The sequence below is a fragment of the Neobacillus niacini genome (assembly GCF_023715785.1).
Classification (GTDB): domain Bacteria; phylum Bacillota; class Bacilli; order Bacillales; family Cytobacillaceae; genus Neobacillus; species Neobacillus niacini_E.
Window position 1 is genome coordinate 173,015 of record NZ_JAMBOX010000005.1, and the last position, 57,671, is coordinate 230,685.

At 41.3% G+C, this 57,671-nt stretch carries 54 protein-coding genes and 2 pseudogenes (1 of these 56 cut by a window edge); 6 read left to right on the forward strand and 50 right to left on the reverse strand.

Annotated elements, in window-relative coordinates:
• Window positions 1-216 precede the first annotated feature (216 nt).
• The gene (locus tag M3234_RS11935; protein WP_262304929.1) at window positions 217-1,131 is read right to left on the reverse strand and encodes a choline kinase family protein; all 915 of its coding nucleotides are present in this window, start codon (window positions 1,129-1,131) and stop codon (window positions 217-219) included.
• A gap of 250 nt (window positions 1,132-1,381) precedes the next feature.
• Here M3234_RS11935 and M3234_RS11940 point away from each other — a divergent pair, with 250 nt between their 5' ends.
• Complete coding sequence (locus M3234_RS11940; RefSeq protein ID WP_285858411.1) at window positions 1,382-2,536, forward strand: 1-propanol dehydrogenase PduQ; 1,155 nt, start codon at window positions 1,382-1,384, stop codon at window positions 2,534-2,536.
• 38 nt (window positions 2,537-2,574) lie between these two features.
• Here M3234_RS11940 and M3234_RS11945 read toward each other — a convergent pair whose 3' ends face one another.
• Window positions 2,575-3,378 (reverse strand): response regulator transcription factor, encoded by an 804-nt coding sequence (locus M3234_RS11945; RefSeq protein ID WP_262304931.1) that lies wholly within the window; start codon window positions 3,376-3,378, stop codon window positions 2,575-2,577.
• A gap of 1 nt (window position 3,379) precedes the next feature.
• Window positions 3,380-4,582 (reverse strand): histidine kinase, encoded by a 1,203-nt coding sequence (locus tag M3234_RS11950; protein ID WP_262304932.1) that lies wholly within the window; start codon window positions 4,580-4,582, stop codon window positions 3,380-3,382.
• Between the two features lie 422 nt (window positions 4,583-5,004).
• On the opposite strand from M3234_RS11950, the gene M3234_RS11955 reads away from it, so the two are divergent.
• Window positions 5,005-5,316, forward strand: a complete 312-nt coding sequence (locus tag M3234_RS11955) for a winged helix-turn-helix transcriptional regulator (RefSeq protein WP_262304933.1) — start codon at window positions 5,005-5,007, stop codon at window positions 5,314-5,316.
• A gap of 87 nt (window positions 5,317-5,403) precedes the next feature.
• Here the strand turns inward: M3234_RS11955 and M3234_RS11960 are convergent.
• The 5 genes and pseudogenes from M3234_RS11960 to M3234_RS11980 form a co-directional block, all read right to left on the reverse strand.
• Window positions 5,404-5,595 (reverse strand): annotated as a pseudogene (locus M3234_RS11960) (carboxymuconolactone decarboxylase family protein); the annotation flags it as partial.
• Between the two features lie 97 nt (window positions 5,596-5,692).
• Window positions 5,693-6,325, reverse strand: coding sequence for an FMN-dependent NADH-azoreductase (locus M3234_RS11965; RefSeq protein ID WP_262304934.1), 633 nt, complete (start codon window positions 6,323-6,325; stop codon window positions 5,693-5,695).
• Between the two features lie 358 nt (window positions 6,326-6,683).
• On the reverse strand, window positions 6,684-7,295 hold the full coding sequence (gene wrbA / locus M3234_RS11970) for an NAD(P)H:quinone oxidoreductase (protein WP_262304935.1): 612 nt from the start codon (window positions 7,293-7,295) through the stop codon (window positions 6,684-6,686).
• Window positions 7,296-7,595: 300 nt separating this feature from the next.
• Entirely contained in the window at window positions 7,596-8,000 is a 405-nt protein-coding gene (spxA, locus tag M3234_RS11975; RefSeq protein ID WP_262305015.1) for a transcriptional regulator SpxA, read from the reverse strand.
• 207 nt (window positions 8,001-8,207) lie between these two features.
• Window positions 8,208-8,428, reverse strand: a pseudogene (locus M3234_RS11980) (diadenylate cyclase); the annotation flags it as partial.
• Between the two features lie 205 nt (window positions 8,429-8,633).
• Between M3234_RS11980 and M3234_RS11985 the strand changes: the two are divergent.
• Window positions 8,634-9,128, forward strand: a complete 495-nt coding sequence (locus M3234_RS11985) for a hypothetical protein (RefSeq protein WP_262304936.1) — start codon at window positions 8,634-8,636, stop codon at window positions 9,126-9,128.
• Window positions 9,129-9,249: 121 nt separating this feature from the next.
• On the opposite strand, the gene M3234_RS11990 is transcribed toward M3234_RS11985, so the two are convergent.
• The 9 genes from M3234_RS11990 to M3234_RS12030 form a co-directional block, all read right to left on the reverse strand.
• Complete coding sequence (locus M3234_RS11990; protein WP_262304937.1) at window positions 9,250-10,587, reverse strand: glucose-6-phosphate isomerase; 1,338 nt, start codon at window positions 10,585-10,587, stop codon at window positions 9,250-9,252.
• 82 nt (window positions 10,588-10,669) lie between these two features.
• Entirely contained in the window at window positions 10,670-11,329 is a 660-nt protein-coding gene (fsa, locus tag M3234_RS11995) for a fructose-6-phosphate aldolase (RefSeq protein ID WP_262304938.1), read from the reverse strand.
• Between the two features lie 37 nt (window positions 11,330-11,366).
• Window positions 11,367-12,260: a phosphogluconate dehydrogenase (NAD(+)-dependent, decarboxylating) gene (gene gnd, locus M3234_RS12000; protein WP_262304939.1), complete on the reverse strand. Its 894-nt coding sequence runs from the start codon at window positions 12,258-12,260 to the stop codon at window positions 11,367-11,369.
• 35 nt (window positions 12,261-12,295) lie between these two features.
• Entirely contained in the window at window positions 12,296-14,290 is a 1,995-nt protein-coding gene (tkt, locus tag M3234_RS12005; protein WP_262304940.1) for a transketolase, read from the reverse strand.
• Window positions 14,291-14,312: 22 nt separating this feature from the next.
• Window positions 14,313-15,815 carry a glucose-6-phosphate dehydrogenase gene (zwf, locus tag M3234_RS12010; RefSeq protein ID WP_262304941.1) on the reverse strand — a complete coding sequence of 501 codons (1,503 nt, stop codon included), beginning with the start codon at window positions 15,813-15,815 and terminating at the stop codon, window positions 14,313-14,315.
• A gap of 26 nt (window positions 15,816-15,841) precedes the next feature.
• A complete protein-coding gene (rpiA, locus tag M3234_RS12015; RefSeq protein ID WP_262304942.1) occupies window positions 15,842-16,513 on the reverse strand; it encodes a ribose-5-phosphate isomerase RpiA in 672 nt (223 codons plus the stop codon).
• Window positions 16,514-16,554: 41 nt separating this feature from the next.
• On the reverse strand, window positions 16,555-16,689 hold the full coding sequence (locus M3234_RS12020; protein WP_262304943.1) for a BA3454 family stress response protein: 135 nt from the start codon (window positions 16,687-16,689) through the stop codon (window positions 16,555-16,557).
• Window positions 16,690-17,111: 422 nt separating this feature from the next.
• The gene (locus M3234_RS12025; protein WP_262304944.1) at window positions 17,112-17,582 is read right to left on the reverse strand and encodes a hypothetical protein; all 471 of its coding nucleotides are present in this window, start codon (window positions 17,580-17,582) and stop codon (window positions 17,112-17,114) included.
• Window positions 17,560-19,095: a serine hydrolase gene (locus M3234_RS12030; protein ID WP_262304945.1), complete on the reverse strand. Its 1,536-nt coding sequence runs from the start codon at window positions 19,093-19,095 to the stop codon at window positions 17,560-17,562. Before M3234_RS12030 ends, M3234_RS12025 begins: the two co-directional genes overlap by 23 nt.
• A 220-nt stretch (window positions 19,096-19,315) precedes the next feature.
• Between M3234_RS12030 and hpaB the strand changes: the two genes are divergently transcribed.
• The gene (gene hpaB / locus M3234_RS12035) at window positions 19,316-20,776 is read left to right on the forward strand and encodes a 4-hydroxyphenylacetate 3-monooxygenase, oxygenase component (RefSeq protein ID WP_262304946.1); all 1,461 of its coding nucleotides are present in this window, start codon (window positions 19,316-19,318) and stop codon (window positions 20,774-20,776) included.
• Between the two features lie 18 nt (window positions 20,777-20,794).
• On the opposite strand, the gene M3234_RS12040 is transcribed toward hpaB, so the two are convergent.
• From M3234_RS12040 to M3234_RS12050, 3 genes are read right to left on the reverse strand one after another with little or no spacing between them, the layout of a single operon-like run.
• Complete coding sequence (locus tag M3234_RS12040; protein WP_262304947.1) at window positions 20,795-21,250, reverse strand: S8 family serine peptidase; 456 nt, start codon at window positions 21,248-21,250, stop codon at window positions 20,795-20,797.
• A complete protein-coding gene (locus M3234_RS12045; protein ID WP_262304948.1) occupies window positions 21,172-21,786 on the reverse strand; it encodes a S8/S53 family peptidase in 615 nt (204 codons plus the stop codon). Before M3234_RS12045 ends, M3234_RS12040 begins: the two co-directional genes overlap by 79 nt.
• 33 nt (window positions 21,787-21,819) lie before the next feature.
• A complete protein-coding gene (locus tag M3234_RS12050) occupies window positions 21,820-22,605 on the reverse strand; it encodes an ABC transporter ATP-binding protein (RefSeq protein WP_262304949.1) in 786 nt (261 codons plus the stop codon).
• Between the two features lie 279 nt (window positions 22,606-22,884).
• Here M3234_RS12050 and adhE point away from each other — a divergent pair, with 279 nt between their 5' ends.
• On the forward strand, window positions 22,885-25,485 hold the full coding sequence (gene adhE / locus M3234_RS12055) for a bifunctional acetaldehyde-CoA/alcohol dehydrogenase (protein WP_262304950.1): 2,601 nt from the start codon (window positions 22,885-22,887) through the stop codon (window positions 25,483-25,485).
• A 55-nt stretch (window positions 25,486-25,540) separates the two neighbouring features.
• Here adhE and M3234_RS12060 read toward each other — a convergent pair whose 3' ends face one another.
• The 5 genes from M3234_RS12060 to M3234_RS12080 all read right to left on the reverse strand — a co-directional run bounded on the left by M3234_RS12060 (window position 25,541) and on the right by M3234_RS12080 (window position 28,888).
• Complete coding sequence (locus M3234_RS12060; RefSeq protein ID WP_262304951.1) at window positions 25,541-26,008, reverse strand: flavin reductase family protein; 468 nt, start codon at window positions 26,006-26,008, stop codon at window positions 25,541-25,543.
• A 52-nt stretch (window positions 26,009-26,060) separates the two neighbouring features.
• Window positions 26,061-26,354: a hypothetical protein gene (locus M3234_RS12065; protein ID WP_262304952.1), complete on the reverse strand. Its 294-nt coding sequence runs from the start codon at window positions 26,352-26,354 to the stop codon at window positions 26,061-26,063.
• 87 nt (window positions 26,355-26,441) lie between these two features.
• Window positions 26,442-26,717: a hypothetical protein gene (locus M3234_RS12070; RefSeq protein WP_262304953.1), complete on the reverse strand. Its 276-nt coding sequence runs from the start codon at window positions 26,715-26,717 to the stop codon at window positions 26,442-26,444.
• Between the two features lie 19 nt (window positions 26,718-26,736).
• Entirely contained in the window at window positions 26,737-28,152 is a 1,416-nt protein-coding gene (locus tag M3234_RS12075) for a radical SAM protein (RefSeq protein WP_262304954.1), read from the reverse strand.
• Window positions 28,145-28,888 carry a prolipoprotein diacylglyceryl transferase gene (locus M3234_RS12080; RefSeq protein ID WP_262304955.1) on the reverse strand — a complete coding sequence of 248 codons (744 nt, stop codon included), beginning with the start codon at window positions 28,886-28,888 and terminating at the stop codon, window positions 28,145-28,147. Before M3234_RS12080 ends, M3234_RS12075 begins: the two co-directional genes overlap by 8 nt.
• Window positions 28,889-29,089: 201 nt before the next feature.
• Here M3234_RS12080 and M3234_RS12085 point away from each other — a divergent pair, with 201 nt between their 5' ends.
• Window positions 29,090-29,644 carry a GNAT family N-acetyltransferase gene (locus tag M3234_RS12085; protein ID WP_262304956.1) on the forward strand — a complete coding sequence of 185 codons (555 nt, stop codon included), beginning with the start codon at window positions 29,090-29,092 and terminating at the stop codon, window positions 29,642-29,644.
• 13 nt (window positions 29,645-29,657) lie between these two features.
• On the opposite strand, the gene M3234_RS12090 is transcribed toward M3234_RS12085, so the two are convergent.
• From M3234_RS12090 to M3234_RS12210, 25 genes are all read right to left on the reverse strand, one after another.
• Window positions 29,658-29,858: a hypothetical protein gene (locus M3234_RS12090; protein ID WP_262304957.1), complete on the reverse strand. Its 201-nt coding sequence runs from the start codon at window positions 29,856-29,858 to the stop codon at window positions 29,658-29,660.
• A 53-nt stretch (window positions 29,859-29,911) separates the two neighbouring features.
• Window positions 29,912-30,280, reverse strand: coding sequence for a VOC family protein (locus M3234_RS12095; RefSeq protein WP_262305016.1), 369 nt, complete (start codon window positions 30,278-30,280; stop codon window positions 29,912-29,914).
• A gap of 812 nt (window positions 30,281-31,092) precedes the next feature.
• Window positions 31,093-31,638, reverse strand: coding sequence for an outer spore coat protein CotE (locus M3234_RS12100; protein ID WP_262304958.1), 546 nt, complete (start codon window positions 31,636-31,638; stop codon window positions 31,093-31,095).
• 202 nt (window positions 31,639-31,840) lie between these two features.
• The gene (locus tag M3234_RS12105) at window positions 31,841-32,296 is read right to left on the reverse strand and encodes a YlbF/YmcA family competence regulator (RefSeq protein WP_262304959.1); all 456 of its coding nucleotides are present in this window, start codon (window positions 32,294-32,296) and stop codon (window positions 31,841-31,843) included.
• Window position 32,297: 1 nt separating this feature from the next.
• The gene (gene miaB / locus M3234_RS12110; protein ID WP_262304960.1) at window positions 32,298-33,842 is read right to left on the reverse strand and encodes a tRNA (N6-isopentenyl adenosine(37)-C2)-methylthiotransferase MiaB; all 1,545 of its coding nucleotides are present in this window, start codon (window positions 33,840-33,842) and stop codon (window positions 32,298-32,300) included.
• Window positions 33,843-34,077: 235 nt separating this feature from the next.
• Complete coding sequence (locus M3234_RS12115; RefSeq protein WP_262304961.1) at window positions 34,078-34,944, reverse strand: 2-oxoacid:ferredoxin oxidoreductase subunit beta; 867 nt, start codon at window positions 34,942-34,944, stop codon at window positions 34,078-34,080.
• A complete protein-coding gene (locus M3234_RS12120) occupies window positions 34,945-36,681 on the reverse strand; it encodes a 2-oxoacid:acceptor oxidoreductase subunit alpha (protein WP_311315648.1) in 1,737 nt (578 codons plus the stop codon).
• Between the two features lie 482 nt (window positions 36,682-37,163).
• The gene (spoVS, locus tag M3234_RS12125) at window positions 37,164-37,424 is read right to left on the reverse strand and encodes a stage V sporulation protein SpoVS (protein ID WP_038541258.1); all 261 of its coding nucleotides are present in this window, start codon (window positions 37,422-37,424) and stop codon (window positions 37,164-37,166) included.
• A 288-nt stretch (window positions 37,425-37,712) separates the two neighbouring features.
• Window positions 37,713-38,510 carry a TIGR00282 family metallophosphoesterase gene (locus tag M3234_RS12130; RefSeq protein ID WP_262304962.1) on the reverse strand — a complete coding sequence of 266 codons (798 nt, stop codon included), beginning with the start codon at window positions 38,508-38,510 and terminating at the stop codon, window positions 37,713-37,715.
• An 83-nt stretch (window positions 38,511-38,593) separates the two neighbouring features.
• Window positions 38,594-40,153, reverse strand: a complete 1,560-nt coding sequence (gene rny / locus M3234_RS12135; protein ID WP_262305017.1) for a ribonuclease Y — start codon at window positions 40,151-40,153, stop codon at window positions 38,594-38,596.
• A 312-nt stretch (window positions 40,154-40,465) separates the two neighbouring features.
• The gene (recA, locus tag M3234_RS12140; protein ID WP_311315649.1) at window positions 40,466-41,509 is read right to left on the reverse strand and encodes a recombinase RecA; all 1,044 of its coding nucleotides are present in this window, start codon (window positions 41,507-41,509) and stop codon (window positions 40,466-40,468) included.
• Between the two features lie 462 nt (window positions 41,510-41,971).
• Window positions 41,972-43,225: a competence/damage-inducible protein A gene (locus M3234_RS12145; RefSeq protein ID WP_262304963.1), complete on the reverse strand. Its 1,254-nt coding sequence runs from the start codon at window positions 43,223-43,225 to the stop codon at window positions 41,972-41,974.
• Window positions 43,226-43,270: 45 nt separating this feature from the next.
• Window positions 43,271-43,849 carry a CDP-diacylglycerol--glycerol-3-phosphate 3-phosphatidyltransferase gene (pgsA, locus tag M3234_RS12150; RefSeq protein ID WP_262304964.1) on the reverse strand — a complete coding sequence of 193 codons (579 nt, stop codon included), beginning with the start codon at window positions 43,847-43,849 and terminating at the stop codon, window positions 43,271-43,273.
• A gap of 96 nt (window positions 43,850-43,945) precedes the next feature.
• Window positions 43,946-44,887: a helix-turn-helix domain-containing protein gene (locus M3234_RS12155; protein ID WP_262304965.1), complete on the reverse strand. Its 942-nt coding sequence runs from the start codon at window positions 44,885-44,887 to the stop codon at window positions 43,946-43,948.
• A gap of 20 nt (window positions 44,888-44,907) precedes the next feature.
• Window positions 44,908-45,696, reverse strand: a complete 789-nt coding sequence (locus M3234_RS12160) for a DUF3388 domain-containing protein (RefSeq protein ID WP_066321029.1) — start codon at window positions 45,694-45,696, stop codon at window positions 44,908-44,910.
• 192 nt (window positions 45,697-45,888) lie between these two features.
• A complete protein-coding gene (locus tag M3234_RS12165) occupies window positions 45,889-46,134 on the reverse strand; it encodes a DUF3243 domain-containing protein (protein ID WP_262304966.1) in 246 nt (81 codons plus the stop codon).
• Window positions 46,135-46,213: 79 nt separating this feature from the next.
• Complete coding sequence (ymfI, locus tag M3234_RS12170) at window positions 46,214-46,936, reverse strand: elongation factor P 5-aminopentanone reductase (protein ID WP_262304967.1); 723 nt, start codon at window positions 46,934-46,936, stop codon at window positions 46,214-46,216.
• A gap of 62 nt (window positions 46,937-46,998) precedes the next feature.
• The gene (gene yfmH, locus M3234_RS12175; protein ID WP_262305019.1) at window positions 46,999-48,291 is read right to left on the reverse strand and encodes an EF-P 5-aminopentanol modification-associated protein YfmH; all 1,293 of its coding nucleotides are present in this window, start codon (window positions 48,289-48,291) and stop codon (window positions 46,999-47,001) included.
• A complete protein-coding gene (yfmF, locus tag M3234_RS12180) occupies window positions 48,291-49,571 on the reverse strand; it encodes an EF-P 5-aminopentanol modification-associated protein YfmF (protein ID WP_262304968.1) in 1,281 nt (426 codons plus the stop codon). The genes yfmH and yfmF overlap by 1 nt, the downstream gene beginning before the upstream one ends.
• A 177-nt stretch (window positions 49,572-49,748) precedes the next feature.
• Window positions 49,749-50,708 carry an ABC transporter permease gene (locus M3234_RS12185; protein WP_262304969.1) on the reverse strand — a complete coding sequence of 320 codons (960 nt, stop codon included), beginning with the start codon at window positions 50,706-50,708 and terminating at the stop codon, window positions 49,749-49,751.
• A 1-nt stretch (window position 50,709) separates the two neighbouring features.
• On the reverse strand, window positions 50,710-51,759 hold the full coding sequence (locus M3234_RS12190) for an ABC transporter permease (RefSeq protein WP_262304970.1): 1,050 nt from the start codon (window positions 51,757-51,759) through the stop codon (window positions 50,710-50,712).
• Window positions 51,752-53,281, reverse strand: a complete 1,530-nt coding sequence (locus M3234_RS12195) for an ABC transporter ATP-binding protein (RefSeq protein WP_262304971.1) — start codon at window positions 53,279-53,281, stop codon at window positions 51,752-51,754. The genes M3234_RS12190 and M3234_RS12195 overlap by 8 nt, the downstream gene beginning before the upstream one ends.
• Window positions 53,282-53,487: 206 nt before the next feature.
• Complete coding sequence (locus M3234_RS12200) at window positions 53,488-54,573, reverse strand: BMP family lipoprotein (protein WP_262304972.1); 1,086 nt, start codon at window positions 54,571-54,573, stop codon at window positions 53,488-53,490.
• A gap of 82 nt (window positions 54,574-54,655) precedes the next feature.
• Window positions 54,656-55,381 (reverse strand): GntR family transcriptional regulator, encoded by a 726-nt coding sequence (locus M3234_RS12205; protein WP_262304973.1) that lies wholly within the window; start codon window positions 55,379-55,381, stop codon window positions 54,656-54,658.
• A 253-nt stretch (window positions 55,382-55,634) separates the two neighbouring features.
• Window positions 55,635-57,671, reverse strand: the 3' portion of a protein-coding gene (locus tag M3234_RS12210; protein WP_262304974.1) for an FtsK/SpoIIIE family DNA translocase. Its footprint extends 312 nt past the window's final position; 2,037 of the gene's 2,349 nt are visible here — the last part of the coding sequence; its start codon lies off the right edge, out of view; the stop codon is at window positions 55,635-55,637.

The following is a 57,671-nucleotide window of genomic DNA, read 5'->3' on the forward strand; positions in this document are numbered from 1 at the left end:
CTTAATTGATGGAAGCGGTTTATCATGGTATCTAGGGAAGTTTTTACTGGATAATTTCCATCTGTATTTTTGATGGATTGTACAATCGTTACTTATTTGCATGTAATTTACGTCCATAAATTCGCCACAAATCTTGTAAAATTTCCATAATAAAAGAGAATGTTCCATATGAAGGGGTTAAACCCTTATGAAACATTCTCTTTAATCGCAGTTTATTTAATTTTTCACTATGCTGGAGATGGAATACTGAGATAAATGTTTGATTACTTCCATATTCTTACGGAACCGTTCGTACCTAAAATAACAATAGTCAAGAAAGTCATCGCCATTGTAATGCCGGATGAGTGCCCAGACTGTCCATAGCAGATCCTGTGCCAGCATGAAGCCTTTTATTTTTACAATCTCTTCGTGTTGCGGATAATGTCCATAGTAGTCCACAAGAAAATCCTTTATCGGTTCTTTGCCTAGTTTAGATTCAAGAATATAGGCAGCAATATCCCATGCAGGGTCGTTCATACCAGAATATTCCCAGTCAATCAGAAATGCTTCATCCTTATCATTTATTAGTATATTCTCTGGTACTGGATCATTATGGCATGGAAGAAAAATAGTTTGTTTTATATTTTGTTCAAAAAAACACAGCAGGTCTCTCTTCAGACTTTGATAATCATAGAAAAAGTCACCGTTAAGCTCTTTGACAATCTGCTCATATTTGGCTAGTTCAGTCTTCCAATCAAAGAAATTAGAAAAATGCGTTTCGCTCAAATGAGTTTTTTTCAACAAACTGGAGACAGCTGTTAAATTTTCTGACTTACTAGGATTACTAACTGCTACGTTTTGGCTGTTTTTTATATAGGCACTGATTTTAATCCCGCTGATTTCATCAAAATACACACATTGTGAATTTAGACCAAGTTCCGATGCAATTCTGTTGTTAACTTTTTCAATCCTTCGGTCTATCATCTGGTTCGTCATTCCGCCCGGCTGCCGGATTATATACTCTGATCCTTTTATATTCATAATGTAGTTATAATTGGTAAGTCCGCCAGCAAAACGGGATTTGTCATAGATAAGATCGTCGTCGTTAAAAATGCTCCGCAATTTGCTCTCTACCATATCTTCTATTTTCATATATTATTCCACCAGTACACATTTAATTGTTTAGTAAAAGTATAGTTTCATTAATATGGGGGGTCAATAAACCTATGTGAATAAATTAGTAATATTACCTTTATAAATAGCGATTGTTCAAGAAAAAAGAATTAGTACCATTTTTATTATAAAAATGCTCCGAGAGTACTATACTATCTGGCAAATCTTCAATCTTTGGGTTTTCGTTCCATGATATTGTTAACATGGATTATTGTTATAAAGCCGAAGAATGGGGGTATCTACCATAGAAGATCAGTTTTTTCTTAAAACCAAAGTATATTTTAGCCGGGATTCGTTGAAATCTCTGAAACATGTTAAAGGGTCGAGGGCATTTATTGTTTCCGATTCTATTATGGAATCACTCGGATACTTGCAGCAGGTTGTAGATTACTTGAATGATGCCGGAATCAGCTCCACCATTTTCACAGGGGTCCGCCCTGATCCAGATGTTTCGCTAATTGCTGAAGGACTGAAGCTTTACAGAGATTGCGGCGCCGATGTCCTTGTGGCCATCGGCGGCGGCTCAGCGATTGATTCAGCGAAAGGAATCCTTTATTTCGCCTGGAAGTTTGGCGCTATAGAAGGGGCAGAAATCAAAAAACCGCTCTTTATTGCCATACCTTCCACTAGCGGCACCGGTTCTGAAGTGACCGACTTTTCCGTCATTACCTCCAATGGCGAAAAGGTAGTTGTCATTGATGAGTTTATCGCACCAGACATGGCCATCCTTGATTCTACCTGTATCCAGCATGTTCCCCAGCGTGTAGTCGCAGATACAGGAATGGATGTTTTGGTTCACGCCATCGAGGCCTATGTTTCCACGAAGGCAACTGATTTTACCGATGCCCTTGCAGAAAAGGCAATCAAACTGATTTTTGAAAATCTCGAAACACTCTACAAGGATCCGAAAAATGATATTGCCCGCGATCACGTCCTGAATGCTTCTTGTTTAGCGGGTATGGCATTCACCAATACCGGTCTTGGTATTAATCACAGCCTTGCCCATGCCTTTGGCGGCACTTTTCACATTTCCCATGGCCGTTCGAATGCACTATTGCTCAATGCGGTGATTGAATACAATGCCGATTTACACGGAAGCTCGGGAGAATATGCCGCCAATCGCTATGCTAAACTTGCCACAGTCCTGCAGCTCCCAGCGAGAACGAAACGAGAGGGAAGCGTAAATTTCATGCAAGCAATCAAACGCTTGAAAAAATCCCTTGGAATCGAGGATAAAATTAGAGACCTTGGCATTGATCAAACTGAATTTACAAATGCATTGGATCATATGATTGAATCAGCGCTGCTAGACCGCTGTACCCCGTCAAATCCAAGGGTGCCTGCTAACGAAGATTTAAAACATATTTTTAAAAAGTGTTATTAAAAAAATTCCCCACTGTAGCCTTTACGGTGGGGAGTTTTTTAACCGTTCACCCTTGCCCCGAGAGAGGAATCATTTTGATTCAAAGCGTGGACGGATTTTCGATAGTTTTGCGGTGTCATATTCATCTTGGCACAGAAAACTCTATTAAAATAGGACGGGTCCGAGAAGCCGCATTCAAGGGAAATCCGGTAAGCCTGATAATTGGTTGTTTCAAGCAGTCTGCAGGCATATTGTATTCTCAGTTGAATAATATAATCAGTGAACGGAATCCCCATTTCTTTCTTGAAGACATGGCTAAAATACTTTGGATTCACAAATACCTTGTTGGCCACCGTTTCCAAGGTCAACTTTTCTCGAAAACTTGCACCAATATATTTAATCGCTTCTTCGATAAAATGAGAGTGTTCATGATCATTTATTTCCGTTTTACCTACTTCCGCCTTTTCATCGCTCTCCTCTTGTTCAATAACCGAAACCGTTTTCAACATTTTGCTCAGTACCTCTGTAAACGCAATCGGTTTTACCGGTTTTAACAGATATTCAAAAACTCGCAAACTAATGGCCTTCTGCGCGTAAGAAAAATTGGAATAAGCTGATAGAATGCTTATGCACGACTGAGGCAAGAATTTTCTAATTTCCTGAATTGCGCTAAGTCCATCGATATCAGGTATCATTAAATCCATAAAAATAATATTCGGCCGATACTGCTTGGCCATCCTGACAGCCTCGACTCCGCTGTCTGCAGTCAGCAGAATATCCTCGGGCTGAAGTCCATCACGAACAACCATTGTCAAGAACTCCCGTTCAAGCATTTCATCTTCTACAATCAAGACAACGTTCATTTTAGGACCTCCCAGTTATTTGGGTGGGAATCTTGATGGCGACGGTACTTCCACTAAAATCAGATTTTACAATCTCTAAGCCATAACATTCTCCATAATTTTGTTTTAAGCGCTTATCAGTGCTTCGCAACCCCAGCCCCGACTTATTTTCAGACTGTTTGATTCTTTCAAGGACATCCCTTGGGAAACCGTTTCCATTATCTTCAACAGTAATTATGACCCCCTCATCCGTTTCCTGGGCAATTATATTTATTTTTCCCCCATCACGTCTGGGCGTAATACCGTGAATAAGGGCGTTTTCAACAATTGATTGAATAACCATATTCGGGATTCTGTAAGCTTTAATGTTTTCAGGAACATCAATTGTGTACTCCAGCCGGTTTTTAAAGCGGGCTTTTTGGATATACAGATATTTCATAATGTTATCTATCTCAGAACCGATGGTGTGGAGCTGATCGTCCTGCTTCAAATTGTAACGCAGCAAGTCGGACAGGTAGTAAATCAATTCCTCTGTTTTATGAGAATGTTCAAAATAAGCAATACGGGCAATACAGTTCAAGGTATTAAACAAAAAATGCGGATTGACGACAAGCGACATGTTTTTCGCTTCTAGGTCAATAATCTTTTTCTCCAGCATTTCCTTTTCGATTGATAATCTGGCTACAGCGGAATCTGCATGATTTTTGGTGCTTTCAGTCAGGTCAATGGTTATGTTTTTGGCAATGTGACTGCATAACTGCTCATGTACCTTCATTTTATTTTCATCAACGGTTTTCAATGAGGCAATGGATTTGGCGATAAATTCCAATTCCGTGTTTGTTTCTTCCCTTAGGGCCTGGACATCAATCATAAATTTTTGGTATTCGGTATCCTGTGAATAAGCCTTCATTCCGGAAACAAACCCTACCGTTTCGTCATGCTTTTTAATCGGTATAAAGATATTATGCAAGCCATAATGGCAGGTAAAATGGCCCTCCTCCCCCTTATCCGAGTTAAAGCGACTCTTGTAGTCGGGGCAAATCTTCTGACCGCCTTGCTTTTTGCAATATGTACAAAAATCCGGAGCTGGGATTAGCTCATGCATAACTTGGCCATCTGTATTGACCAAAACTAAAGGAATATCTGTCAGAGATAAGATTCCACTATAGCGGGCATATAAGCTCGTTGGACTCAATTCTTTTAGAGGGTTTTCATTTATATTCATCTTATTAGTACACCTCCCGCTATGAAATGAATTATATATGGATGAAGGGAGTTTGCAATCTGCTCCTCCTCATGAGGATAACAATTCTATTATACTTACTACTTAACTGGATTTTTTGCTATAAAAAAGAATTTTTTGTGTAAATATTTTCTTCAAAAAGGAAAACGACCTGTCCAAATTTAATTCAAACAAAAATAAAAGAAGTTGTCTAACATAGAACAACCTCTTTTTTAACTAAGTAACTTTATATAACCAGCACTCCTTTTTATATATAATATGTGACAAATTAATGAACAAATAAGCATAAAGTTGGTTTGATTGTTAATTATATTCCAGTAAGTACTTTTAATTATCTTTAGTATTTGCTATTATTAACATAAAGTTATTAATAATAACCAAGGAACTATTTGAGGTGTTTATATATGGATACAGAAAATAAATTATGCAGTAAAGTTGAAGAGTGCTATCATATCATGGGAAAGAAATGGATGGGTTTGATTGTCCATACTTTAATGGAGGAACCAAAAAGATTTAGTGAAATTCATACTTCTATACCAGACTTAAGTAAAAGAGTATTAAATGAACGGATGAAAGAGCTTGAGGACAATGGAATTGTGTTAAGAAATGTCATTGCAGACCGTCCTGTACGGACCGAATATTCATTAACCAAAAAAGGGACTGAACTCGGGCGATCTCTTAAAGCTTTAGAAGAATGGGCAGATAAATGGCTTTAATGAACAGATAAATGGTATAAAAATTTAAAAACCTCTTCGTTTTTACTTTATGACGAGGAGGTTTTTTATTGTAAATAATACTTTTTGTTAATCACCATAGCTTTGAATCAAATTGGCGATATGAGCATAAGCCCCTCCAGCTAGTAAAGCGGAAGTCACCATTACTGCTTCTGCAAGCTCTTCATTTGTACATCCGAGCTTTATGGCATTTTTCGTATGAACATCTATACAATATGGACATTGAGTGGCATGAGCAACTGCTACTGCAATAATCTCTTTAAATTTCCCACTTCTGTTTTAGAACTAAATATAATAAATAAAGGAACTTGGTATCCAAGCTCCTTTATTTTTAGCTAATCTTGTTTATTTCATTATATTAAACAGCTATTAGTGATAATTTCTTTGCTGCTTCTTTTACTTTTTCTAGTCCTTCAGCAATAATAGTTTCAGCTTGAGCCGGCATTGCAGCATGTCCCTCAATAATGACTTCGTCTACGATTTCCATACCGAATACGCCGCCTACCACGTTTTTAATATAATTTGCCGCCATTTCCATTGGTGCTGCTTCAGGTGTTGAGTAAACGCCGCCGCGTGCGCTTAGGATGATCGCTTTTTTGTGTGTCATTAATTGAACTGCTTGACCATTTTCATCGTATTTAAAAGTGAAACCAGCTTGGTATACGTAATCAATAAACGTTTGTAATGGTGCTGGGATGGTTAAATTCCATAATGGAAATGCGAATACAACTAAGTCTGCAGCTGTTAGAGCATCCATTGCTTTTTGTTTTGCAGCAAGAAGACGTTTTTCTAAGTCAGTCAATTCTTCGCCTTTTTCAAGTTTGCCAAAAGCGTTAAATAAATCTTGGCCAAAGTAAGGCATATCTTCAGCGAAAACATCGAAAGTTGTGACCTTCACGCCTTCTAAGTTCTCCATAAAAGTTTCATACATTTTACTTGTTACAGCCTCCGAAGCTGGACGATTGTTTGCTTTAACTACTAAAACATTCATATATAATTCTCCTTTTTAGCTTATATTTCATTGTTTTTAAATAAAGTATCTTGAATTAACAATATATTAATACAGTATTAATGTCAATAGAACTCGCATAGTAGTTATTTCCTGTTTTTTATTTATAGCTGATAAAAAAGTCTGTGGAATAATAGTCCCATCAGACCATTGCATTATTCTCAATAAAAAAGTTCATCGATGAGTCGGATCGGACGTTTTGTAATCATCAATAATCAATAGAATTTTTTCCGCGAATCGAAAATTTACTATTTCAATATAATAGTAATACCAAGATTTTTCGTTTCTTCCAGAAAATAAAAAAACTAATCGAAAGGTCCGATTAGTTTTTGATTATGTTTTATTGATTTGCTTTTTTAACCCATTCTGCAACTGTGACAGTACGCTTTGCTTGATGTTTTACAGCCGCCTGAACATCTTCGATCATTTTCCCATCTTGACCTACAGTTACACTAGTTCCATATGGGTTACCACCCGCCCCAAATAATACTGGGTCTGTATAACCTGGAGGAGCAATAATTGCACCCCAGTGCATCATTGATGTGTACAATGATAAGAGAGTTGCTTCCTGGCCGCCATGTGGGTTTTGTGCAGATGTCATGGCACTTACGACTTTATTGACTGTTTTACCAGTCGCCCACAACCCGCCTTGGGTATCAAGGAATTGCTTCATTTGTGATGGCATGTTCCCAAATCGAGTTGGAACACTAAATATAATGGCATCTGCCCATTCAATGTCAGCAGATGTTGCGACTGGAACGTCTTTTGTAGCCTCAACAGTAGCTTTCCATACATCATTTCCCGCAATAACGGATTCAGGCGCTAATTCTTGTACTTTTAATACCTTTACTTCGGCACCAGCTTCTTTCGCACCTTCTTCTGCCCATCTCGCTAGTTGATAGTTTGTTCCACCCATGCTGTAAAAGATCACTGCTAACTTTACATTTGTCATTTTTTCTGTCTCCTTATCAGTTGAATTTCCAAACAATTTGGATAAGAAACCCATTATGAATGCACCACCCTAAGCTATTATTCGTTTATTTGAAGATAATATTCATTATTAAGCTGCTTTTTTGTTTTTGGACTCATTTGAATTCTTGTGAAAAATCAATTAGTTAACTGATATTAGTTTGCTTCAATTGTTCTAGTTTAATACCACGGATTAATAAATCTCGGATTTAAGATAATAGGAATACACATAAATAATTTGTTAATATCAGTTATTCATCATATTCTAGTAGACCCACTGACTTTATTGAACTTCTTCCAATAAGCTATAAACTTCATCAAGTTGGATTATACGCATATTACGTGGCAAAAAGCTCCGTATCTCTTCTTCGTTAAACCCAACTTGTAATCTTTTTTCGTCTAGGATTAATGGTTTTCTCAAGAGCCCAGGATTCTCTTCAATAATTGTATACAATTCTCGAAGCGAAATAGAGTCAATATCAACATTTAGCTCCTTGAAAGCTTTTGAATTAGTAGAGATAATTTCATCAGTGCCCTCTTCTGTGAAGTGAAGGATATGCTGAATTTCATCTAATGTAATCTTTTCTGATTTAATATTTCTTTCTTTGTAAGGAATTTGATGTTCATCAAACCAAGCTTTTGCTTTTCGGCATGAAGCACAACTAGGTGATAAATATAAAGTTACCATCATTAACACTCCCCTGGTGTTTTTTAGTCAGTTCAACTTATATTAATTAGCATTCCTATATAATTCTCAAATCAATGTATCTCAGATTAAAATATCTCAAAATCAGGATATTTTTATTATATATCATCCTCTACGTATGTCAACAAAATATTAAATAACAAGACCACTTTATGAAATTATGTTTTTACCCTGTAAATCCTTGGAGCTTTAGAACAAAATCGGGTTTCTTGTGTTTATCGGATATAGCTTTCCATCTAACGCAAATGAAATTTTTCCTGTTTTTCCTCGTATTAATACTGCCCCATCATGTAATGGATTCCCAGGGTAAAAAATGGATTCCAATAATTTAGGTGTCACAAGTGCTCCTATTGTTGTCCCTTTTGTATGATTGATTCAATCGGATCACCACGTTCAACTACAATCAGCGCCAGACTAGTTCCTCTAATTTTTTTTACTATTACAAATTAGATTTAGTATTAGTTTTGGTGTTTACAAATTATAGATGGACATTCCCAATAATTTTCAGGCAACTTTAATTGATTTATCCGCCTATTATCACTATAATGTAATTAGGTTACTAAAAGTATACATGTTACTTTTTATAAATAAATTAATAGAAACGAGGTAGTGAAAATGAAAATGTTAGAATCAAAAGTAATTCAAACTAGGTATGAAAAAGAAATTTTTATAGATGAAAAACCAAACATTGAAATTAACGGGTTTCGTTCTCTTAATAAGAACACACCTTTTTATGAATTTATGATTGGCCTTGATTTAATGCGGATTAGGGATAATGAGTATTATGGATATAAGAAAAGTTTTATTCGCATCAGAATATCAGAGGATTTACAATCTCTTTTCGTACTAGAACCCGATTTACAAAGTATCTTTGCAGGCAAAAATACGCAGGAAAAAGAAGCAGCCATGGAATTGATTCATTACCTATTAGTTGATTCTCAAACTTTTAATCAAGTAGTATCAGATATGATAAGCAGCCTAAGAAAAGTAAATGTCGTAAACAGTTTAGAAATAAAGGAATTAAAAATTAAATTGGATGTGCTAGAAAGATTATTAAATGTTAGCGAGGATGATATTAAATTCACAATTCCACTGGAAAATATAGCATAGGTTTTTCGCAAAGGAGAAAAGTGCTCATCATAACTGGCTTTTCTCCTTTTTTAGTATTTGTAATATTTCATACTTCAAGGAAAAGCAACCTTATCTGAGACAAGGTTGCTTTCAATTACAATTATTTAGTAATGCGTTTTCGTAATTCTTTCCTTTCTTCTTCGTATCCAGGTTTTCCTAGTAGTGCAAACATGTTCTTCTTATATGCCTCTACTCCTGGTTGGTCAAAAGGATTTACTCCCATTAGCAAGCCGCTAATTCCACATGCCTTTTCAAAGAAATAAGCCATTTCACCGAAGGTATATTCATTTAATTGATCCAGCTCTACAGATAAGTTAGGAACTCCTCCATCCATATGGGCTAAAACTGTACCTTGAGCGGCATTCTTATTAACATAGTCCATTGTCTTTCCTGCTAAATAATTTAATCCATCAAGATCCTTATCCTCTATCCCTAGGGTAATATCTACTTTAGGTTCTCTTACAGATAACACGGTTTCAATCAGTTCACGGCGACCTTCTTGCACATATTGTCCCATGGAGTGAAGGTCCGTTGTAAAGTCAACAGAAGCAGGATAGAGACCTTTTTGATCTTTCCCTTCACTCTCACCAAATAACTGTTTCCACCATTCAGATACAAAATGAAGGGCAGGTTCAAAGTTCACCAAAAGTTCAATTGATTTTCCTTTTCGATAAAGAGCATTTCTGACTGCCGCGTACTGGTAACTTTGGTTCACTGCCAAGTTTGGGTCATTGTACTTATCCGCCGCCGCAGCAGCACCTGCCATCATTTTATCAATATCTAGGCCAGCCGTTGCAATTGGCAATAAACCTACTGCTGTTAATACGGAATATCTTCCCCCTACATCATCTGGAATCACAAAGGTTTCATATCCTTCTTCATCGGCAAGAGTTTTTAAGGCTCCTTTAGCTGGGTCTGTTGTAGCATAAATGCGTTTCCTAGCTTCTTCTTTACCATACTTTTTCTCCATATATTCACGGAAAATACGGAACGCAATCGCAGGCTCGGTTGTTGTACCTGATTTTGAGATTACATTGACGGAGATTTCCTTGTCCTTCAGCACGTCAAATAAGTGAGAAATATAAGTGGCACTGATATTTTGCCCAGCAAAATAAATCTCTGTTTTGTCATCCATTTGATTATGAAACGAATGAGATAGAGCTTCAATAGCAGCTCTCGCTCCAAGATAAGAGCCTCCGATTCCAATCACGATTAAAGCATCGGAATTACTGCGAATTCTTTCTGCTGCTGCTTTGATACGCGCAAATTCTTCTTTATCGTAGTTATGCGGTAAATCCACCCATCCAAGATAATCAGAACCTGGTCCTTTTTTCTCGTGTAGCATATTATGTGCAGTTTTTACAAATTCACTTAAATAATCAACTTCATGCTGTTGCATGAAAGATAAGGTATCTGAATAATCAAAAGTAATTGACATACGATTCTTCTCCTCACCGGTTTTATTTGGTTATGTAAGGACGATAACTCTCCTTGCCTAACGCCCTTAGATTTCAATTTTTTTATACAGTCTTCCAGTCAGCAGCAAATTTCTCAAGTCCTTGATCGGTTAACGGGTGTTTTGCCAATTGTTCAATAACCTTGAATGGAATGGTTGCTATATGCGCTCCAGCCATCGCAACACGAGTAACATGGTCTGGATGCCTTACAGATGCTGCAATGATTTGTGTATCCAGATTTTGAATCCGGAACATCTCAGCAATTTTTGCGACAAGCTGCACTCCATCTTCATTAATGTCATCTAAACGGCCTAAGAATGGGGATACATAGGTAGCTCCTGCACGTGCTGCCAGTAATGCCTGGTTTACACTAAAAATCAGTGTAACATTTGTTTTAACCCCTTTTTTGGTTAAATAGCGGCAGGCTTCTAATCCATCCAATGTCATCGGCAGTTTAATGGTAATGTTCTTATCTCCGCCATTTATTTTTATAAGTTCATTTGCCTCCGCAATCATTTGATCAGCGGTTAAGGCATTAGGTGTTACTTCGGCAGAAACAGACTCAACCTCTGGGACCGCAGTTAGAATTTCTGCAATGCGGTCTTCAAATTTAACTCCTTCTTTTGCCACTAATGAAGGGTTGGTTGTAACACCCGATAAGACTCCAATTTTATATGCTTTTTTAATCTCATCTAAGTTTGCAGTATCAATAAAAAATTTCATTTTCGCTTTCCTCCATTTTGTTATAAATTCGGTTATGTTAATTCTTTACAACAGCGTGGCCGCCAAATTCATTTCTTAATGCAGCCACAACTTTACCTGTAAAGGTATCGTTTTCTAAAGAACGGTAACGCATTAATAAAGACATTGCAATCACTGGAGTGGCAGTTTGTAAATCTAAAGCTGTTTCCACAGTCCATTTTCCTTCCCCTGATGAGTGCATAATTCCTTTGATTTCATCTAATTTTGCATCCTTTGAAAATGCATTTTCTGTTAATTCCATTAACCATGAACGAATAACAGAACCATTATTCCAAACTCTTGCTACCTTTTCGTAATCATAATCGAATTCACTCTTCTCAAGCACTTCAAAGCCTTCACCTATAGCAGCCATCATGGCATACTCTATGCCGTTGTGAACCATTTTTAAGAAGTGTCCGCTGCCTGCTTTGCCTGCATATAAGAAACCATTTTCTACTGCTGTATCTTTAAAAATTGGTTGGACTATTTCCCAAGCATCAGAATCGCCGCCAATCATATAACACGCACCATGACGGGCACCCTCCATGCCGCCCGAGGTACCTGCATCCATAAATCTGACGCCAATTTCTTTTAATTCATTGTAACGGCGAATGGATTCCTTATAATGAGAATTCCCCGCTTCAATAACAATATCACCTTTGTCCAAAAATGGGATTATTTCCCCTATGACTGGGTCAACAACTGCATGCGGAACCATAATCCAGATGATTCTAGGTTTTTCTAAGGATTCTACAAGTTCTTGATAACTTGATACACCAACAGCCCCGTATTTCTTCATTTCTTCCACAGCATTCGGGTTAACATCAAAAGCTATGACTTCGTGGTTGTGATCCAATAAATTTTGTCCTAGATTTAAACCCATTTTCCCTAAACCAATTAATCCAACCTTCATAGTGATTTCCTCCTCTACTTTAATGTTTCTCTTTTTTAAGAATTCAAAAGACTTTTCGTCAGTTGAATGACATTTTCGGTCGTAAATCCGAACTGTTCCATAACTGAAGCACCATCTCCAGAAGCACCAAATGATTCGATGGATAAAACTTTTCCTTCAAATCCAACAAAACGCTCCCATCCCATTGAGATTCCCATTTCAATCGCCACTCGTTTTGTAATTGAAGAAGGAAGTACCGATTGTTTATATTCAGCAGATTGCTGATTAAACAACTCCCAGCTTGGCATTGCAACGATACGAACCGATCGATTTTCTTTTTCGAGTTCGGCTTTTGCTCTAACAGCTAATGAAACTTCAGAGCCGGTAGCAATCAAAATAACTTCTGGTGTGGAATTAGTTTCAGCCAATACATAAGCTCCCTTAGAAACATTCTCCAAATTCGCTTTTGTTTCGTTATACACAGGCAGATTTTGGCGGCTTAAAATCAATGCTACCGGGCCATCCGTTTGCTGAAGCGCATAGGCCCACGCACTAGCAGTTTCATTTGCATCCGTTGGTCTAATAACCGTTAACCCTGGTATGGAACGAAGGGCTGCCAAATGTTCAACCGGTTCATGTGTAGGTCCATCCTCACCAACCGCAATGGAATCATGCGTAAATACATAAATGACAGGCAGCTTTGATAATGCTGCCAAACGGATTGACGGACGAAGATAATCATTAAAGACAAAGAATGTACTAACAAAAGGTTTTACACCGCCATGATAGGCCATTCCATTGGCGGCAGCTCCCATGGCATGTTCACGGACTCCAAAGTAAACATTACGTGCACCGTATGATTCAACTGCGTAAATTTGTTCCCCTTTAATGTCCGTCATTGTAGAACCGGAAAGGTCTGCACTTCCCCCAAAAATCGCTGGAACAGATTTTACAAAATGATTTATGGCTTCTCCACTGGCAACGCGCGTCGAAACAGCTTTTCCTGTATCAAAGGTTACTATATCTTTTGCATCGATTAGGACTTTTCCATCTATAGCACTTGTCAATTGATTGGCTAATTCAGGAAATTTTCGATTATAGGATTCGAATAAGGTAATCCAGCTTTGTTCAGCATCGATCCCCTTACGCTTTAATTGTTCAAAATGGGCGTTTACTTCCTCTGGAACATAGAAATCTTCCTCATAAAGCCAGTTATAGGTTTGTTTTGTCACTTTCCCTTCTTCTACTCCCAGTGGTGCACCATGTGCTTTATTTGTTCCAGCTACCTTCGGGCTTCCATATCCAATTATCGTTCTGACTTCTATCAAGCTTGGCTGATTTGTATTTTTCTTGGCTGCTTCAATTGCTTTAGAAATCGCTTCGATGTCATTTCCGTCTTCTACTCTTAAATAGTGCCAGTGTGCCGATTCCGCTCTTTTCTCAATGTTTTCGGAAAAGGAAACGTTCAATTCACCATCAAGGGATATATCGTTTGAATCATATAATACAATCAGTTTTCCTAGTTTCATGTGGCCAGCCATCGACATCGCTTCATAGGAAATACCCTCCATTAAGTCACCATCCCCAACTAACGCATAGGTGTAGTGATCAATAATCGGATGTCCTTCTTTATTAAACTTTGCTGCTAAATGCGCTTCTGCCATCGCCATCCCAACAGCGTTCGCAATCCCTTGGCCTAAGGGACCTGTCGTTGCTTCCACACCTGGTGTATGACCGAATTCAGGATGTCCCGGCGTTCTGCTATTCAATTTTCGAAAGTTTTTCAAATCATCGATTGTAACCTTGTAGCCAGTTAAATGCAGCATGCTGTACAGCAAGCTTGACCCATGGCCCGCAGATAAAACAAACCGGTCACGGTTAAACCATTTCGGGTTTTCAGGGTTGTGTTGAAGGTGTTTTGCCCATAATGCATATGTCATTGGTGCTGCCCCCATCGGGAGACCCGGATGACCAGAATTGGCTGCATTAATAGCATCAATCGATAACGTTCTAATTGTCGTAACGGCTAGATTTTCAATTGTTTGTGACAAAAGTTTTTCCTCCTCAAACTTCTTAGTAGTGTAGGATCTTATCCTTGCGTTCTTGAATTGGTTCATCGAGCCACCATTTAAAGCCATTTTCCAATAGTAAGCAATCAGCAGCTATAGGACCATATGAGCCTGAACGATATTCATATAAAGGTAGTTGATTCGCTTCAAATGCATTGAGAATTGGCTGAACCCATTCCCATGACAACTCAACTTCCTTCCAATGGGCGAAGAAGGTAGAATCTCCGTTAAACGCATCATAAATAAGTCTTTCATATGCTTCAGGTACTCCCATTTCTGTTTGTCCATTAGCAAGATTAATCCAAACAGGTTCTACTTTTCCATTGTTCAATGGGTTTTTACTGTTTAATTGAAAAGATATATTTTCATTTGGATTGATTTCAATCACCAATAAGTTAGGATTTATTTGAGTATTTTTATATTCATGGTTCTGATTATTTTTAAATTCGATGACGATCCGCGTTGATTTTTCCTTCATTCTCTTTCCAGTACGGATGTAAAAAGGAACCCCTGTCCATGACGGATGATCGATCCACAAACGAGCAGCAACAAAGGTATCAGTGGTGGAAGAAGGATCTACCCTAGGCTCTTCTAGATATCCAGGAACTACTTGTCCATTTACCTCTCCTAAAATGTATTGGCCGCGAACAATATCATTTTGAACATCTTCCTCTTTTATGGGCCTTAGTGACTCCATGACCTTTCGCTTCTCCTTTCTAATTTCCGCCGCACTTATATTTTCAGGTGTTTCCATTGCGGTCATCATCAGTATTTGCAGAATATGGTTTTGAACCATATCACGGATGGCTCCGGCATGGTCGTAATAACCAGCTCTTTTTTCTACCCCAACCGTTTCACTTGCTGTAATTTGGACATTAGCTATATGGTCCTTATTCCAAATGAACTGTAGAATCGGGTTGGCATAAGACAAGGCTTCAAGATTTTGCACCATTGGTTTACCTAAATAATGGTCGATGCGATAGATTTCCTCTTCATCAAAGGCACGGCTTAGTTTTTCATTCAGTTCTCTTGCTGATTGGAGATCATGACCAAATGGCTTTTCAATAATTAGTCTTTTCCAGCCGGTTGTCTGTCCCAGTCCACTATTTTTTATATTCAAGGCAATCGTGTCAAAAAACTCTGGTGCAACCGAAAGATAAAACATCCGATTTTCTTCTAAATTTAACTCCTCTTCACGCTGCCTAACTAACTGAAGTAAAGTTTGAAAATCTTCTTTCCGATTTACATCCAACATACTGTAGCGAAAGTAATCTAAAAATTCTCCCATACTTGCTGCATCATGTTCTAGGCGGCGTGAAAAATTTAAAATAGAGTCTTTCACTTTGTCTTGGAAATCTAGATGAGAAAGTTCCCCTCTACCAAGTCCGATAATAGAAATGGACTGTGGCAATTTTTGATCAACATACAAATTGTATAGAGCAGGGAATATTTTTCTCTTCGCTAAATCCCCTGTTGCACCAAATAAGACAAATGTCATTGATTCCATTTTTATTTCCCCCATGTTCGTATTTTCTAGCCCCGGACTTTTGCGATGATGTTTTGATGACAATCGATTGTGATGACTCTGTCTGCAAAACCGACAAATAATCCATTATCCACAACGCCCGGTATCAAATTTAGCTCCCTCTCTAATGTTTTTGGATCCTTTATTTTTGTAAAAATACCATCAATAATATAGTTACCGTTATCTGTGAGAAAAGGGATCCCATCCTTTTGCCGCAGCTTCGGACTTCCCCCAAGCTCCAGAATGTGCTTCATGGTCATTTCATATCCAAATCGCACCACTTCTATCGGCAGTGGAAAAGTTCCTAATGTCTCCACTATTTTGTTCGAGTCGGCGACGATAATAAAGGTCTCAGCTGCTTTTGCGATGATTTTCTCTCTTAAAAGGGCCCCTCCTCCCCCTTTAATGAGATTTAACTCGGAATCTACTTCATCTGCTCCATCAATGGCCACATCAATTTTTTCAATCTCATTGATCGAAATTAGTGGAATTCCAAGTTCAGTCGCTAATTTTTTCGTATGTTCAGAAGTAGGAACTCCTTTAATGGAAAATCCTTGTTGAACAAATTCCCCAAGTTTTGAAATGGTATAGAAAACAGTCGTGCCAGTTCCTAATCCAACTACCATCCCTTCTCTCACAAAATCAACAGCTTTTTCTCCAACTTCTTTCTTTTCATTCAAGGCCTTTTACCCCTTTCCATTAAGGTCTGGAGATTGCCTTATTAATTTAACCATTGTTTCTTAATTTGCTCTTGTGCGATATTTAAAATCTGTTTTTCGGGTGTGTCTTTATTAACAATTACATTGGTAAGATAATTTTTTCCTTTGTAACTAAGCTTTACAGTTACTTCGATCATAATTGTCACTCCTATCTATTTTATTTAATTTACGTTTAAGTTATTTTATTTTAACTAGTAACTTTTAATAACCAAGGTTACTTTATGTATTCATAATACCTTTTGTCAAAATTACCGTCAAGAAATGTATCTTGAATATGAGATATTTAATTTTTAAATACAACTCCAACTATAAAATAAAAATAGGGAGATAAATCAAACTATGATTTATCTCCCCATTTCTATCATTTTTTGAATCCGTTGAGAAGAAGAGTCATTGTTACATTAAAGAGATCACATCCTTTGTCAGAGGGATTGAATAGAGAATTTCCGTGCCTGACAGCATTCGTCAATCCCTCCTACAAACAACGAATCAACGTATATTTCATAAGTTATTATTTCGCACAAAAAAGCCAGCACAGCACATTTGTGCCGTGCCGTGCCTATTTATCAAATAAGTTAATTTTGAAATCATCGGAAACTGTTTTGATTATTTTTTCTACATCTTCGGTTGTAACCGTCTCCTTTTCGGCTTTTTCCTTTATGTTTAACAGGGTTTTCTCTTTTTTGTTAAGAACTTCAACCGCCACTTTCTTGGCCTTTTTTGCCAAGAATGGCGCCTCTTCATTTTTAAATTCGTCAATTTCATCTGTTAGTGTATTAATTACTTTAATAATTTGTTCTTGATCTTTAGATGATAGATTTTCTTTTTCCTTTAAAGGTTTCAAAGTATCCTTAGCATCCATGAAGGTACTTGCCAGTTCATCTGCTTTGGAAGCAAATTCGTCCGACTTTGATGAAGAAGTGTCAATTTCAACGGAGCAGCCTGTAAGAAACATCACCAACAACAATGATAGAATGCCAAATTTCCTCATGACTATATCCCTACCCTTACATTTGAATAATTTTTTCATTTTTACGTCCTCCTCTTCTTTCCTCGTATTTACCAAAAATACTTAAATACCCATTGTAAACAAGCCCTAAAAATAAGGTTACTCCAAGGCTTATTAAGCCAATAGCCCAATCATACGGATAACCATAGAAACCTATTTGAGTTGGTCTTACAAATAAAAGTAAATAGCTAATTACTACTAAAAATAAGAAGCAGATCAAACTTATGAAAATCCGCAGCCAGCGATATTTACTGACTTGGTCCTTTCTTTTCAGTCTTTTATTAATGGCCCATAAGAATACAACAAGACCAAGGATGCTTGCTATGAACAGAAATAACATGATAAACCCAGTCAATTTAAAAAGAGGTAGAGGAGAATCAGCCGCTTTTGCCTCCTCGCCAATCAGAATTTGCAGCATTCCTTTTGCAATGTCTTGCTTAGGTTCTGAATTGGATTCCCCAATAAGTAAAACGACGCCGATTTTGTCCTCGGGAATCAACATCATCACAGCGGACGAACCAATTCCATCGCCGCCTTTATATAGAACTTTTCGATTGGAAATCTTTCCAGCTTCCATTCCTCCGCCTGTATACTTCCACTCGTTGTTTTCCGTTGGAAGAATACCTATATAGGACGTCTTTAAAGTTTTTTGACTTAAGATCGAAGTGGAGCTATGACCTAAAATCCCAGACACATATTTAGCCAAATCTACACTATTTGTATAGATACCGCCTTCGGGATCCTGGCTTTTTCCAAATTCCCGATAGTTTAATAGTTTCGTATTTCTAAAACCAAAGAACCAACTATATTCCTTAGCAATGTCATTGGCCGTAAGAGATTTAAGGTCTTGACCGAAGCCTGTGTACTCCATACCTAATGGCTCGAAAATATTCCTCTTCACATATTCGTAATAGCTAACCCCTGTTACTTTTTCAATAATTAACCCTAGTGTGTTAAAGCAGGAATTGCAGTATTGAGCTTTTTCCCCTGGATTTGTTTTCATGTCAACTGTTCTTAATGCCCTTATTGAAGCTTCTAACGAATTTTTATTTTTTTCTTCATCTATAAAAATAGCTCCGTCCGCATCAAATCGACTGACGCCGGCTGCATGTGTTAATAAATGCTGAATCGTGACTTGCTTTGATTTTTCCTCGTCTTTATAGGTAAACCATGGTAAATATTTTTGAACAGGATCATTTACATTCATTTTCCCTTGTTCCTGAAGTTGTAGAATCGCCGTGGCAGTAAATGATTTGGTTACCGATGCAATGGCATAAATTGTTTCATCGGTTGCTTTTTTTCCTAGTTTTAGATCACGGTATCCTACCCCACTGGAATCAATCACTTTGTTATTCGAGACAATAGCATAGGAACCGCCAACTATTCCCGCATTATTAAATTGTTCATTTACAAAGGCTTTTATTTTAATTAAGTTTTTTTTCGATAAATCAACTGTTGACGCCGACGCATTAACGGGCAATAAGCTGATAGAAAAACTGAGAAACAAAAGAAAGAAAATAAGCTTTTTTTTCATAATGACCTCCTTTTCTTGATACCTTAACTATAAAAATTTAAAGTCATATCAAGAAGTGAAGGATGGCTAAATCTGGGGAGGAAAAAGTCATATATGGTAATGAAAAAGGACGGAATCATTATTTCCTCATATGCCCAAAATTTGTCCGTGTACAAACAAATTACCAACCTTTCCAATAAAATAGGAGTAACATTGAAATGTTCAATTTGGAGTGGTTCTATTGGGTGCTATTAATGGAAAGGAATTCGTAGGGCGGATTGATCAGTTAAACAAAGAAATTTGGTTGGATGGGAAACGGATAGAAGGCAAATTATCCATGCATCCTGCATTCAAAGGGCTTATTAGAACAAAAGCATCCCTGTACGATTTACAGGATGCTCCAGAGTATAAAGACAAATTAACCTATACTTCTGAAGAAACAGGGGCGCCAATCGGGGTTTCTTTTCTACAGCCAAAAACAAAGGAAGACCTAAAGAAACGAAGAGGTGCAAGTGAGATATGGGCGAAGCACACAAATGGAATGATGGGCAGAAGTCCGGATTATATGAATACAGTCTTAATGGCATTCGCCTCATCTGCATTCATCTTGGAGGGTAAAGAAAATTGCTTTCCGGAGAACATTCAATCGCTTTATAACCGGGCAAAAGACAACGATTTATGTTTTACCCATACCTTCGTCTCCCCACAGGTTAATCGATCCTTAATCAATCTTCAGATCTCAAAAGAACCCATATCAGCAAGAGTAGTCGACAAGACAGAACATGGCCTGATCATTAAAGGTGCCCGTCTGTTGGCAACCCAAGGCGGTGTAACCGATGAGGTACTTGTTTATTCCGCAGGCGGAATAATCGATGAGGCGGAAGCTTTTGCCTTTTCCATCCCTTCCGATACAAAGGGTTTAAAATTTATTTGCCGGGAGTCCTTTGTGGGGGGGGATTCTTCCTATGATCATCCATTGAGTTCACGGTTTGAGGAGATGGATACAATACTGGTGTTTGATCGTGTATTGGTGCCATGGGAGCGGGTGTTTTTTTACGATAACCCTGAAGCGGCAAATGAGTTTATGCTGCAAAGCACTTTTCATCATCATGCAACACACCAAGTGATTACAAGGCAAATTGTCAAAACGGAATTCTTACTGGGTCTTACAGATCTGCTTGCCAAAACGATTAATGTATACGGTTATCAACAAATTCAGGAAAAAATATCGGAAATTATCATCGGCCTTGAATCCATGAGGGCACTTTTAGCGAAGGCAGAAAATGATGCGGAATTGGATGAATGGGGAACTATGGTGCCTAGTATTATTCCACTCAAGGTTGCCAGCAACCTATTTCCAAAAATATATCCGAGATTTGTAGAAATCATACAACTAATCGGTGCTAGCGGCATGATCACACTACCAACAGAAAACGACTTTTCCTCTCCTATCAAACCGGATTTAGATGTATATCTTCAAGGAACAAATCTAAACGCCGAAGAGCGTGTCCAGCTTTTTCGATTGGCCTGGGATATGACAATGAGCCCGTTCGGTACCAGGCAAACTCAATACGAGCGTTACTTTTTTGGAGACCCTGTCAGAATGGCCAGTCATTTATACCAAAGCTATCCAAAAGATGAATTTTGCGATCGTATTTCCGAATTTTTAAATCTATCCAATGAAAAAAGCGATCAAAACTGATCGCTTTTTTACCTTGTATTAATAGTTTAAGGCATTGACAGCATTGATTAGTCCAAACCCAGATTTCTCATCATTACCCGGTTTAAACACATCGTCCGCTGACGATTGGATGATATGTTTTACCTGGGCAGGTTTCAATTTATCCTTGCCGTATTTCGCAATGATCACACCAGCTAATGCGGCAGTTTTGGGAGCTGCCATTGACGTGCCGGCATAATATGCATAACCGCCAGGTACAGAACTTAAGCAAAGGTAAGTATTGTCTCTGCCTGTTTTTGTCACTGGATCATAATTCGGGCCATAATCCCCGCCTGGCGCCATAACGTCAATTTTTCCTACTCCGTAGTTTGAATAGAAGGTTAAATTTTTCAACTGTCCGCCGGCGGAAACCCTAATCATCCTTTGGCTGCTTGGGCTGCGATGTGTAGCACCTTTATCGTCTCCAGATAACTTACCTGGGCTGCTAATGTCCACGCCATTATTACCTGCTGAACCAACGACTGTACCCCTTTTTGAATCGCATATTGAATGGCACGATTAAATAAATTGACATCCGCAACAATGTCCTTTGTGGCGTAGTCAGGATCCTGGAACCAGTCATAGCCGCCTAATGACATATTAACTACATCAACATTGTCATCTGCCGCAGTCATAAGTGCCTCGGCAATGTGTGCGGTTTCAGCCCCCCCAGCATCAAGATCCACTGTTTCCTGAAAAACTGGCTTTTCCGGGTAGATTTTGTTTTGAACACCGGCCTCCTGAACTAGGTTTGACTTTTTAACCTTTTCTAAAAAGCTTGCATCTGTCGAACTTACTTCGACTGCACCTAGCTTATCAAGCTTAGCTGTAACTTTTCCACCGGCATCCTTCAGTAATTTATCATATCCAGCAGGTAGTTTCGCTTGATCTTTAAAAATAACTATGTAGTCCTTGCTCACAGGTGCGGCAATTTTAATAGATAATAGGACCTGGTTTTCAGAAAAACTTTTATAAAAACATGAGAATAACATTAGGAAAAGGCACAGTATCCACCGTGCCTTTTGTTACTGCATTTGTAATTTTGACAGTAGAGGTCTCCCATTCTCCCAAATAACACTTACAGGAAGTCCGAAGAACTGTGAAAGCTGTTCACTTGATAGCATCTCTTTTGTCGCCCCGGCAGCAAAAACCTGTCCATCCTTTAGTAACAAGGTTTTATTGAATACAGGCAAGATCTCTTCCACATGATGTGTCACATAAATAATGGTTGGCGCAACCGTTTTCTTTCCAATCGTTTCGATTGATTCCAACAGTTTTTCGCGTGCAATAAAATCTAAGCCATTTGTCGGTTCATCCAAAATAAGCAGGTAGGGGTCAGCCATTAAGGCCCGCGCAATTAACACCCGCTGTTTTTCCCCTTGCGATAAAGTTTCATAGTTTCGGTTCGCATACTCAAGACACCCCAAGTCTTCCAGGAGACCTATAGCCTTTTCTCTCATTTGATCTGTTGGGGTTTCATAAAGACCGATAGAGGCAAACGCCCCACTAAGCACCACTTCAAAGGCATTATCACCCCGATAAAATTTTTCCTGGAGGGAAGACGACACAAAGCCGATTTGCTTGCGCAGCTTTTCCCCAAGATAGTGTTTGCCGAACTCCATTCCTAGCACGTTAATTCTCCCCCTTGTCGGGAAAAAGTAGGCATTTAATAGATTTAAAATGGCCGTTTTCCCGGAACCATTCAATCCAAACAAGACCCAGTGCTCCCCTTTGTCTATTTGCCAATTCACATCATTTAAAATCCACTTTCCGTCTCTAACCAAGGATACTTCCTCTAGTTGTAGGATCATCCGTATTCTCTCCTCCACGGTAAACATTTTAAATATAATGGTATCAAAATTTTCAAAAAAATAAAAACATTTAAGCCTAATCTACCATCAACTGTATTTTTTGAACATTCTATGAATTTATCCCTTCGAAGGGGCAATCCCCATTTTTCGCCACATTTTTCTACAAATTTCTTCCCTCATGATTGCTATATTTGATGACAGATTGGTAATTGAGCAGGCTTTACTTTATTCAGTTTGTTCAAAAACTAACATACTTCAATTATGGGGAGGAAGTTTTTTATGGCAGTAGATGAGAAGAAAGTACTACAAACGCAAACGAGCATTTCCGTTGAGCGATTAGCCACTCAAGGGGTCCAGGCACTCGAAGAGTTTCGCGGGTTTACACAGGAAATGGTCGATGAAATCGTCACAGCAATGGCGCTGACAGCACTTGAAAACCACGAAAAATTTGCAAGGATGGCCGTTGAGGAAACCAACCGGGGATTATTTGAGGACAAAATCTCAAAGAACATGTTTGCTACTGAGATGATCTATCACAGCATTCGGGACCTAAGAACTGCAGGAATCATTAGTGAAAACGAACATGAAGGAACCTATGAAATGGCCGAGCCAGTTGGTCTAATTGCAGCCTTGGTGCCGGTAACCAATCCTACTTCCACTGTTATATATAAATCTCTTATTTCGTTAAAAACAAGAAACCCAATTATTTTTGGCTTTCATCCCGTCTCGCAAAATTCCGGGAGGTTCGTGGCCGAACTGCTTAGAAATGCTGCAGTAAAAGCCGGAGCTCCGGAAAATTGCATCCAGTGGCTTGAAAGTACCACCCTTGATGGTATCGAGGCATTAATGAAACATCCAAAGGTTTCATTGATACTTGCTACCGGCGGTTCAAGCATGGTTAAGGCGGCCTACTCCTCCGGCAAGCCGGCAATTGGCGTCGGACCTGGAAACGTCCCGTGCTATTTTGAAAGAACAGCGAATATCAGGCGCTCGGTTCAGGACTTACTGCTGTCCAAAACTTACGACAACGGGATGATTTGCGCTTCTGAACAAGCCCTGATTATCGATAAGGAAATATACACGGAAGTTATTACCGAAATGATTGCCAATCATTGTTATTTCTTGAATGAAGAGGAAAAACGCCAGTTGGAAAAAGTGGCAATCCGACAGGAAACCGGGTTGCTCAATCCGATGGTTGTCGGACTGCCTACCTCTAAAATTGCCCAAATGGCTGGAATTGAAGTGCCTGCTGAAACAAAGATTTTGGTCGTAGAATTGGAAGGAGTCGGTCCAAAGCACCCGCTTTCCTGTGAAAAATTAAGCCCGATATTGGCATGCTATAAAGCAAACAGTACGGAAGAAGCCCTCAAACTTGCCAAGGCGACATTGGAGTACGGCGGACTGGGACACACAGCATCCATTCACAGCGCCGATGATAATATCGTTGAACAATTTGCAATGAGGATGAAAGCAGGCCGGATTCTTGTGAATACACCTTCAGCACAAGGGGCAACCGGAAATGTGTACAATGATTTTCTGCCGACCTTAACCCTGGGCTGCGGCACCTATGGAGGCAACTCAGTCTCCACCAATGTCGGTGCCATGCATTTGATTAACATTAAAAAGGTGGCGAAACGGAATGAAAATGCCCAAATCTTAAGGACGCCGCCACAGATCTATTATAAAAAGAATTCCATTCAAGCCTTGGAGGTCATTCCTGATCTATCCAGAGCCTTTATCGTAACCAGTCCAAGCTCGGTGAAGTATGGCTACGTGAAGAAGGTTCTTCATTATTTGAAGAAACGTCCTGATTTTGCGGGATTTGATGTCTTTACAGAGGTTGAGCCGGACCCAAGCATTGAAACCGTCATGAAGGGAGCAGAATTGATGAGGCATGCCCAGCCGAATATCATCATTGCTCTAGGGGGCGGTTCCGTACTGGATGCCGCAAAAGCCATGTGGCTATTTTATGAGCATCCTGAGGTGGATTTCCATGCCTTAAAGCAGAAGTTCCTGAACCCGAGAAAACGAGTAGTTACTTATCCGAAGCTTCGGGAAAAAGCAAAGCTGCTTGCCATCCCAACTACATCTGGTACTGGTTCTGAGGTCACTTCATTTGCTGTCATTACCGATAAGAAGGCGAACATCAAATATCCGCTATCTGATCCGGAATTACTGCCGGATATCGCGATTATCGACCCGCAATTTGCGATGACAGTTCCAAAGCACATCACCGCTGATACTGGGATGGACGTGTTGACCCATGCACTAGAGGCTTTCGTATCGGTTGTCGCCAATGATTTTACAGATGGCCAGATTATTAAGGCAATCCAGCTTGTTTTCGAATATTTGCCTAGAGCTTACCGGGATGGGAATGATGCGGTTGCCCGTGAAAAAATGCATTATGCCTCCACCCTTGCCGGACTTGCGTTCAACAATGCCTATTTGGGAATAAACCATAGCCTAGCCCATTCGCTAGGAGCGGAGTTTAACATTGCCCACGGCCGGGCCAATGCCATCTTCCTGCCGCATGTGATTCGGTTTAATGCTATCAAACCGACAAAATTCACTCCGTTTGCGGGCTATGAGGCTTTTGTAGCAGATAAACGCTATGCCGAATTGGCCAGGATGCTAGGTCTGCAGGCCCGGACCACGGTGGAAGGAATCGAGAGCCTGATTGAAGCGATTGTGGGATTGGCAAAAGAGCTTGATATGCCGATGAGTGTCGCTGAGTGCGGGGTCGATAAAGCAGAATATGAAAGTAAAATTAGTCTGCTCGCCCTAAATGCCTTTAACGATCCGGATACAAATGTGAATCCTAAACGGCCGCTTACACGGGAGTTAGTCGAAATCCTTCGCCTAGCCTATAAAGGGGTTTAATGATAATTATAAAAAACGCCAGCTTTCTCTATGAAAGCTGGCGTTTGTGCGTATATTATTCTGCTAATGAACGATATTTCCCGCTAAAATAAATGAGTGGTTCTTGATTTGTTTCATCTAGTTTTATTTCCTTGACCCTTCCGATAAACAAAGTGTGATCTCCCTCAACATGCTCTGCTGATACTTCACAAACCACTTGGGCCAATGCACCCGGCAATACAGGGATCCCGCCGAGTCGATCAAACACTACTTCTCGGGAATCTTTTATCTGTTTTGCAAAAATCATCGATTCTTCCTGTTGTTCTGCAGAAAGAATATTGATAGAAAACGACTGGCTCTGCTTTATTTTTTCAAGCATTTGCGCTTTTTCAGCGATGGAAACCACCACAAGTTTCGGATTAAGCGATACGGACATAAAGGCATTTGCCGTCATCCCATGTACCTTTCCGTCAACTTCTGTTGCCACCACTGTTACCCCTGTTGCAAACTTACCCATTGCGTCTCTAAAAAGTCGATCGTCCAATTGGTCTCCCTCCCATAACTAACATTCATATATGACTATAACACTTGGCGGCCTAACAAAACAAATAACTTACCCGCCAAGCATGACAAATAAAAGGCCAAAGCAGGCGCCAATTAATAAAATAAAAATCCCTAGGCCAATTAACAGCCCCTGAGCCATCAAGCTTCATTCCTTTCCTGAAGCAGATCACAATTGCGGCAATATGCGCGATAAATGTGACCAACAGAGCAAATGGTCCAAGAACAAAACCTAAAACGGATGAGCCAAACAAATAGGCCCCGATGGAAATAGCAATTCCCAGCCAAAGGTCTCTTAAAGACCCGTCATTACTGTTTTTATGATTCACTTCCAATCCCCATTTCAAATTATCCAATCTAAAATACTTGTCCACTTTAATTCGAAACAAAAAACCCAAATGGTCTCTGCTTTACCCTCATAGGCCAGAAATAATAATGCCAAAGCAGGCGGTGAACAACAGAATATTGAGGCCAAGGCCGATTAAAGCCCCCTGTCCTAGGCGCTTTTTCCCCTTGGTAAAACTAACAATCGGAAGAATAATTAGAGCCACAACCGCGATACACAAATAGGCAAAAAACGCCTCGGAAAAGACGAACAAAACCAGCAGGCCCAGAACGTAAATACTCAATGTGATTCCTATCCCAAGCCAAAGGTCTTTTAAATTTGCCTTATTCCCCTGATTTTGAACCATGCCTCCATCTCCTTATTTGCTACTTCATCACCGTTCTTACTTCCAGCTCCTGCTGTATTTTCTTCAGCTCCTGTTCTTTATCATCACGGTAAAATAAATTGTACGTATCAAACGGAATGATCCGTCCGTCGAGGTGAGCAATATGGACACAGGACTTCTTAACCGAGCGGACATCAAAATTATGTGCATCCAAAAACTGCATAATGATCACTCGGAACACGTTATCGTAACCGATTTCTCCCGGCATAGCCACCTTAGGCAGACAGCATAACAAATCCTTCAAAGACAAAGCGGATGAGTCCGGTGAATGATTTAAGGAGAACAATTTAAAAATCATATTTTTAATATTGTCGTCTTGCTCAAAAACAATGGTATTTCTCTCGCCTTCCAACAAAATATTGGGATCGATCAATCCAGTCAACGGGGTGACCTCCCCGTTTACCTTCAATGCATAACCCATCGCCAAACAATCCGGATGGCACGGAACCGGGATGATATCCTTTGACCCGAACACGTTGGATTGGTCGATAATCATTTGCCTTACTTCACTGAGTGTCAAACGATTTACCGCTGGGTCGTATTCTTCCAGTCTGCCTGCAGCCTGAATTGGCTGGAAAGTGACACCGCGGACGCATTTTTGCTGCAAGCCATACTGAATGATTCTTCCGACTTCCTGGTCATTTAAGCCTTTTTTCAACGTGACGACAAGAGTAGTAGAAATATTGAACTCATTCAGATGTTCGATTGCTTTTTGGCGGATATCACGCAAGTCGACTCCTCTTAATTCCTCCAGGGCTTCTTTTTCAAAGCTGTCAAATTGAAGATAGATTTCAAAGCCAGGCGAATAGCTGGCAAGCCGTCTTACAAACTCTTTATCGTTAGCAATTCTCAGCCCATTTGTATTCACCATTATATGCCGAATCGGCCGTGATTTTGCCAGATCCAATATGTCAAAAAACTGCGGGTGAATCGTTGGTTCCCCGCCGCTGATTTGGACAATATCTGCCTGTCGCTCATTTTTTATAATGCTATCAAGCATAAACTCGATGCTCTCTAGGCTGCGGAAGGTTCCTTTTTGCGGTGATGAATCTGCATAACAAATCGGACATTTTAAATTGCATCTTTCGGTAATCTCCAAAAGGGTCAAACAGCTATGCTGTTCATGGTCCGGGCAAAGCCCGCAATCGTAAGGGCAGCCATATTTTATCGGCGTATTCCAGCGGTAAGGCATTTCCGAAGGTTTGATAAATTCCCGGCACCACTTGTAATAGGCGACATCCGTGGAAATCAATACCTTTTCGCGTCCATGCTGCAAACAATTTTTTACTAGATAAACCCGTTCATTTTCGATGATGACTTTTGCTTCGACTTTCCGTAAACATGTTGAGCAGATGCTGTTGGTCAATTCATAAAACAAGTAAGGACGGTTAGGCATGAAGTTCTCTCCTCTTTTCGATTTGTTTTTTATTGATAAGCCAAATGTAATACAGGATGCCTAGTAAACTTGCTAGTTGAATATTGTTGAAAATCCAATAAGGGTGTGGTGTCGGTTTAATAAAATCAATCAAGAAACGGAACAGGAGATAGCTTAGCATGAACAACTGGAACAGAAGCCCTTCCCAACCGGCATTTTTCCGTTTTATTTGAAGCAATGTGAAGGCCAACAGTGCCAAAAAAGCAATTTCATATACTTGCGTGGGGTGGCGTTTAATCCCATCACCAAAATCGACTCCGGTCATCCAGGTGGTTGCGGTGCCGTATGTATGATCATCCAAACCGGTCAAAAAGCATCCAATTCGGCCAATCATCATTCCGACCGCTAAGGGAAGCACAAAATCATCACCGGTGGAGCGCGTCAAGCTAATGCATTTCTTTGCTGTTTCAACGCCAATTAATCCCCCCAATAAACCGCCGACAATCGTTTTACCCTCGATTAAAAAAATGAGATTATTCCAGTTTTCCATGGTGGCCTTTGGATTTTCAAACCAATAGAGAAATTTTGAGCCTAATGCCGCCCCCAAAATCGCACCGACAATGACCCAAAGAGCTTGATCCATTGGAATCCTCTCTTTATTTCTAGTAAATAAATAGACCCGAAAGCCAATAAAATAGGCGAGTGATTCAAATATCAAATGGGGATGGATACCAAATATATAAACCGGGAAATTCACCAGTTCACCTCTTTTCTACTATTAAAACCTATGTTTCTTTTTTATCTTATCAGACAACAGGAAAAAATTATCACCTTTTTAAAAATTTTCTAAATAGTACTTAACCGCCATAACAAGGTGAATTTCTTCTTTATTTTTCGGGAAACAACTTATACACTTAATAAAGAGTGTAGATCTCTAAATGAAAGAGAGGGTAAAATCGTGTCATTTCCTGTCTTAGAAACAAAAAGACTAAAGTTGATAGAAATCACTCAGCACCATGTGGACAGTCTTTTTGAAATTTTCTCTTTGGAAGAAGTAACAAGGTTTTACGGTTCCGAACGCTTTACCTTGCCGGCAGAAGCGGTAAAATTAATTGATATGTTCCAAAAAAACTACCAGGATAAACGCGGTATCCGCTGGGGAATTAAATTGAAGGAAAATCAAAAAATAATCGGAACCCTTGGTCTAAACGGATTGCAATTAAAAAACAAACGAGCGGAAATAGGTTACGAGTTGCACCCCAGCTATTGGAGATATGGTTATGTCTCCGAGGCACTGCAGGAGGTCTTAAGCTTTAGCTTTGAGAAATTGGATTTGTATCGGATCGGGGCTGTCGTATTTCCGGAAAACGAACCATCTTTAAAGCTTCTTGAAAAATTCGGCTTTGCCAAAGAGGGCCTGCTGAGAGGCTACATCCAACAAGATGGAGAAGTCCATGACACCTATACATTATCCTTGTTAAAACCGGAATGGGAAGAAAGCCAGCTTGACTAAGGCTGGCTGTCTTTTACTCTTCAAAATACTCCTTAAACTCCTTCGGATCTTTTACGTCTTCACCATCATAATAGGGGTTATTATCTGTAACATTTTTCGGATCAAGATTGGTTTTAATCACCAGCATCGGCCCTGATGGACTGTCGGCAATGATTCGATCGTTTAGCTTATCGAAATCCGGCATCTCCTTATTTCTCGGCTGTCTTGGTTTCATTTGAACACACCTCCTCAGAGATAGGATGCTGATTTTGCCCAAAAACATGCACCTTATATCCCTGCGGTGTTCATTAAGACAATTCTCCATCCATCTGGATCCTCAATCGTCACTCCGCCTCGTCCCCAATAGGGATTTTCCGGTTCTACCTCACGATAGCCCATTACCGCCAGTTTATGTACCATCTTTTGGAGCTCGAACAAATTGGGGATATATAAAACCAGCAAGTGCTCTTTTGTTGGACAAGGCAGTTCCATCGGTTCTTCACATTGAGTGAACTCGAGATGATAGCTGTGGCCAGGTGCGCCAAACAACACCCCATCATAGCCGTCATGACCGTGAAACTCGCCTATCTTCTCCAGCCCTAGACCATTCTCGTAAAAATCAATGATTTTCTCAATTTGATTGGTGGGCCGGGCCATACGAAATTGGACTGCCGGTACCTGCCCGCTCCATTCCTTACGAACGACAATTTCGTATGGCAGTTCCTGATGAATAAATTTCCCCTCATGACGGCCCGATACAACTGCCCTGATTGGATGAATAGTTGCTCCGCGGTCCGTCGGATACCAGTTCCGTCCCTCCTTTACAAGGACAAAAACCCCTTCTTGATTTCCGTAAAATGCAAATCTGTCATTTTCACTTTTTTGTTCGTCTTCAACGAAAGCCGAAAGATTATTTTGCATTTCACTGATATCCTTTACCGGCAGCCCGATTTCGCCAATATCATACCATCCTGAATCCGGGGCCACGTCTCCCCAATGAAACGGACGTTCCAGTAGTTCGAGAATATTTCCGTCAGGGTCCGTGAAGTAGGCCTGCTTTCCGTGCCAAAACATGCTGAATTGACCGTTCTCATCTGGCAGTAAGAGGTTTTTATCGGATAGTCTTTGAAACATATAATCAAAGAACTCAGAACCAGTTCGAAAACACAGATGATAATATGGCATTTTCGCATCGCATTCAAACACTAATTTTGAAGTACCTGCCATTACACTGAAATATGTTTCCGATTCGCTTATGATGGGCATATTTAAAGTTTCACAATAGAACTTTTTCATGGATAAAATATCAAAACATTTTACATTTACCTGATATATTTTCATGTTCTCTTCCCCCTTTGCTTTTATTATAGCCAGGGCGAACCGTTGTTTTGTCGGTCTTTAGGCTGATGTTATCCCCATCTTTTTTATGAAAAAAGAAAAACTAGGAAGCAAAAACCTCCTAGTTGGAATTATTCTTCTTCGCCGCCGACCAAGAAATCCGGATTTAGTTCCTCGAATTCCTCATCATCGACGTCCATGCTCCATTCGTCGTCATCGTCTTTGCATCCTTCAGGATTGACACGGACGCAAACCTTCGTTTCACCGATTACCTCGACCAGGAATTCCCTTTCCACATGGACAATGATTTTGTTGCCATTAGGGGAAATTACTGCTTCACACGTATTTGGCTGTTGCAAAACTTTTGCTACGATTTCCTGATCATCCATGCTATCATTGTCACGGTATTTTAACTTAATGACATCGGTATATTGAACCCGTTCTGTAACAACTTCAGTTCTGGTGTTATCATTAAAGGAGTACCAAGCATTGATGTCATAAGAGCCGTGTATCTCAACTGTTTTACCAACTTTTTTTGCGTTGTATTTATGGTTGATAACCCAACAGCCGAGAACGCTTGATGGATTATGTGCCGGGCTAATCGTATGATTGGACTGGGTAAATTTACGTCCTTTCGCTACTACGGCCTTCGCAAATATCTCTCTGTATTCTCCCATTTCGCGCGAACCCTCCTCATTTCTGTTTCATTTCATCCTATGCGAATGTCTAGACTAGTGTGATATATAATCTTTGAATACTGGAAAATCTTTAACTCATGCTTTATCTTATGCGGGATTACTAGGTGTGTGCCATGGGAGGACATTTTTCGAAAGAGGACCAAAGAAAAAAGCCAGGCCCAAAATAGGCCTGACTTACATATTAATGATCGTGATCGCAATCATCATGTCCAGCGCATTCACCGCCGCCGTTTTTCATACTGGAGCCTGTTTCCCCACGAAGGACATCTCCACCGGTTGAAATGATAATTTCATCGGTGACTGTATTAGAAATCGTTGATGCGATCAATTGCAGCAAGTCATTTACATCCACTTGCGATTGTTTAAATTCCTGAACAACCGGAATTTCATCCAACTCCTGTTCAAGCTGAGCCATCTTGTCTTCAACTTTCTTTAACGCTTCAGGTTTGCCGTAATGTTGCAAATTCACTGCCTGCTTTTGCAATCCTTTAATATCGGAAATCAGTGTAGTTACCTTTTGGTTGTCATGAATGGCCGCTTCTGCTCGCTTGAAGAAGTCCACTTCCTCTGTTTCTGCAATCATTCGTGCCAATTCCGCTGCTCGAGCGACGATATCGTCTTTCGTATATTTCGCCACTTTAGTTCACCTCTGCTGGTTCTAATTCTTCCACCATTTCTCCGTTTAATGACCATGTTTTTGCTTCTATAATTTTTACTTTCACAATTTTTCCAATCGCTGATTTAGGACCGATAAAGTTCACCAGCTTGTTCTTGGTTGTGTAACCTGCAAGGACATCAGGGTTGTTTTTGCTTTCCCCATCCACAAGAACCTCAACAATTTGACCTTTGTATTTTTTCATTGCTTCAGCCGAAAGTTCGTTTACAAGGTTGTTTAGGCGCTGCAAACGCTCCTTCTTCACTTCCATCGGAACGTTATCCTCCATTTTTGCCGCAGGAGTACCCTCACGTGGAGAATAAATGAACGTATACGCTATTTCAAAACCAACTTCACGATAAAGCGACATCGTTTCTTCGAATTGTTCGTCCGTTTCATTTGGATAGCCAACGATAATATCCGTTGATAGTGCCACATCCGGAATCGCTGCTTTGATTTTTCTAACAAGCTCTAAATATTGTTCTCTTGTATACTTACGAGCCATAATCTTCAATACATCAGTAGACCCTGATTGTACCGGAAGATGGATATGATTCATCAAGTTGCCGCCTTTTGCCAGCACTTCAATCAAACGGTCATCAAAGTCACGCGGATGGCTAGTTGTAAACCGGATTCTTGGAATATCGATTTTACGCAATTCATCCATCAAGTCGCCAAGGCCATAGTTCATTCCCTCAAGGTCTTTACCATAAGCATTAACGTTTTGGCCAAGCAGGGTAATTTCTTGGTAGCCCTGGGCCGCTAATTGTCGCACTTCCTGGATGATTTCCTCGGGAAGGCGGCTTCGTTCCTTACCGCGGGTGAATGGGACAATACAATACGTACAGAATTTATCACAGCCGTACATAATGTTGACCCATGCTTTAATATTGCCGCGGCGTTCCTTCGGAAGATTTTCGATGACGTCGCCTTCCTTGGACCATACCTCAACGACCATTTCCTTGGACATATAAGCTTCATGCAAGATGTTTGGCAAGCGGTGAATATTATGAGTTCCAAAAATCATATCCACATGCTGATACGTTTTTAAAATCTTGTTTACGACTGATTCCTCTTGGGACATACAGCCGCAAACCCCGAGCAATAAATCAGGCTTTTCCATTTTTAACGCTTTTAGATGGCCAAGTTCCCCGAATACTTTATTTTCCGCGTTTTCGCGAATCGCACATGTATTAAGAAGTATGACATTGGCATCCTCGGTACGGTCTGTAGGCTCATAGCCCAAAGCCAAAAAGATGCCGGCCATTACTTCTGTATCATGTTCGTTCATTTGGCAGCCATAAGTGCGGATATAAAACTTTCGGCCTTTGCCCATTCCGCGAAATTCTTCCGGAATCGCAAAATCATTGTGATACTTTACTTCTTCTTTACCACGCTTTTTAGCATCTTTTAAGGATGGCGCCGTAATGACTTGCTCAAAGTATTTGCTGTAATCCTTACTAGATTTTTTGTCCGAAGAATTAGCAGCAGCTACTTGCTGGCCTTCTAATCGTTGCTTTTCATTCATGTGCAATAACCCCTTTCTCAGGATCTTGTTTCTATCAGATTAATTTTTTCGTTTTTTTGCCTGTACAGCTGTTTTTCTTAATCTGCACATTATTATAGTATAAAGGTTTGCGAGACTGAAAACAATAGAAAATCCAGGCTGCATTTGACATCAGCAAAAAATCCCGAGGCAAGATCGCCTCGGGATTTTTATTACGTTGTCTAGCTTCAGCGCCTAGGCGCTTCCGCTTTTCGGATTACATAAATTCCGCTACTAATTTATCAAAATAATTCTGATCAAGACCGAGGTCCGCTTGTGTTAACGGAGCTTCAGCGTAACCATGAACAAGTTCCTGATAGGATTTTCGCTCAGTGTTTTGGTAAATAAGGCCGGTCACTAAACCATTATGCTTCATTAACGTTTGCATGGCCTCTTCACGATTATGTGGGTCATAGCCTTCCACATCGCTCAATTTGGTCAAGTTTTCTTTGAACCAGTCATACGTGTTGACTTTATTATAGGTTACACAAGGGCTGAATACGTTAATGAGCGAGAAGCCTTTGTGATTGATCCCTGCTTCGATTAATGCAGTCAAGTCTTTTAAGTCAGTTGAGAAGCTCTGGGCAACAAATGTCGCTCCAGCTGTCAATGCCAACTCCATTGGTGAAATGGCCTGCTCAATCGAACCTTCAGGTGTCGATTTTGTTTTAAAACCTGCAGCAGAACGCGGGGAAGTTTGCCCCTTAGTTAAGCCGTAGATTTGGTTATCCATAACAATATAAGTAATATCAATGTTACGACGGATCGCGTGAACCGTATGACCCATACCAATGGCGAACCCGTCACCGTCACCGCCGGAAGCGATAACCGTTAAATCACGATTTGCCATTTTAACGCCTTGTGCGATTGGAAGTGAACGGCCATGAATTCCATGGAAACCATATGAATTTATATAACCGGAAATCCGGCCTGAACAGCCGATACCGGAAATAACTGCAAGATTTTCAGGCTCTAAGCCAACATTGGCGGCAGCACGTTGAATTGCCGCTTGTACAGAGAAGTCACCACAGCCAGGGCACCAGTTCGGTTTCACATCGTTTCGAAAGTCTTTAAAAGTGGCCATTTAGAACAACTCCTTAGCTTTTGAATATACTTCATGAGGCAAGAATGGATTTCCGTCATATTTTACATGTTTTACAATCTTATTGGCATGTCCAACATTCATTTTTAAGATATTGGCCAATTGACCTGTTGCGTTGTTTTCCACTACTACAACTTTTTTCGCTGATTGAACCAATGGAAGAACCTCGTCAGTTGGGAATGGGTGAATCAACCGGATATGGGCATGATTTACTTTCAGCCCGTCCTTTTCAAGACGTCCCATTGCTTCTTCAATTACTCCGCGAGTCGAGTTGAAACCAACGAATAAGATGTCGGCATCTTCATGCTTGGCATTCTTATAAACCGGCATATTGAAACGGATGTTTTCGACTTTTCTCATTCGCTTATCCATTTGCGCTTTACGGTTTTCAGCAGATTCAGATGGCTTACCAGTTTCAGCGTGTTCAACGCCTGTCACGTGGTGAATGCCGTTTTTCATTCCAGGAATAACACGCGGTGAAACGCCATCTTCGGTCACTTCATAACGCTTGAAATAGCCTTTGGCTTCAATTTCAGGAAGATCTCCTGTTAACAATTTACCACGTCTAATTTCTACCTTACTAACGTCTAAAGGTTCAACCGTTTGTTTACCTAAAGATAATTGCAGGTCAGATAAAACAATAACCGGAACTTGGTATTCTTCCGCAAGGTTGAATGCCTCAGCAGTATCATAAAATGCTTCTTCTACAGTACTTGGAGCTAACACGATTTTTGGAATTTCACCGTGTGTTCCGTAAATCATCGCCATTAAGTCGGATTGCTCTTGCTTCGTTGGCAGACCAGTTGAAGGGCCGCCACGCTGGGTGTCAACAATCACAAGTGGGGTTTCGGTCATACCGGAAAGGCCGATTGCTTCCATTTTTAAAGAAAGTCCAGGTCCTGCAGATGCAGTAATAGTACGAACACCAGCATAGTTGGCACCGATTGCCATTGTCGCTGCCGCGATTTCGTCCTCAGTTTGAATGACAGTGCCGCCAAGTGCCGGAAGTTTCTTAATTAAGTATTCCATAATTTCTGATGCCGGAGTGATTGGATAAGCAGCCATAAATCGGCAACCGCCAGCAATCGCACCTAATGCGATGGCATCGTTTCCAATCATGAACATCCGCTTTTTGCCGTCCGCTTTTTCAAGTTGCATTGTTTGAACGCCTGCACCAAGATTAGCTTTCAGATTATCAAAACCTGCTTTGATTGCATCCATATTCTTCGCAACAACTTGATCGCCTTTTCTGCCAAAAATTTCTCTGACGACTTCTTCAAACACTTGAATATCCAAATCTAATACCGCAGCTGTAGCACCAATAGCAACCATGTTTTTCATGAGTGATGTGCCAAGCTCTGTCGCAATTTCTGTGAATGGAACCGCATACAAGCTTGCTTCAGTATCCTCAGGTTTTTTTGGATTGAATTTGGCATCAGCCAGGATGATCCCTTTGCTATGAAGCTCTTTGTAGTTTACGTCAATCGTTTCCTGGTCAAAAGCGACAAGAATATCCAGGTCATCTGAAATAGTACGAACCTCTGTTGTACTAACTCTGATCTTATTGTTAGTATGGCCGCCTTTAATACGTGATGAAAAGTGACGATAGCCATACAGGTAATATCCTAGGCGATTCAATGCAATTGCAAAGATTTCCCCAGTACTTTCTATGCCTTCCCCTTGTTGTCCGCCAACTTTCCACGAAAGTTGCTTGATCATGTCTTACACCCCTTTGGATATGTAAAAGATATTAATTGAATCCATGTATTAGTGTAGCACTTTTCCAAGTAAATCACTAGAAATTAGCCCTATTTTTTACGCTTTAAAGAGATAAAACTAGAGTCATGGATACGTACTAAACGCTTACAATTCTAGACCTATGTGCAAAAAATTGCAACCCTTTGGCTCGAAATATTGTCTAAAATATGAATATTTTTTTATAATTTTAAATTAATTCGTTTTTACCCCTTATAACATCCGGCAAAACCCGTTATTTTAATATTTTTACCAAATAAACCTATTTTCAGACCTTCAAAGATTCATATAAAAAAAGCTTTCTATCATATAGCAGAATAATATCTTTCAAATGAATGATGGGCGGGGCAGCTTTTTGTCGACACAAAAATACCTGCTTGTATAATACAACCAGGCATAAAGATTGGGATGTTTCTTTATCCACGGTTCAAAAATGGAATGCTCTGTTACCGTGGTTCCACAATTAATTTGATAGCTGTGCGTTCTTCCCCGTCAATCAAAATATCGGTAAACGCAGGGACACAAATCAAATCAACTCCGCTAGGCGCCACAAATCCTCGTGCAATTGCTACTGCCTTGACGGCTTGATTTAATGCACCCGCTCCAATTGCCTGTATTTCCGCTGCACCTCTTTCACGCAGAACTCCGGCAAGTGCACCAGCTACAGAATTAGGATTAGATTTTGCTGAAACTTTTAATATTTCCATTCCTAGCTCCCCCTTGTAAAATCCCGATTCCGCATGAGCAGTTTCATGAACAAATCAGGTATATAACATTCCACTGCTACTATATTCACTTTACAGATGACATATTCCAGCTTGGACGAAAAAGAAAAGAGAAAGCGCCTTGAACAGGGGCGACAGGCATAAGACGAGCCGGCGAGAAGGTCGCATTTTGACCTTCTTGACGGATTGGCTTATGACCCCGAGCCCCTAGGCGCTGAAGCTGGACAATTCTCAAAGTATAAAAAAGAGCAAAGTTTTTGCCTTTGCTCTTTAAGAATAAAACGGATGATCATCGTTTATTAAAATAGGGGTGATTTTCTTCGCTAAACCCGTTTTTGGGTCCAATTCAATATAAACAGCACTTAATTGGGCTCTGCCCTCCTTTGGCACTTCAAATCGAACCGGGAGGCTTGTCAGGAACCGTTTCAGCACTGCCTCCTTTTCCATGCCAAGAATGCCATCATAGGGACCGGTCATCCCAACGTCTGTTAAATAGGCCGTTCCGCCTGGAAGAATCCGCTGATCCGCCGTTTGTACATGTGTGTGTGTCCCGACTACTGCCGACACCCTTCCGTCCACATACCAGCCCAAAGCCTGCTTTTCACTGGTAACCTCCGCATGAAAATCGACAAAGATAAATGGGGTTTTTTTTCGGGCAGTTGCAATTAATTCATCCGCTTTTTGAAACGGACAATCAATCGGATTCATGAACGTCCGGCCTTGTAGGTTAATAATCGCCACTTCAAAGTTATTTATTTTTATAAAAATAAGCCCTTGTCCTGGAGTGCCCTCCGGGAAATTGGCCGGGCGCACCAAATATTTTGCTTTATCAATAAACTCAAAGATTTCCCGGTTATCCCAAGCATGGTTTCCAAGCGTGACGGCCTGTGCGCCCTGTTCTAAAAATTGCCGATAGATCTTTTCGGTAATGCCTCTTCCACTTGCTGCATTCTCACCATTAATGATGGTAAGGTGCGGCCGAAATTTCTCCTTTAATTTTGGCAAAAATTCCTTTACCATATCTCTGCCAGGCGAACCGACAACGTCGCCAATAAAAAGTAAGTTCATATCCTTGCCCTTTCCCTGTTTGATAGCTTAAAGTTTACCACATTTCGTTTCCTTACAAAATAAAGCGGCGCATGCGCACCGCTTTATTTTGCGTATTCAACAGCCCGTGTTTCACGGATAACTGTTACTTTAATATGTCCCGGATAATCTAGCTCTTCCTCGATGCGCTTGCGGATGTCGCGAGCCAATCGGTGGGCGGCAAGATCATCAATGGCATCCGGTCTTACAATGATCCGAACTTCACGTCCAGCCTGAATCGCAAATGATTTCTCCACACCCTCATAGGATTCCGAAATCTCTTCCAGCTTTTCTAGGCGGCGAATGTAGTTTTCAAGTGTTTCGCTGCGGGCTCCCGGTCTTGCAGCAGAGAGTGCGTCAGCAGCAGCGACTAGAACGGCAATGGTTGATGTTGGTGCTGTATCGCCATGGTGTGAAGCAATACTGTTGATGACGACAGGATGTTCCTTGTACTTGGTAGCAAGTTCGACCCCAATCTCAACGTGGCTTCCTTCGACTTCATGGTCAATCGCTTTTCCAATATCGTGCAGAAGTCCGGCGCGTCTTGCCAGCGTTTCATCCTGACCAAGCTCAGCAGCAAGCAATCCAGATAGCTGAGCTACCTCCATGGAGTGTTTCAGCACGTTTTGTCCGTAGCTTGTACGGAACTTTAAGCGGCCAAGAATTTTGATCAAATCCGGATGGAGCCCATGCACCCCAACTTCAAATGTAGTCTGCTCCCCAACTTCACGGATGTATTCATCCACTTCGCGGCGGGATTTCTCGACCATTTCCTCAATCCGGGCAGGATGGATTCGTCCATCTTGAACAAGCTTTTCAAGGGCCAAGCGCGCTGTTTCTCGACGGATAGGGTCAAAACCAGATAGAATAACAGCTTCAGGAGTATCGTCAATAATTAAATCGATACCCGTCAACGTTTCAAGGGTACGAATATTACGTCCTTCACGACCGATAATCCGTCCCTTCATCTCATCGTTTGGAAGGTTTACCACTGAAACAGTTGTTTCGGCGACGTGGTCCGCTGCGCAACGCTGGATGGCGAGCGAAAGAATTTCCTTCGCTTTCTTGTCAGCTTCTTCTTTTGCACGATTTTCGCTTTCCTTAATCATTATCGCGGTATCATGAGCAAGTTCTTGCTCTGTCCGATCGAGAATGATTGTTTTTGCTTCCTCGCGGGTTAAGCCCGAAATTCGTTCAAGTTCTGTTTGTTGTGTACGTACCAACTCGTCCACTTTGCTTTCCATCTCTTCAATATGCTGTTGTCTTTGGTTTAGAGAATCATCCTTCTTTTCTAAAAGAATTTCTCGCTTGTTTAACGATTCATCCTTTCGGTCTAAATTCTCTTCTCTTTGCAGTAAACGGTTTTCTTGTTTTTGCAGTTCATTTCTTCGTTCGCGAACCTCACGCTCCGCTTCAGTTCGAAGCTTGTGAATTTCATCCTTTGCCTCTAACAGGGCTTCCTTTTTTAGTGATTCAGCATCACGTTTACCATCTTCAAGAATCTGTTCAGCGGCATTTTTAGCTCCTGCTATTTTTGCTTCAGCAATGGATTTACGAATAAAATAGCCAACAACGGCACCGACGATAAGGCCAAGCAAAATGGAGATGATTGTAATTGGTTCCATCATTACACCTCCTCTTGCTATGAACTTTTGTTACATTTTTTAAGTGTCGGCATGTACATTGTTTAGACTCAACATACAGCAAGCACCAAGGCTTTTCATCATGTAATATTTTCAAAAATGTAAAATATACATGTTAATTGTAAAGCTGGGACTTGTCATTGTCAAGGTTTTGTCAGAATTGCTTCTATAAATATTTCCAACTTATCAGGTTTGAGAGCGGTTTCAATGTGTATATTTGTTGGTTTTATTGCATAAAAATACATTTACATAAAAAAATGAGCAAAACCCGAACACGGGCCTTGCTCAAGAACATTAATTATCCAGCAATTCAAATTGCTCATCGTCATCGGTTTCGGTGACGACTTTTTCGCCATCTAAACCGTAATGCTCGCGGATTTTGGTTTGAATCTCCTGGCGAAGATCAGGGTTTTCCTTTAGGAACAGTTTGGCGTTTTCACGGCCCTGTCCGATTCGTTGATCGTTGTAGGAATACCATGAACCGCTTTTTTGGATAATATCCAATTCTGAACCGATATCGACAATTTCGCCTTCTTTGGATATACCTTCTCCATACATAATATCCACTTCAGCCGTACGGAATGGAGGCGCCACCTTATTCTTGACAACTTTAATTTTTGTCTTGTTACCGACCATTTCAGTGCCTTGCTTTAACTGCTCGGAACGGCGGACTTCAAGACGGATGGTCGAATAAAACTTCAGCGCACGTCCACCAGGTGTTGTCTCGGGGTTTCCAAACATAATTCCGATCTTCTCTCGGATCTGGTTTATAAAGACGGCAATTGTTTTAGATTTGTTGATTGAACCTGATAGTTTACGAAGGGCTTGGGACATCAAGCGGGCCTGTAAGCCTACGTGAGAGTCTCCCATTTCACCTTCAATTTCGGCTTTTGGTACTAGAGCTGCTACAGAGTCGACAACGATAATATCGATTGCGCCGCTTCGCACAAGCGCTTCAGCGATTTCAAGGGCTTGTTCACCTGTATCTGGCTGGGATAATAATAATTCATCAATGTTAACGCCTAGTTTTTGTGCATAAGTTGGGTCCAATGCATGCTCAGCGTCGATAAACGCTGCTTGTCCGCCTTTTGCTTGAACTTCCGCAATAGCATGCAGAGCGACGGTGGTTTTACCAGAGCTTTCTGGTCCATATATCTCGATGATCCGTCCCCTTGGGTATCCTCCAACACCAAGTGCTGCATCCAGTGCCAGGGACCCGCTCGGAACTGTTGAAATCTTCGTTTCCGATTGTTCTCCCATTCTCATGATGGAACCTTTACCGAATTGTTTTTCTATTTGTTTTAGCGCCATTTCTAAGGCGGCCTTTCGGTCACTCACAAATAGTTCCTCCTTTTATAATTAAATTAAAATTATTGCTGGAATCTATGAAATTGAAACCTATTAATACTATAACCTCTTTCGGATGATTTGTCGAGCAAAAACACGAACATCTATTCGACCTTTTTCTAGGCAATTATTTATGGTATAAGAAACAAATTTACCCAAGAAAAGGAGTTTTTCTGAAGGGTATTTGATAGAAAAAGTCTTATTTGCTTATTTTCAGATAATTTCAAGAAATTTAACTGAAACATTTGGCAATATGATCCCCAATGGAGACAATTCCTCATAGACTTTCCAGCCTTTTGTCCTCATGAACCGTCTATGAGGACAGTTCCTCTCATTCTTTCCAGCCTTTTGTCCTCATGAGCCTTCTATAAGGACACCTCAGCCCCAACTGACCACTATTTTGTCTTCATGAACGGTCCACCCTTCCCCCAAAAACAAAAAAACACAGAACGCTCATCCAGCATCCTGTGATTCCTTCAAATATTTCAACAAATAGTAACAGCCAAACTTTACCGCCCGGCCACGGTTGGCTTCGCGCGTTCCGCTAAGACTAAGCTTCTCAACCATCACCGGAAGCCCCGCCACCGAAATACCGATATATACCGTTCCAACCGGCTTGCCTTCCAACTCATCCGGTCCGGCTACACCAGTAAAACTGATTCCGATATCCGCCCCAAAGATCCGTGCCGCATTCACCGCCAGTTCCCTGGCACATTCCTCACTTACCGCTCCATGAGCAGCGAGAGTCTCCGGGCGGACCCCAACGACCTTCTCCTTGATTTCGTTCGAATAACAGACGACGCCACCCTTAAACACCGAACTCGCCCCGGAAATGGAGGTGATTTCCTGCTGAAACAATCCTCCGGTTAAACTTTCTGCAGCGGTAACCGTCAATTTCTTCTTTTTTAAGACCTTCGTCAATTCTTCCAATAATGAAGAATTATTATAACCGTATAAAAATTCGCCCACGCGCGCCCTGATTTTTGCTTCTACGTCATCGAGCATTGCCTGAGCCGAGGCAACATCCTTATGTTTGGCGGTCAGCCTTAGCGTTACTTCTCCATCACCGGCAAGCGGAGCAATGGTTGGATTGCTTTGGGCTTCAATTAAATCAAGGACATCTGTCTCCAATGCTGCCTCACCGATGCCAAAAAACCGCAGCACCCGGGAGACAATTTGTTCCCCAGAACCGCCAAACCCTGCCAGAGCAGGCCCTCCATATTTCAAAAACATCGGCTCCAACTCTTTAGGAGGTCCCGGTAATAGCATATAGGTATGACTCCCCCCCTGGTAAACCATCCCGGGAGCCATTCCATGGTCGTTGGGCAGAACTAGAGACCCCTTCAAAATCAATGCCTGTTTTCGGTTATTTTCCGTCATTACCCGATTGGTCCGTTTAAAGAAAAGTTCAATCGATACCAGCGCGGCTTCGTCCATGGTCAGATCTGTTCCGAGATGGCGGGCAATCGTTTCCTTCGTCAAATCATCCTTTGTCGGGCCTAAACCGCCGGTAAAAATAATCACATCCGACCGCTTCTCAGCGATTTCAATCGCCGACTTTAGCCTATCCGGATTGTCCCCGACAACCGTGTGAAAATAAACATCAATCCCCAGCCCCGCTAGTTGCTGAGATAGAAACCGTGCATTGGTGTTTACGATTTGGCCCAAAAGCAGCTCCGAACCAACTGCAATAATCTCAGCATTCACAAACCGCCCCTCCTTTTTCAAAGGTTTACAGAATTAAAACTGCACCTATTTCGAATTTTTCAGCACATGGCTGTTTTTCGCAAAATAATCCCATCCGGACCAGATTGTAAAAAATAATGCCACCCATAATGCCAAAAGGTCAAATCGAAATGGAATCATAGCAAAAATAATATTATGTAGTAATAACGCTGAAATCGCGACGATTTGCGTCCACGTTTTAATTTTTCCAAGCATATTGGCCGCGACGACTTCCCCTTCGCCGGCAAGCAGCAAGCGCAGTCCGGTAACGGCAAACTCCCTACTGATAATCACGATGACAATCCATGATGGAGCAAACCCCAGTTCAACCAGGACAATCAAAGCCGCGGAAACAAGCAGTTTATCCGCCAAAGGATCAAGAAATTTCCCCATGTTGGTAACAAGATTGTATTTGCGGGCATAATGGCCGTCCACCCAGTCAGTCGTCGATGCCAGTATGAAAATTAACGCACCGACAAAATGGGTTACCGGAAGGTCAGCACCGAGCAATCGGAACTCGCCCCAATCAAAAGGAACCAGCATAATAATCAAGAACACCGGGATTAATACTATGCGTGAAATAGTAATCTTGTTAGGTAAATTCATCAAACTTCCTCCTAAAATACAACAATGTGCCGTTCAGTCGGCACCCTTTTCTATTTATAAAAGTTCATGTATGCGAAAATAGTCATCGAATGATGACTATTGGTTCTTCGGAACAAATTGAATGGTGATGTCCTGACGAACTTTTTCCGCGGGCGGAACCGCATACTCCAGCTTTTGGTCATTGACATAGATATCGGCATCAAGCGTTCTGCCGACAGTGATGACAGCTGCAGTCTCAGGTGTTAAGTCATAGGTTTGGCTTTCCGTCTCGGTGCCGGCCTTCAGCGTTCCCTGGAAAAATGATTTTCCTATGCCGTTTTTAATGCTTACCCAGGATTCTCCTCGGGAAACGACCTTTACAACAAATTTATCGGCATTGGCCAATGAAAATGTTGAATTTCGGCCGCTTGTCTGCACAACCGTCAACTCTTGCTTTGGCGCCTCAGGTACTGGTGTCTGTGTTTCTTCTTTTGGCGTTTCTTCTTTTGGCTTTTCATCCTTGGATTTTTCCTGTTTCTTATCCTTTGCCTTTTCTTTGTCGGCGGCTTTTTCTTTCTCATCAGCCTGAGCCTTTTCAAGATTGTCGGATTTGACAAGCTTTACCGGCTCATTATCCTGGCTAACGGATTCATTCGTATCATCGCCGGCATTCGTGGAAATAAAATAATAGAAAAGGCCGGCAACCCCGATCACAAAAACGGCAATCAAAATTTTGGGCAGGAAATCAAAAATTTTCGAGCTGCCCGGAGAGATATTTTTATGTGTTTTTACTCTCGATAATTGCGGCATTTCATCATTAATAGATGGCGGGATTTCATTTTTATAGGTTTCAAATATTTCCTCCGGATTTAGGCCGAGCGCCTCTGCATACTGCTTTATAAACGCTCGAACATAGAAGTTACCTGGCATGCTGGAATAATTGCCTTCTTCAATTCCAATTAAATATCGCTTTTGGATTTTCGTCATGGATTGTAAATCATCCAAACTTAAATCTTTGGCTAAACGGGCTTCTTTTAATCGATTCCCTAATTCAGTCACGTAGAACACCTTCCAATTATTTAAAAATCAAAATCTCCAAAATCAGAACCGGAGAACATATTATGCTGGTCAACAATATCGTATGTAATTTCTTCATCCGCATGATTTCTAAGTTCGATGATATAGTCAAAATCATCGAGCGTGTACTCGGAGTTTTGCACAAAAATATCGGGATGTTCGATCACCTTAACGGACGGCATCCGCATAATTTCCCGGACAAGCTGCCAGTGCCGTTCATTGGCTCTCTTGGTCGACACGATCCCATCAAGAATAAATAAATTGTCGCTGTTGTATTCATCCTCAATCAATTGGTTGCGGATTGTTTGCTTTAACAGGGTCGAAGACACAAACAGCCAACGCTTATTGGCACACACGCTTGCGGCAACTAGTGATTCGGTTTTTCCTACCCGGGGCATCCCGCGAATACCGATTAATTTATGGCCATCCTGCTTAAATAATTCTGCCATAAAATCGACTAATAGACCAAGCTCGTCACGGACAAAACGAAATGTCTTTTTATCATCGGCATCACGCTGAATATAGCGGCCATGCCGGACAGCGAGACGGTCCCGCAATTTCGGTTCCCGCAATTTTATTAGTTTTATTGTGTCCATAGTATGTAAAATTGACTCAAGCCGTTTAATTTGATTATCGTCCTTTGCCAATATTAGCAAGCCGCGTCTGCCCTCATCAACACCATTGATGGTAACGATATTAATAGAAAGCATTCCTAAGAGGGAGGAAATGTCCCCTAATAAACCGGGACGATTTTTCTGAATTTCGTATTCCAAGTACCATTCTTTCTTCATGTTCATTTCAGTTGCGCACCCCCTTAAAGAAGTTTCGACAATTTTTTCAAAAATGCTTACCTAACCCCTATCATATCTGATTTTACTGTAAGATGAAAGAAAAAACACATGCAAACTGATATTTCACTGAAAAACTGGTATATAGCAAAAAAAGAGGCGGGGAATCTCCACCCCATCCTCTCTTCTATAGCTTTATTGCTTAACAAGCTTAACCATCAAGTTGGCAATTGCCTGCTGCTCCTTTTGGTCTGCAACTGACCACAGGTCGGCGAGAACACGCTCCTGCTCGTTTTTCGGGTCAACATTTTTCGCCAAATAGTCACCGATCTGATAAGCGAGGCTGTTAATTGCCCCTTCACTCATCCCTTGATCTTGGGCAAGGTCAAGACGGTCACCCAAAAATTCCTGCCACTGTTTCCAGTTATCTAAAACAGACATCGCATAACCCTCCTTTAGAATGGTACATGGTTATTTTGCTACCCGAGGACCCAATCTATACATGATGGCGACACGAATTTCAGGTATACCATCCGCCATTTATTGCAAGGACCTGGCCGGTCATATAGCTCGAGTCATCCGAGAGTAAAAATGCGGCAGCCTTTGCGATTTCCTCCGGTTGGCCGAGCCTGCCCATCGGAATCTCAAAGGTAATCCCTTCCAACTCCTCATCGGTAAAACCCTCCATCATTTTCGTCTCTACAGCTCCAGGAGCAATCGCGTTAACACGAATCCCATTTAAGGCTACTTCCTTACTAAGAGCCTTTATAAACGCAATTTGCGCCCCTTTTGCAGCTGAATAAGCCACTTCACAGGCAGCCCCAGTCTGTCCCCATATCGAGGTAATGACAACGATATTGCCCGAGCCCTTACTTAAGAATTTCGGCAACAGCTCTTTGGTCAGCATGAGTGGACTAAGCACATGAACATTAAGCAAAGCCACGGCCTCTTCAAGCTTTAAATCCATCAGCAGCCCATAATGGCTCATTCCACCGCAATGAATCATGGCATCGAGCGAAAAAATCTGTGAGGTAACTTGCCGAAAGCCTTCCGGTTTTGCAAGATCGGCATGTATCGGAATGTACTCACCATCAAAAGCCGAGAGCCTTTCCATTAGTTCTTTGATATTCTGTTCACCTTGATTGTAATGGAGATAAAGATTGTATCCTTTGGCCGCTAAATGGCTGGCGACCGCTTGTCCGATTCCTCCGCTTGCTCCCGTAATTAATACATATTTTTTCATGTATATTCACTCTCTCTATTTCATTTGCCGTGAAAAAGCGCCGAAGTAACCGGCGCTTTAAACTATTTGGCCTTCGGGATTACTTGACAAACGGAGATCCGTTCATCGGCAATCATCTCTGAGGCCAGGGACTGGACGTCCTGCAGTGTAATTTTTTCCAAGGTTGGCACGACATCAAATAGGTTCATTTCGTTGAAGGCATAACGGGTAAATTGATTGGCGATGTATTCAGGAGAATTGATTGCTCGTAAAAAGGCACCAATTTTCTTCCTTTTCCCTCGTTCCAATTGCTCATCCGTAAAGGCATTCCCATCCTTCGCCGCCATCAGCATTTCCTGGAGACGTTCCGCAAGCCTGTCGGGGCTATTTGTGTCTCCGCCAATCATGGCAAATCCAAAGCCCTGCTCCTGCGTGTAATCAAAGGAGAACGTTTCGTCCACCAAACCCTCATTATATAGCTCATCATAATTATCCGAGCTTTTGCCAAACAGCAAATCCAGAAGGACATTCATGGTCAGCTCGGTTTTAAGCATTGCTTCCCCTGTTTGATCCACGTGGAGAGCCTTGATGCCCAGCAGGCATTTGGAGGTTTGCACATTCATCTGCAGCACTTGCTTCTTTTCCGCTGCCTGAACAGGTTCACTTTCGAAATGACGCTGAATTTCCGGCATATCTTTGTACTCTTTTTTAGCCTGATTATCCTTCACCTGTTTCATCACTTGATCCGGGTCAACGGGGCCGACAATAAACAGGAGCATATTGCTAGGGTGGTAAAAGGTGTTATAGCATTCATACAGCCAATCCTTCGTAATATTGGAAATGGATTCAATTGTTCCGGCAATGTCGATACTGACTGGATGGTTTTTATATAGATTTTGGATAATCCCAAAATATAAGCGCCAGTCAGGGTTATCGTCATACATTGTAATTTCTTGGCCGATGATTCCTTTCTCCTTTTCCACTGTCTTCTCGGAAAAATACGGGGATTGGACAAAATCAATCAGCGTTTCCAAGTTCTTTTCCACGTCAGAGGTGCTGGAGAACAAATAAGCAGTTCGGGTAAATGATGTAAAGGCATTCGCCGATGCCCCCTGCTTACTGAATTGTTGAAAAACATCGCCATCTTCCTTCTCGAACAGCTTATGCTCCAAAAAGTGAGCAATGCCGTCTGGAACGGTGACAAAGTCCTTTTTTCCGAAGGGAACAAAGGTGTTGTCAACTGACCCATATTTGGTCGTAAACGTGGCATAAGTTTTGTTGAACCCCTGTTTCGGCAAAATATATACATTCAAGCCATTTGGCAATTTTTCGTGGAAAAGCTCTTCCTGAAGTTGGTCAAACGTAATTTTCTCCATCATTGCCCTGCCTCCGTTCCCGTTAAGAAATAAATGGTATCAAGATTTATTTTATTCCCGACCGCGATGATGTCCTCCCTGGTGGCTTTTTGCATTTCGGAAAGCCATGTATCAATTCCAATATTTGTTTTGGCAACCACATTATGATATAGAAGCTCGAGCAGTCCCCTTGAGGTATCAATTGTTTCGAGAATTTGATTTTTAATGACCGCCTTCGTTTGTTCAATTTCTTCTTCTGTAAAATCACCTTTTCGCATGGCTTCCATTTGTTCGCGGATGATTTTTACAGCCTGATCATAATTTTTATTATCAATTCCTGACATCACCATCAGCAAGCCTTTATGGCTTTCAAGCCGGCTTGCAGCATAATAGGCCAGGCTGGCCTTTTCGCGGACGTTGATAAACAGTTTGGAATGGGCAAAGCCGCCAAAAATGCCATTAAACACCTGCAAGGTGAAGTAATCAGGGTCTCCATAGGAAATATTTGTCCGATAGCCGATATTTAATTTACCTTGCTTGACATCCTGCTGCTCCTTTACCTCATTTACATCCGATTTTTGCGAAACCCGAAGGTCCTCTGCCTGTTTTGGTGTCCGGGTTTCAAATTTGAGTAATTCCTCAGCAAACGCCTTCACTTCCGCCTCTTTCACATCGCCAATCACATAAAGATTCATTTCATCCTCGGCGAGGGCTTTTTGATAATATTCATACAGGCTGTCAGGAGTGATGGCTTCAACTTCTGCAGCTTCACCGTGAACCTGGAGAGCATAAGGCTCTCCCTTACACATTTCCTCAATCAGACGGACATTGGAGTAGCGCATTTTATCATCATAGACCGATTGGATACGCTGCTTTTGGGTGCGCTTTTCTTTTTCTACTGTTTCACGGTCAAACGCATTTCCGCTTGCGTTAGGATGCAATAGGATCTCCGCGAGTAATTCAAACCCCTTTTTGAGAAGCGGTGCCGGGTCTGTCAGGAATTTTTCATTGGCAATTTCAATCAGAAAGCTGATGACATGATATTCACCTTTTTTTGACAAATCTACATAAAGTGTTGCCCCATATAAATCATCTAGATAGGAGCGCAGCTTGATTGTGGTCGGATAATTGGCCGAGCTTGATTGGAGCACTTGCGGGAGCAGGGCCCTTTTTGTGACATCCTTCTTGGTTAATGGGGCTTTCATCCGCCAAACAATGGTATTGGTTTTATATTTATCTGTTTCAATTACATGGAGTTTATATCCTTGCATTTCCGTTATTTTTTCCGATATATTGCCCATTTGCCTTCCTCCTTGTCAGTCTTCAGACTTACATTTCTAAACATTTTTCTTTATATTTTTTCCTTGGCGCTGAAACCTATACTTATTACTATAATTTTACATGCTTGGTTCATTCAAGCAATGACACTTTTTCCAAAAAAAAGAACCCTCAGTGATAAACTGAAGGTTCTTCATTTATTAACGGCTTCCCTTAATATAATGGGTACCGGATGCTTTCGGTGCATCGGCACGACCGATGAATCCGGTTAAGGCCAAGATTGTTAATACATAAGGCGCAATTAACAGATACACACTCGGGATTTCTTTTAAAAATGGCAAGCTTGACCCGATGATACTGATACTTTGGGCAAGGCCAAAGAAGATACCGGCACCAAGGGCACCAAGTGGATGCCATTTACCGAAAATCATTGCCGCGAGCGCCATGAAACCTTGACCACTAATCGTAGCGTGGCTGAAGTTGGAAGTAATCGACTGGGCATAAACGGCACCGCCAAGACCACCAAGCGCGCCGGAAATGATAACACCCAAATAACGCATTTTCGTTACATTGATCCCCATCGTGTCTGCTGCCATTGGATGTTCACCAACCGAACGGAGACGAAGACCAAATGGTGTCTTAAATACTACATACCAGGCAATAACTGCTACGATAATGGCAAGGAATGATGTCCAATACGTGTTTTGAAAAAAGATTTCGCCAATAATTGGAATATCTTTCAAAATTGGAATGTCAATCTTACTAAAGCTCTCTTTGATGATTCCTGTTTCACCTTTATCATAAATCATTTTAACAAGGAACAATGTCAAGCCAGTTGCTAACAAGTTAATGGCTACACCGGATACAGTGTGGTCAGCGCGGAAGGTAATAGACGCCACCGCATGGAGAATCGAAAAAACTCCCCCGACAATCATCGCCACGACCAAAGCAACCCATGGAGTTGCATTACCGAAAGTGCCTACAAATGTCAAGTTAAAAACAATAGCCGTAAATGCACCAACAACCATTAAACCTTCAAGACCGATATTTACCACCCCGGAGCGCTCCGAGAAGATACCGCCTAATGCAGTGAAGATAAGTGGAGCTGCCCATAAAAGCGTAGATGGAACAACGATTGTCAAGATATCCATTAAGCTCACTTTACTTCACCCCTTTCTTGTTGAATCGATCAAGAAATACTCTGATGATGTAGCTGGACGCTACAAAGAATACAATCAACGCTATAATGATATTTACAAGCTCATTCGGTACGCCAGCTTCAAGCGGCATATTTAATGAACCGACCTTTAGAGCACCAAATAAAATGGCTGAGAAGAATACGCCTAAGGCGGAGTTGGCCCCTAATAACGCAATCGCAATTCCTTCAAACCCAACACCCGTAAATCCACCCTTTACAGCCGCATAGCCGAAGGTTCCCAATCCGTCCATTGCCCCTGCAAGTCCAGCAAATGCCCCGGAAATGACCATCGAAAGAATGATATTTCGATTTACGTTCATCCCGGCATATTGCGCCGCATCTTGGTTAAAACCGACGGCACGTAATTCAAATCCTCTGGTAGTTTTTTCTAGTAAAAACCACATTATGAAACAGCAGGCAATGGCAAGAACGATTCCCCAATGCAGACGTGAATAGTCGGTTAGGCTTTCCAGCCATTCTGAACGTAATGAAGCTGTTTGATGAATAGGTTCAGTTTTATCACCGCTTTTAGCAGCGAGATAATTTCTAATAATATAGTTTGTCGCATGAAGCGCCACATAGTTCATCATGATGGTGACGATCACTTCGTGTACACGGAAACGAGCCTTTAATAGCCCGGGAATAAATGCCCAAATGGCACCCGCCACAATAGAAGCCAAAATGGCAAGCGGCAGATGAATAATCTTTGGAAGGTCAAAGGCAACTCCTACCCAAACCGCCGCCAGCCAGCCGACGATAAATTGGCCTTCAACTCCGATGTTAAACAGGCCGACGCGGAAGGCAAATGCTACCGCCAAACCAGCCAGGATGTAAGGTGTAAACTGTCTGATAACTTCCCCCACATAGTAAATATCACCAAAGGCCCCATTCCATAATGCTGTATAGGCTGCAACTGGGTCGTAGCCGCTGACTAACATGATAATGGTTCCAACGATGATTCCTAACAGTACCGCAATAATTGGCGTCAATAATCCTGTTAAGCGTTTAGCCATTTGAACCAGCTTCCTTTCTATTTGAACCGGCCATCAGCAATCCAAGCTCTTGTTCATCCGTTTCCTTCGGATTGACGACAGCTACGATTCTCCCCTCGTATATGACAGCAATTCGGTCGCTGACATTCATGATTTCATCTAACTCAAACGAAACAAGCAAAACGCCCTTTCCATTATCCCTTTGCTCAATTAAGCGCTTATGAATAAATTCAATCGCCCCTACATCCAACCCGCGAGTAGGCTGAGCAGCAATTAACAGATCGGGATTACGATCTACCTCACGGCCAATGATTGCCTTTTGCTGGTTACCGCCGGAAAGTGCGCGTGCCAAAGCAGATTCACTCGGTGTCCGTACGTCAAACTCAGCGATTAATTTCTTAGCTTGTTTATATATTTCTTTAAAATTTAAAATGCCATTTTTCGAATATGGTTGTTTGTAATAAGTTTGAAGCACCATATTTTCGGCCATTGGATAATTTAAAACCAATCCGTGTTTATGACGGTCCTGCGGGATATGGCCGACACCCGCTTCGGTAACCTTTCTCGGCGGTAAATTAAACAATTCCTTGTCATTTAATTTCACACTGCCATTTTCCGCTTTGCGCAAGCCTGTAATCGCCTCGATAAATTCAGATTGCCCGTTTCCATCCACCCCGGCAATCCCGACAATTTCTCCTGCACGGACGTTCAGGTTCAGCCCGTTTACAACGGTTACTCCACGTGAATCCTTTACGACTAAATCCTTCACAACCAATACATCCTGCTTTGGTACAGACTCTTTCTTTTCCGTTTTAAAAACAACTTCACGGCCTACCATCAGGCTGGCAAGTTCATTGGGATTCGTTTCACTGACATTGACCGTCCCGATCCCTTTTCCTTTGCGGATTACAGTACAGCGATCAGCTACCTCCATAATTTCCTTCAACTTATGGGTAATTAAAATAATCGATTTCCCTTCCTTAATAAGGGTTCTCATAATTTGAATCAATTCTTTAATTTCCTGTGGTGTCAATACAGCTGTCGGTTCGTCAAAAATTAGAATTTCGGCACCGCGGTACAGTGTTTTTAAAATTTCTACCCTTTGCTGCATTCCAACAGAAATATCAGAAATTTTCGCTTGTGGATCGACTGCAAGTCCATATCGTTCGGAAATTTCCCGAACTTCCCGCTCGGCCTTTTTTAAATCGATTCGTCCACCGGTTGTGATCTCCCGACCAAGGATAATGTTTTCCGTCACCGAAAAGGTATCAACAAGCATAAAGTGCTGGTGCACCATTCCGATTCCCAGATCATTAGCGATATTTGGGTTAGAAATTTTTACAGGTTTTCCTTTTACCTTAATTTCTCCCCCTTCCGGTTGATACAATCCGAAAAGAACGTTCATTAAAGTTGATTTGCCTGCACCGTTTTCGCCAAGTAAGGCGTGAATTTCGCCCTTCTTTAATTGAAGGGTGATGTTATCATTCGCAACAAAGTTACCGAACTCTTTGCGTATGTTAAGCATCTCAATAACATATTCCATATTTCTCACTCCCTGCAGATAGATAAAAGGAAAAAATGACCAATAGTAGTAAGAGGTCAGACCTTTTGCTGTTATAAAAAACAGGGATTTATCCCCAGTTAAAACCTTAAGTGAAAAGTAGAATGATTCTTCTACTCTTCAATTAAGGTTTCATTAAGAAGGAATAAGCGGTAAAGGTATATCCGCTTATTCCTTTAATTTCACTCTTATTGTGCGCTAAAATTTTTCGCTTCATCACGAGTTCCCGGGACTTTTACATCTCCGGATTTGATTTTTTCAATCCATTCTTTAACAGCTTTATCAATAGCATCCTTGTTAGCTGCCTTTGCATTGATTGGAGCCAAGCCTACACCATCTTCTTGCAAGCCGTATAAAACAACTTCGCCGCCAGCGAAATTACCTTCTTTTGCTTTAGTGGCAAGGTCTTGTACCGCTACGTCTACACGCTTAAGTGCAGATGTAAGGACGATTTCCGGACCCATGTCGGCCTGGTCACGGTCAACACCGATTGCCCAGAAATCCTTTGCAGGTTCTTTTGCTTTACGGTCAACAGCCTCTTTAAATAATCCGTTACCAGTAGCGCCAGAAGCATGGAAAATGACGTCAGCGCCGGAAGAGTACATTTTCGAAGCAATAGATTGACCAAGTTCCGCTTTATCAAATGCTCCAGAATATTGAACATCAACTTGTACTTCTGGTTTAGCTGCCTTTACACCAGCAAGGAAGCCGGCTTCGAAGCGTTCAATAACAGGGATTTCCATACCGCCGATAAAGCCGATATGATTAGATTTTGTAGTTAAAGCAGCGGCAACACCTGCAAGGAATGCTGCTTCTTGCTCTTTGAACATGATGCTTGCCACGTTTGGCTCTTTCACTTCAGCATCAACGATGGCAAAGTGAGCATCCTTTTGTTGTTGAGCGATTTCTTTAATGGCAGATTCCATTAAGAAACCAATACCGTATACTAAATCAAAATCTTGACGAACTAGAGTATTAAGGTTTGTTGCATAGTCAGCATCTGATTTCGATTGTACGTAATCAAAGCCGCCTTTACCCTTTTTCAAACCGTTTTCTTTACCGAAGTTTTGAAGACCTTCCCATGCGGATTGGTTAAAGGATTTGTCATCAACGCCGCCGACGTCAGTAACCATACCTACAGAGAATGCTTTTTCTTTGTCTCCGCCTTTAGTCTCATCGGTGCCTTTGTTGTCATCACTCTTTCCACAAGCTCCCAAAAGTGTGCCAGCAGCAAGAACTAGTGATAGTGCCATTCCAACTTTACGCTTTTTCAAGGTATTGTCCCCCTAAAATTGTTTTGATCTAGTAGAAATGGTTAAAGCTAGGACTGATTGCGTTTTCATAACCAATAAAAAATTAAACGCGTTTCCTAAGTACATGAAAACTAAACATGTCCGCTTTAAAATAGTTTACCGAAAATAGGACAGGCTCATCCATTTCATCGAAATGCATCTGTTTTAACACCAACAATGCAGTTTCAGGGTCACATTCCAGAATTGGGGAAATCTTTTCATGATAACCAATCGGCTCGATTTGAGCAACCGCGTATGTAATTCTTCGGTTTGCCTCTTCATCTAATATGGTGAAGATTGATTCTCCCTCATGAGAAAAGGTTTCCGGAAATATGTGGGCAGGTACCTTGTCGATACAATATACGACCGGTTCCCCGTTTGCGGTTCTAACCCTTTCGATTACCACCATTTCCTCACTAGTGGAACATGAGAAACGACGAATGTCCTCCTCGGTTGGGTCTTGCTTTGATGATCTTAAGAAAATGGTCCCTGGTTTCATGCCAGCCTGCTTAATCATGTCAGTAACACTATTTAGTTGTTCAATTCCTGAAGTAAAAAGAGGCTTTGCATTTACAAAGGTCCCGACTCCGTGGCGTCTAATGATAACGTTTTCTTCTTCAAGTATTCGTAGTGCTTCCCGGAGTGTCGCTCTGCTGACACCCAGTTGCTTGGCAAGATCGAATTCGGAAGGCAATTTTTCTTTTTCTTTATAGACCCCATTTTCGATATCTTGCTTGATTCGATCGATTACTTGGAGATATAAATGCCGGTTATCTGACTTTATCGACATGCTGCTTTCCTCCAGCCTTTTTCCTAAGACATCAGACCTCTGATATCATTCCTACTAATCGAGATTTATATTATCATGTTTTCATTTAAAATTAAATAGAAATTCAAGATTTTGTCGAAAAAAGGCGTAAAGATAAAAAAAGTTATTAAATAACCAATTTCCTTTTTACAATTTCTGATATAATTTAATATGTCATTTTTAAAATGGAAATTTAATAGAAAAAAACAGGGTCAATCGGCCCTGTTTTTTTCTATTATGAGCTTTTTTCTTCATCTTGTTTTGCCATCAATACAGACCGTGGTTTACTGCCTTCATAGGGGCCTACAACACCGCGGACCTCCATTTCATCAATTAAGCGGGCGGCCCTGGTATAGCCGATTCGAAACCGGCGCTGCAGCATGGAAACGGATGCGGTTTGCATGTCAATCACAAGCTGGACAGCATCATCATACAAGTCATCATCCACCTCTCCGGCTGCTTCAGGAACATCATCTGGAATCATTTCCTCTTGGTACTGCGCCTTTTGCTGGGAAATAACAAATTCAACGGTATTCTCCACTTCCTGGTCGGAAAGGAATGCACCTTGGACGCGAACGGGTTTCGTTGCTCCAACTGGCATGAACAGCATATCTCCTCGTCCCAGCAGCTTTTCGGCTCCGCCCATGTCCAGAATTGTTCTGGAATCGGTCGCACTCGAGACGGCGAAGGCGATACGTGAAGGAATATTCGCTTTAATAACCCCGGTAATGACATCAACGGAAGGACGCTGCGTGGCAATAATTAAGTGAATGCCAGCAGCACGGGCCATTTGCGCAAGCCGGGTAATCGAATCCTCCACGTCTGATGATGCAACCATCATTAAGTCCGCCAGCTCGTCGACAATCACAACGATATAGGGCAGGAGCGGTTGTTTATCATTCTCTTCAAGATTATGGGTCCTTACATGATCGTTATAGCCTTCAATGTTTCGCGTCCCGGTATGGGAAAATAATTCATATCGCCGCTCCATCTCACTGACAACCTTTTTTAATGCCTGCGACGCCTTTTTGGGATCGGTCACGACCGGAGCCAGCAAATGGGGGATTCCATTATAAACATTCAGTTCCACCATTTTAGGGTCAATCATCATCAGCTTAACCTCATGCGGTTTTGCCCTCATGAGCAAACTGGTAATAATTCCGTTGATGCAGACACTTTTTCCGCTTCCAGTTGCCCCTGCAACAAGAAGATGGGGCATTTTGTTTAACTCGGCTACAACCGCTTCACCGGTTATGTCCCTGCCAAGGCCAATTAAAAGCTTGGCGTCGGGCTTATTGTTTTGTGTTGCTTCCAATACCTCACGCAAGGAGACCATTGACACTTCTGAATTCGGGACTTCAATCCCGATGGCCGATTTTCCTGGAATCGGCGCTTCTATCCGTATGCCTTTTGCGGCAAGCGCCAAGGCAATATCATCACTCAAGCTGACAATCTTGCTTACTTTTACGCCAACATCGGGATGTACTTCGTATTTCGTTACAGCAGGCCCTAGATGGACTTGAGTAACCCTGGCCTTCACGCCAAAGCTTTGAAACGTCCGTTCAAGCTTTGCTGCATTTTTATTAATAAGTTCAAATTCACCACTTTGGTCGGTTTTCTTGGGCATTTTAAGGAGCTTGAGCGGCGGCAGCTGGTAGTCGACATTTTCAACCTCAGTAAAAGTGATTGGCGGAGTATGGTCTTCTTCCGCCTCCTCGTGTTTACTGCGCCTTGTTCTGGTTTGTTCCTTCTGCGGTTTTTCCTTTGGCGTTTCATCACTAAAAGCCCGGTCGGCAAAGTTGGAGATAATCGGTTCCGGAACGATTGGCTCGTCCAACGGAACAGCCTGTCCCGCATTAATGATTGGCTGATTACCTACCGGTTGATTTTCTTGTTCCTCCAGCCTCTGGGTCCTTCGTTCATTTTTTCGATCCTGCTGCTTTTGTTTCCACTCGGTCACATCTGTTTTAAAGGCAGTCCATTGTGTTTTGGCGAAGCCGGAAATGGCCACCAAAATTTTTGCGAGGAAATCCCCAAAGGACTTTCCGGTCAATAAAATAAAACCGACGAGAATAAAAATGAATGCAATAATTTTCGTCCCGGTTTCAGCAAACAAATAATGAAACAAGGCATACAATATCGCACCTAGTATTCCCCCGCCAAGGTCGGTCGTACTGGTTTCACCGCGCAATTCCATCATAAACAGTTCCCAAGTATTCCCGATCACGCTTGGGTTCTTAAATTTCCCTTCATTTGTCAACAAGTGAAAAAG

Bases quoted from the DNA above. Each gene is read 5' to 3' on its own strand.
- spxA (WP_262305015.1), bottom strand. From the start codon at position 8,000: ATGGTAACTTTATATTTATCACCTAGTTGTGCTTCATGCCGAAAAGCA.
- M3234_RS12130 (WP_262304962.1), bottom strand. From the start codon at position 38,510: ATGAACTTACTTTTTATTGGCGACGTTGTCGGTTCGCCTGGCAGAGAT.
- M3234_RS11955 (WP_262304933.1), top strand. From the start codon at position 5,005: ATGGATACAGAAAATAAATTATGCAGTAAAGTTGAAGAGTGCTATCAT.
- ymfI (WP_262304967.1), bottom strand. From the start codon at position 46,936: ATGAAAAAATATGTATTAATTACGGGAGCAAGCGGAGGAATCGGACAA.
- gnd (WP_262304939.1), bottom strand. From the start codon at position 12,260: ATGAAGGTTGGATTAATTGGTTTAGGGAAAATGGGTTTAAATCTAGGA.
- M3234_RS12095 (WP_262305016.1), bottom strand. From the start codon at position 30,280: ATGGCCCGGCCCACCAATCAAATTGAGAAAATCATTGATTTTTACGAG.
- M3234_RS12115 (WP_262304961.1), bottom strand. From the start codon at position 34,944: ATGGCCACTTTTAAAGACTTTCGAAACGATGTGAAACCGAACTGGTGC.
- miaB (WP_262304960.1), bottom strand. From the start codon at position 33,842: ATGAATGAAAAGCAACGATTAGAAGGCCAGCAAGTAGCTGCTGCTAAT.
- fsa (WP_262304938.1), bottom strand. From the start codon at position 11,329: ATGAAATTTTTTATTGATACTGCAAACTTAGATGAGATTAAAAAAGCA.
- M3234_RS11965 (WP_262304934.1), bottom strand. From the start codon at position 6,325: ATGAATGTTTTAGTAGTTAAAGCAAACAATCGTCCAGCTTCGGAGGCT.
- M3234_RS12120 (WP_311315648.1), bottom strand. From the start codon at position 36,681: ATGATCAAGCAACTTTCGTGGAAAGTTGGCGGACAACAAGGGGAAGGC.
- M3234_RS12160 (WP_066321029.1), bottom strand. From the start codon at position 45,696: ATGAAGAAAGAATGGTACTTGGAATACGAAATTCAGAAAAATCGTCCC.
- M3234_RS12190 (WP_262304970.1), bottom strand. From the start codon at position 51,759: ATGGCTAAACGCTTAACAGGATTATTGACGCCAATTATTGCGGTACTG.
- M3234_RS11940 (WP_285858411.1), top strand. From the start codon at position 1,382: ATGGGGGTATCTACCATAGAAGATCAGTTTTTTCTTAAAACCAAAGTA.
- M3234_RS12100 (WP_262304958.1), bottom strand. From the start codon at position 31,638: ATGGGAGAATACAGAGAGATATTTGCGAAGGCCGTAGTAGCGAAAGGA.
- M3234_RS12070 (WP_262304953.1), bottom strand. From the start codon at position 26,717: ATGGTTCAAAATCAGGGGAATAAGGCAAATTTAAAAGACCTTTGGCTT.
- M3234_RS12020 (WP_262304943.1), bottom strand. From the start codon at position 16,689: ATGATCGAAGTAACTGTAAAGCTTAGTTACAAAGGAAAAAATTATCTT.
- M3234_RS12090 (WP_262304957.1), bottom strand. From the start codon at position 29,858: ATGAAACCAAGACAGCCGAGAAATAAGGAGATGCCGGATTTCGATAAG.
- M3234_RS11990 (WP_262304937.1), bottom strand. From the start codon at position 10,587: ATGTCAATTACTTTTGATTATTCAGATACCTTATCTTTCATGCAACAG.
- M3234_RS11945 (WP_262304931.1), bottom strand. From the start codon at position 3,378: ATGAACGTTGTCTTGATTGTAGAAGATGAAATGCTTGAACGGGAGTTC.
- rny (WP_262305017.1), bottom strand. From the start codon at position 40,153: ATGGAACCAATTACAATCATCTCCATTTTGCTTGGCCTTATCGTCGGT.
- M3234_RS12050 (WP_262304949.1), bottom strand. From the start codon at position 22,605: ATGATCCTACAACTAGAGGAAGTATCCTTGGTTAGAGACGGAAAGTGG.
- yfmH (WP_262305019.1), bottom strand. From the start codon at position 48,291: ATGGAGAAAATTACGTTTGACCAACTTCAGGAAGAGCTTTTCCACGAA.
- zwf (WP_262304941.1), bottom strand. From the start codon at position 15,815: ATGGAATCAATGACATTTGTCTTATTTGGTGCAACAGGGGATTTAGCG.
- M3234_RS12045 (WP_262304948.1), bottom strand. From the start codon at position 21,786: ATGTTATTCTCATGTTTTTATAAAAGTTTTTCTGAAAACCAGGTCCTA.
- adhE (WP_262304950.1), top strand. From the start codon at position 22,885: ATGGCAGTAGATGAGAAGAAAGTACTACAAACGCAAACGAGCATTTCC.
- M3234_RS11950 (WP_262304932.1), bottom strand. From the start codon at position 4,582: ATGAATATAAATGAAAACCCTCTAAAAGAATTGAGTCCAACGAGCTTA.
- spoVS (WP_038541258.1), bottom strand. From the start codon at position 37,424: ATGGAAATATTAAAAGTTTCAGCAAAATCTAATCCTAATTCTGTAGCT.
- M3234_RS12030 (WP_262304945.1), bottom strand. From the start codon at position 19,095: ATGAAAAAAAAGCTTATTTTCTTTCTTTTGTTTCTCAGTTTTTCTATC.
- M3234_RS12205 (WP_262304973.1), bottom strand. From the start codon at position 55,381: ATGTCGATAAAGTCAGATAACCGGCATTTATATCTCCAAGTAATCGAT.
- M3234_RS11935 (WP_262304929.1), bottom strand. From the start codon at position 1,131: ATGAAAATAGAAGATATGGTAGAGAGCAAATTGCGGAGCATTTTTAAC.
- yfmF (WP_262304968.1), bottom strand. From the start codon at position 49,571: ATGGGCAATATATCGGAAAAAATAACGGAAATGCAAGGATATAAACTC.
- M3234_RS12075 (WP_262304954.1), bottom strand. From the start codon at position 28,152: ATGCCTAACCGTCCTTACTTGTTTTATGAATTGACCAACAGCATCTGC.
- M3234_RS12165 (WP_262304966.1), bottom strand. From the start codon at position 46,134: ATGTCTGTTTTAGATAACTGGAAACAGTGGCAGGAATTTTTGGGTGAC.
- M3234_RS12025 (WP_262304944.1), bottom strand. From the start codon at position 17,582: ATGAAAAAATTATTCAAATGTAAGGGTAGGGATATAGTCATGAGGAAA.
- pgsA (WP_262304964.1), bottom strand. From the start codon at position 43,849: ATGAATTTACCTAACAAGATTACTATTTCACGCATAGTATTAATCCCG.
- wrbA (WP_262304935.1), bottom strand. From the start codon at position 7,295: ATGACAAATGTAAAGTTAGCAGTGATCTTTTACAGCATGGGTGGAACA.
- M3234_RS11985 (WP_262304936.1), top strand. From the start codon at position 8,634: ATGAAAATGTTAGAATCAAAAGTAATTCAAACTAGGTATGAAAAAGAA.
- M3234_RS12195 (WP_262304971.1), bottom strand. From the start codon at position 53,281: ATGGAATATGTTATTGAGATGCTTAACATACGCAAAGAGTTCGGTAAC.